The organism is Mucilaginibacter sp. P1_A3, from assembly GCF_056406855.1.
This window is the reverse complement of sequence record NZ_JBFTZJ010000006.1, coordinates 230,687-288,357: the sequence shown is the minus strand read 5'-3', so window position 1 is coordinate 288,357 and position 57,671 is coordinate 230,687. Positions and strand designations below refer to the sequence as shown.

Genomic DNA, 57,671 nt, shown 5'->3' with positions numbered 1-57,671 from the left:
TGAGCTTATTTCAAATGAAAAGGAACGTGATTTTTACAGATTGCATGGTTTGATGAGGAAATATTGAAATGTCAATAAATGCAGGCAGATCTCCGATATATCGCCGGCTGCACCTTTTAGGAACATATCTTGTTAATTGATTTTCAATAATTTAGCCAATGGCACTGGATTAGCAGATGCACCCGAATATTCCCGTTGTTCATACAATAATGATACTTCCATCACCTTTGAAAACGCCTTTATGATCACTGCCCCCCTTTTCACCCCCTTCACCTACAAAAGCCTGGTGCTCAAGAACCGGATCGTTATGCCGCCGATGACCCGCAAACACTCGCCCGATGGCAGGCCATCCGAGGATATGGCTAATTATTATACCCGGCGCGCCTCGGATGCAGGACTGATACTTTCCGAAAGCACCGCCATTTGCAGGCCCGCTTCCAAGCATTTCAAAAATATACCGGACTTTTATAGCGAAGGATTAAACGGGTGGAAAGAAGTGATCGATCTGGTGCATCTGCACCAGGGCGTAATGGGTCCTCAGCTGTGGCACGTTGGAATTGCAAATCCAGACCCGTCAGGATGGCTTCCCCCCAGACACTTTGAAGGCCCTGGTATGATGACGCGTGGCGATATTCAGGCTACTATCGATGCTTTTGCGGACGCTGCCTTAAACGCTAAAAATCTGGGTTTTAATTGCGTCGAGATACATGCCGGACACGGTTATCTGATAGACCAGTTCTTCTGGGAACATACTAATCACAGGCGGGATTCTTACGGCGGGAAGACCCTGAAGGAAAGAACCAGCTTTGCGGTTGAAGTATTAAGGGCGATAAGAAAAAAAGTTGGGAGCGATTTTGTCATACTGATCCGCCTTTCACAATGGAAACTCCAGGATTACGAAGCGAAGCTGGCCAATACGCCAAACGAAATGGAATCCTGGTTAATACCGCTTGCCGAAGCGGGAGCAGATATCTTTGACTGCTCGCAAAGACGATATTGGCAATCGGAATTTGAAGGATCCGATCTCAGCTTTGCGGGCTGGGCAAAAAAAATTACCGGGCAACCAACTATAACGGTTGGATCTGTCGGATTATCAGGCGAATTTCTGCAATCCCTTTTTCATGGAGAAGGAGCCCAAAAGAGCAGCTTAACTGAGCTGATGCGAAGATTTGAGCGCAACGAATTTGATCTGGTGGCTGTTGGCAGAGCCCTACTGCAGGATCCGCGCTGGATTTCTAAAGTGAGGCAAGGAAGGTACGACGAATTAAAAGATTTCAGCAAAGAAAGCCTCAGCCTTTACTATTAATGCTAACATTCAATATACATTTAATAAAATTAACTATGGACCGCAACAATGTAGTAACAGCAATCAATTTAGTCGAAGATCATTTAAAGGGTTGGGCAGAACCGGATCCACACGCACGCCTGACCTTATTGCAAAAAATTTACTCCAGGGACATAAAGGTCATTGACCCGGGGACGATATTAAAAGGATGCGCTGAGGTCAGCGATTTTATAGGAGACCTTTTATCGAAAAATCCCGGATTTAATTTCAGGATCGCCAGGCCAATCGAAGTTCATCACAATACGGCAATTCTGCTATGGGAATTCGGGCCGGCTACCCAACCGGATAAAATTTCCGGGCAGGATATATTTACGCTGAAGGACGGGCGGATAACGTCGTTTATAATTTTCGTAGAAGGGGTGACCGCTATTGCCAATGATTTAAAATAATCAGTGCCCCGTTAATTAAAAGTTCGTTTGACGCTTTGTAAAAGGTGTTTTGGTAGGTATGCAATGCGCATACCTACCTTTATTATATCAAATAAATGGGATGTTTAGGTGAGTAAGTTTCTACCTGCCCCTTTCGTCAAATGTGTCTACCTTTTCGCTTACAAAAGGCGATCCGATTGTAAATATCCCTAATACCATATTTAATATTCCAAAAGCTATCTGAGACCACAAAACCCCACCCTGGTAGTGGTAAAGAAATGCCGCACTAAACAGGATGAATCCGTAAATAAAATCAAACAGAAGGTGAAGCTGAAGCGGAAATACTTTCCATATTCCGAATTTGTATTTTGTAAAAATGATCATATTCCATTGCATTACACCAATGAACAGCGGGATAAACAGTGATGCACCGCCGGTTACGCTGAACCCGAAAATCCATGGTGAAGCTGCCAATAGGGTGGCTAAGAAATAATCAAATGCGCTATGGAAACCTGTAGAGATAAATCCTTTCATTTTTGTGTTTTTTTTTGGGGTTCGTTTAACTTTTCCATATTTAATGACCTGCACAAGGCTACCGGCTTTTGATTTACCGGTTTTCTGAAATGAATACGGTAAGCTTTAAATGATCAGTTATTTAGGCCCGAGGATAACTTTGACCAGAGATGGATGGACAGTCCCTTAAAAAATGAGGTATATGATGTGGCTAAGATTCCCTTCAAGCCCTTGTGAGCTGATTTAACCGCATATATAACATAACCTCCATCGCGCGATTCATCACTATCAAAACGATAAGTTTCCGTTATCTCGAAATCATCCGGGTTGATTAATTCACTTTTCTGAATACACAGCAAATTTTCATTCTCGATGATAAAGTCAAGCTTGTATCCCATTTGTTGCAGGTGATCAATCGCATCTTTTTTGGTGTAATATTTTTCCATGTCATTTTTAAATAAGTGCTATTTATTTGCACAGTAAAAGGATCCTATCTTAAGTGCGCCCTAAGCATCCAGGCCATTTTTTCGTGCTGCTCGATCAGTCCGGTTATAAAATCGTCTGTGCCCGAGTCTTTAAGATCATTGGATAACAGCTTGACACTTTCACGGTACTGTATGATCAGGCTCTCATGGTCATTCAATAGCTCTTTGATAAAGCCGGGACCGTCGTTATTTTCATGCAACCGCTCCGAAAAGTGAGTGAGGTTTAAAAAGTTTTTTAACGACGCGGGTGCATAATGGCCAAGGGAACGTATCCGTTCAGCTATACTGTCTGTAATCCCATCCAGCGCCTGGAACTGAGCTTCAAAAAATAGGTGTAAACTGTGGAAGTTCGCGCCCTCCACATTCCAGTGCGCATGTTTTGTCTTGGTAAATAGCACAAATTCATCAGCAAGCATGACGCTAAGGATATGAGAGGCTTGTGCTAATTTTTCTGCTGTGATTCCAATATTTGCTTGCATGTGTGTTTTTGTTAAGATATTTTACCGGCCCTTTGAGTTGATATCCTTTAGCAGAATTTAAATCTCTTTTTGTACGGCATATACCTATTGTACAAATCATGCCATGGCGCAAACAATTAAATATCAATCGGTTACATCCGTTTGCTTACAAAATAACAAGTGATATTTCGCTGAAAAAGCAGTAAATGGGGATATTACATTAATTTTCGTTCCTGATGGTTCAGTGGGCTGATCCTTACAATAACAAGTTCCGGTATATTGATAAGAAAAGCGCAATGCTCGCCCAATGATGTACAGAAGCATTTCTTAAGAGGCTTGATATTAATCATCCTTTGTTGTTGGTTAACGGGCACGTGTTTACGCCGGCGTCCCGCTGGCGCGGCCGGGCTCATTCACTGTATCTTCTGCGAAGGATCCAGCTTCGACCCCTGATGCTTTGCCCCTGTGCCTCTATACATTCATCCGCGAAGCTGCTTCATGAAAGCCGGCACACCTGGTCAGGAACCTTCCCGCTGTGAACCCCTTTTCGCTGACAGTACAAACCATCGCTATGCTACAAGGCCGTTATCCCGCGCATTCACAACGGGCACGCACCTGACATTTGTTATATCCTCATGCAGTTCATTATGAGGGTTCATCGGGAGCGATTTGCCCTTCATCATGTTCGTTCATTTCGCTGCCGCTCTTTCGCTCACAAGATCCGGGCAGCCGCAAGAGCCTCACTGCTGCCTGCCCGCAGCACATCCCGAAACCGACCGTACGCTATGCTTAACAGGCAGTTTCCACGCCGTCAGGCAGCAGCAAGGCACTTGCCCGATCACTTTTGGGTATCGAAACTTCACCGATAAGGCAAGTGCTCCCTTATTCATCCCGGTCAACCACCTGTTTTTTAACCAACGGGTAAAAAGCACAGCTAAGTTCGTGTCCGCACAGATTGCGGGAGCAAAAGACTACGGCATAAACGGCCTGCTCCCCAAAGGGTCCCCTCCATATATTCCGAAAATTACCGGAAAGGTAAGGAGGTGGAACTGGCCGATAAAACCCGGCTTAACTATTCAGGTACGGATGTTAACGGTATCCGCTCCAATCGCCTTGCACTTGTAGCCTCTATCCTGATCGACGGCGGTCTATCCTACATGCTGTACAAGGGCTTAAATGCAGCATTCGGGGAGAAACACGACCCGAAAGAAGCGGAATTTTTAAGCCCGGGTTACTACAGTGCGAAAGAAGACCTCGAAAATGAGCGTCCCGTTTCTGACAACGGCCATATGCGCTTCGAGGGAAAAAGCCGCGCTACCCGTTAATGCATCACTTGTTAACCGAGCTTGGGGTTCCGCAGGAACTCCAGGCTTATTTCAGTATCAAAGATCTATACTTCGAATATGGTGACGAACGGGAATACTTTGGTAAAGGCTTTCATCTCGTACCGGTAACAACCGACCTGTGGATGGCGGGCAATTACCCGGCTACCGAACTGATCATTACGTCCAGTGCTATGGAAGCGATCTGCTACCTGACGGTTAACCGCTGGCGTCACCCGGTAAACGCTGTGCTGTCGTTTATTGCTTTAGGGAACCTGCCGCAGGCGCGGCAGCTCGGATGGATAGGCGCTTTCTGCCAAAAAAGAAAAATAACGCTTGTATTCGGTAACGACCTGCTCGGCAGGCTCGCCGATATCGCGGTAGCCGCAGGCATCCGGGGCAAAGCGCTCCGGCTGGTATGGCGGGACGGATTAATCGAAGCGCATCTCAACAATAAGGTCTGCCCTATCCCGCCTGAACAGGTCAGTCTGAACAGATTTGAAAAAGCAGCAGGGTTCAGGATGGGCATCCGTACCAGGAAACCGGCACATCATAATTCATTTTTAGAACAACTTCAAAATGACTCCAGACAATGAAATCACACTCAGGCCCGCGATGAGTTTCGCCATCCTGAAAATATTACCGCTCCTCCTCCTGTCGCTTGCCTTCGTCGCGCTGGCGTGGGCCTTTTCACCTTTCTTCCTCTCTCCTGCCTTTTCCGCTCTTGGAATGTCATGGTACCACCTGTTGTATATCCGCAGCTGCTCCTACCTGATCACGCCGGCGGAGATCAGGGCGAGCCGGGGCATTTTCTTTAAACGGACAGATTACCTGGAAATGTACCGCATCAAAGATTATGTGGTTACCCGCCCAATTCTGATGCAGTTATTCCGCCTAATGAACGTAACCCTGAAAAGTACGGACATCGAAAATCCGGTATTGCAAATGCCCGGCATCCCGCTTTCTGATATCATTGATACTATCCGTGACTACGTGCAGGAAGCCCGGAAAACCAATAATATTTACGAAATTAATTGATATTTCCTTTGGAGAATACTAAACAGTTTAGTATATTTAGGTATTGAAATTATATGAAAATCGCCTTCTTTTTTATAGCCACCTGTTTTATTTCCACCTTCGCCCTTTTCGGCGCGCTCGGTGCAAAGAACCCGTTCCCGCTATTCGGAGTGGCTTTCGGTATCTGGGCGTTGTTTCTTTGGGGATGCAGCAGAAGGTCGAAAAGGGAAGCGTCCAAACGCTTTCACGAACGTATGTTCAGCGAATACCAGCGTTCCAAAACACGCAGTTCGATTCGCCGCTAAAATAAATTTTATAATTTGCAGTTAATGTAATCGCGGGCTTCCTGTCCGCAATTGTGATAAGGTTTAGGTTAAAATCCCCTGGCAGCGAGTGCTCAGGGGATTTTTGTTTGACGGGCCTTTCATTCATCGGCCGCGTGCGGCATAACCCCTTAAATTTCTTCAAATGGAACAACAGCAACTATCCCAGGTGGAACTGATTGCCTGGCGGCTCGCAGGCAAACTGCCGCATATTGATATTAACGGAACTGACTTCACTATTGACCTTCGCCTGAAAGAACTTAGAGAAACGGACTCTCCATGGAACAGGATAGACATCAGCGAGTTGGAAACGTCGCCTGAAAGTGACGACCGACTTTTCTTCTATCATACAAAAGATCATACCGCTTGGGAACTTCCGGATGATCTGACCGAACTTCCTGAAAACGTTGTTCTCGCAGAACTGCCCGGCGATTTGATCCTTGATCCGATAGCCGCAGCCCGGCAGGTCGGTTACAACGACGAAGAGTTCCTTCAGGAGTACCCGATCCAGCAGAACATGAAGGCAGGTATAAAACAGTTATCGGAAACTTTCCTCCCGGAATTTGTGGAAGAAAACCTGAGGAATCAGAGTAACAGGCGGGGTTACAGGAGATAGCCCCACCTGTTATCAATAAAGGCGACGATTGCCGCTTAATTTTTTCAGTACATTAGTGCATTCAAACATGAAGCACTTACTAACCTTATTATTCTTATCCCCCTCCTTCGTTATATGTGCCCAGGTACCTGATGCCGCTTACGTCAAAGCACTTTATAAAAAATACCCCACTCAAAAATCGGATCTTTGCCCGTCCTGCAAATTATGGGTCAACCCTTATTTTAAATCCATAGCAGATACCCTGCAACATACTCCCGTACTTACATTTTATATTTATACGAAAGCTCACCGGCTCGAACAGGAAGCGCTCGATCTTCCAAGGAAAGGTGTTTATGCAGCATGGCATGCAGCATACGGTCAGCCCGATGAGACTAAGGTTTACCGTGAAGCCAACCGTCAGATCGGTAAACCTAACTCACCCGAAATGATCGCCAAGGGTCACTGCCAGGCCTGGATCTTATTGGCATGGACTTCGGACGCCGCCATTCTTTCCGATACCTATACTTTTAATGCCGGAATGGAATTCCAGGGCCAGAATGTCGGCACTGAAATAGCTACGGAAGAACTTTGCCGGAAGCTGACCGGGTTTAAAGGAGAAGCCGTCACCGACAGTATCAGGATCTGGTGCGGGACATTTGGCAGCCGTCAGACTTTTACAAAGAACGGGATCACGATCACGGTGCCCTCTCATTATTATAAGGTCATCTCCTACCACGATCACATTACCGGCAACGAGATCCTGCTCACCTACTGGATGCCGAACGATCCGAATGAAAAGAAAAGTAAATTGAAGGACAGGATGAAAAGTTATCCCGAACTGGTGGAACTGATTGGTCTCGACCCCCGAAAAATATTCAATTAAATATTCGCCTACTTTTGTTTACTAAATTTATTAGTATATTTGACCTATGGACGATCCAAAGGAATTTGAGGTAGAGCTGAACGGGCAAACAGTCCGGGTGAGCGATCATACCATCAGATCTGCACGCGTCTTTCATATCGTGTATCCCGGCCGTAAACCCGACCTGAACATTACCATCGCCGAAAATACAGAAGGCGTGAAATTCTGGACATCCCTTCCTGAGGGACGCCAGGAAGAAGCGGAATTTGCAGGCAAGATTATTGCTTCGTATATTCGTGAATACAGGAGGAATCTATCATGTGTTACTACAACGGACAAAAGGTCACCCGCTCCGAATTTATTCGGTTGAAAGGGATAGAAAAAGCTATCTTAAATTATAAGTTCCTGAACGTAGGCGTTCACAACGGTTTCAACTATGCACCATGCGCAGTATTGATCCCTTCCGAAGACGGGAAAGATTTCGAGATCGTACAGGCTGAATGGGGCTACGTTCCCGGCTTCGTTAAAACACGCTCGGAAGCCAATATCTTTCGCGCCAAATACACTACCCTCAACTTTAAATCAGAAAACCTTTTTGTGAAGGAAGACGGGAAGCCGTCGATGTGGTCATCTGCGGCAAAGAACCGCCGGTGCCTCGTTCTTTCTACCGGCATCGTGGAAAGCCGCCATGTCCCTAAGATCGGCAAAAAGGGTCAGCAGCTCAAGGAAACCATCAAATATCCTTACTATGTGACCGTGAAAGGTCAGGAATACTTTTTCATGCCGGGCTTGTACAACGAATGGCTAGACCCGGAAACAAGCGAGTTCGTTAACACGGTCGCCATCGGCATTACCGAAGCAAATACATTGATGCGCCAGGTTCACAACTCTAAGTTGCGCATGCCAACGATATTAACAGAAGACCTGGCTTATGAATGGTTACTGGAAAAGCCGGACAAAGAACGTTTGAGCACCATTGCCCGCACGCAGATACCGTCGCGTCTGCTGGAGTTCTGCACCATCGATCCGGATTATCGTACGGCGAAGGAAGCGACTCCCCGTGATTTCCCGGAACTGGCGCCGATCGATACAACCTACCTGGACTTTGCAGAAGAATTGTCGTTCAATCACTGGCCCGACGACCTTGAGCCGGTACTTGCCGGCGGAGCGCGGCCTTCAATGACCGAAGGTGAAACTCATTACCGAAACTCCTTTACGTCGGTTATGAATTCCCAGGGCGACCTGTTCAGCTGATCTTATTTAAAATTTCTGCCTTTATGCAGATAGCTTGCCTGTTCGGCATCAAGCGACTTCAGCGGTTTATCCATCGGTATGAAGGGCGACGCTTTCTCATCTGCACGGGAAAGGGTCAGCACAGGCTGCTTCTCGTTTTTAATTTCTGTCAGATTGCCCAGTAGTTTAGTGATATCAAATATTCGTCTGACAATGATATGGGTAACCTGCGTTTGTTCGACCACGCCCTCAACCATAAGTAGCCTTGCATGCAGAATTTCCTTGCGGTATTTATCAAAGAGTTTAGGAAAGACGACCAGGTTTGTTGTACCGGTCTCATCCTCCAGCGTAATAAAACACACGCCTTTGGCTGTACCCGGGCGCTGGCGGATAAGGATCAGGCCAGCGGTCTTAATGATCGCTTTGTTTTCGGTCCGGTTCGCTTCTCCGGCTGTTTTAATATGCAGCATCTCTAACTGGTGACGGATGAAGGTCAGTGGGTGTCCTTTAATGGACAGGCCTGTGATGGCATAGTCCTGTACGACGTGTTCGGACAACCGCAGCTCCGGAAGACCGGGTTCGGGTTCATGCACGCTTTCAGAAGGCTGGCCTTCCATTAGTTGAACGGGACGGTCATGCAATGCGGCAACTTCCCAAAGCGCTTTCCTGCGGTCAAGGTCCATGGATCGAAAAGCATCTGCGTTAGCCAATTTTTCCATGGTTGCAACACTCACGCCGGCATCACAGAGCTGGTGCGGCGCAGTATAGCATTTCTGCGGCTGACGTTCCCGGCCTTCCAGCAGTTTTTCCATTTCAGCCTGTTTGATGCCATCAATCTCCCGGAAACCCAACCGCATCGCGAAATACGCTCCCTGCTTTGCTTCGAGCGTATTGTCCCATTGCGAACGGTTTACATCAATAGGCAGCATTTTCACGCCATGTTCACGCGCGTTGCGTACGATCTGCGCCGGCTGGTAGAAGCCCATGGGCTGACTGTTCAGGAGCGCGGCGCAGAATACTTCGGGATAATAAAATTTCAGCCAGCAGGAAACATAAACGAGCAGGGCGAAACTGGCCGCATGACTTTCCGGAAAACCGTAGCTGCCAAAACCTTCCAGTTGTTTGAAGATCCTCCGGGCATATTCTTCGGTATACCCTCTTGAGGTCATCCCATTGATCAGCTTGTGCTCGAACTTGGTCACCATCCCGTTGAATTTAAAGGTGGCCATCGTCCTTCTTAGCAGGTCGGCCTCCCCGGGAGTAAAGCCGGCGGCAACGATGGCCAGTTCCATCGCCTGTTCCTGGAATAAAGGGACGCCGAGCGTTCGTTCCAAGATGGACCTGATCTCGTCGGATGGATAGTCGATCTCCTCTTCCCCGTTTCTCCGCCTGATATAAGGATGCACCATATCACCCTGGATCGGTCCGGGCCGCACAATTGCGACCTCAATCACCAGGTCATAGAAACAATTGGGGCGCAGTCGCGGAAGCATAGACATCTGCGCGCGGCTCTCGATCTGGAAAACGCCGAGCGTATCGGCCGCGGTGATCATCTCGTAAACTTTGGGATCATCCTGGGGAATGTTGGCCAGCGTAAGGTCTTTGCCGTAATGCTGTCTGACCAGGTCGAACGCCTTTCGGATACAGGTAAGCATACCCAAAGACAAAATATCCACTTTCATAAAACCGAGTGCATCGATATCATCCTTGTTCCATTCGATATTCGTGCGGTTTTCCATCCGCGCGTGAAAGATCGGACAAAGGTCGCTGAGCTTGCCGTCCGTGATCACGAAGCCGCCGGTATGCTGCCCGAGCTGCCGGGGAAAACCGATCAACAGTCCGGTCAGTTCGATGACCTTCAGCAAATGCGGATCATTAAAATTCAGTCCTAGTTTTTTGAGCTCTGCGGCAGTGATCTCCTCATCGGAAAGATCGCCATAAGCGTCCGACAGCATTTTGGTTGTGTCAACTGACAGTCCCATAGCGCGGGAAACGTCATTGACCGCTCCTTTATAGTGCAGCATGAATACGGTCGGCAGGATGGCAGCACGGTCACGGCCAAAGCGATTATAAACGTACTGCATCACTTCTTCCCGGCGCTCGTGCTCAAAGTCCACATCAATATCAGGCGGTTCATTTCTTTCCTTGGAAAGGAAACGGGCGAAAAGCAGGTTCGATTTATCGGGTGCCACCGATGTGATACCCAATACAAAGCAAACCGCCGAATTTGCGGCCGATCCGCGTCCCTGGCACAGGATATGCTGCTTCCGTGCCCAGGTCACATAATCTTCAACCGTCAGAAAATAATCAGGCACGTCCAGTTCAGCGATGATCTCCAGTTCATCTCTGATCGCCTTTTCCACCTTTTCAGGGATATTCCCGCCGTAAAACTCCTTCGCTCCCTTCCAGGCCAGGTAAGTCAACTGTTCCATAGGCGTCCGACCTTCGGTCGTTAGCTCACTCGGGTATTTATACTTCAGTGATCTCAGGTCGAACCGGCACGCGTCGGCGATCACCCGCGCATTGCTGATCGCGTCGGGGTAATTCCGGAACAACCGCTCCATTTCCGCCCTTTCTTTCAGATGCCGCTCGGCATTTTGGTGCAGCTTGTACCCCGCGTTGAAAATGGTGCATTTCTCCCGGATACAGGTCAGCACATCCTGCAGTTCCCTGCGGTCAGGATGATGGTAATGGACATCGTTCGTGGCTACCAGGGGTATACCAAGTTCGGACAGCAGAAAAAGGCGCTTTTCGTCATCACCGGTATAATACCGGGTGGCGGCAAGGTACAGGTTGGGCAAATGTTCCCTATAATCTTTGACATGGGTTGTAAAAACCATTTCGAACTCAAAATCCTGGGTGATCTTGTCCGGCGGTATGATGATAAAATAGCACCCTTCAGCATGACGATAGACGTCACTTTTCGAAATATGGCATTTCTCTTTTTCTGCACGCAGGTTACCAAGCGTGAGTAGCGCGGATAACCTGCCGTACGCAGCTTTGTCTGTCGGATAGGCCAGCAGGCTCGGCCCGTCAAGCAGGTCGAGCCGTACACCCGGGATCAGCCGGATATTCCGGTCTTTAGCAACAACGTAAGCCCGTACAAGGCCGGCGAATGTGTTACGGTCGGTGATGCCGATGGCATCATAGCCGAGATCCGCCGCCTGGTCGACGAGTTCTTCGGGATGGCTGCCGCCGCGCCGGAAGCTGAAGTTGCTGGTGACTTGTAATTCTGCGTAACTCATTGATTTGTCCTTTCCCCGGATCAAGCGAAGAATCCGTGTAAATACCAGTGCTGGTTACTTTCTGCATTGTAATGACCCGATCGGAAAAGCCAATAGCGACGTCCTTCCTCATCTTCCGCGATATAATAATCCCGGTGCTCGCCGGGTTCCAGCCACCATTCCCGCTCGATGCGTTCAGGGCCGTCCGCACCCACAATCGTATGCCGCTCACCCTTCCAGACAAACAGTTTCGGCGGATAGTCGGGCGTAAGCGCCATCGCCTCAATGGGCTCGGGACGATCCAGGATCTGCATGGGGCGCGGCTTGTCCGTTCGCCAGTCACTTTCAGGTTTCTTTTTAAGATCAGTATTAAGGTGGGGCGTCCGTTCCGGCCAGTAATGTTCGCCGGGCAGGTAACGGTTGATGTGCTTCGTACCGATCCGGCCGGCCACACGGTCAAGCAGCTCAGCGACTTCCTCACTGTCAGCGCCGCCTTTTGCAGACCAGAGTTCGCTTTGCTTATCGCTGACGGCTTCCGTTTTAAGGGCATCCAGCGTAAAAAGCTCAATACCCAAGCCGGGCGCAACACTGTCCAGCTTGATAAAGAACAGCTTGAACAGGTGCTGTACCCGGTTACTGGCATGGTTAGTACCGATCGTAATATTCCCGTTTTTTCCATCGACGCGGTACCAGGTCAGCATCGCTGCACGCACACCGAGTCCTTCACCATACAGCCTCCTGCACATTTTTTCCAGCAGATCATTCAGGGCAATCTCGATCGCGGGCCTCGTCTTAATGGCTTCCAGGCATTCCAGCCGTTCTGTATACGGCACGGGTTCCTTTAAGGGAAAAAGGTACTCGGCTTCCTGCCCGAGCGCCTGATGTAAACGCAGCACCATGGTCTTGCCAAAGCGCCTGCGCAGCACGCTGTCCGGCATATAAATAAAGCCGCTCACCTTATGGAGGCCGAGGTTGCGCAGCTTAACCAACTGGTCGAACGGTAACCGAAGCGCAGATGGCGGCAAAGGCATCAGCGCATTGCGCTGCTGCCCTTCAGGTATGATCAGCCGGTCGGTCGCACACCGGGCGACTCCCCAGGCTGCACCGATCGTATCCGCTATAGCGGGCCTGACATCATAGCCGATTGCCTTTAATCTTTGGGTGATCTCCTGCAGGTACGCCTTTTCCCCACCTTTTAAATGCGTACAGCCGGTGACATCCAGCAGTAAGCCATCGGGCGGATCAAGTTGTACCAACGGTGTATACCGAAGGAACCATTCAGCAAGCCCGGTCAGCAACTTCGTATTCCGGCCGGGCTTTCCGTCGAATACCTGGAGTTCTGGCGCTATGACCCGCGCGTCGGCTACCGTCATACCTTCCGTAACACCATATTGTCTTGCGTTGTCCGTTACCGCAGTGATCAGCATGCGTCCGTGATCCGGCTCGGCGAAGACATACGCCTTCCCTTTCAGACCAGGCTGACGTATCGCCTTCCAGTCTGTCAGCAAATGCCGGAACCATATAGATGCAAAGCGCTTAGGCATAACGTCGGGCCGGTTCGATTATCCGCGGTGCAATGACCGTTTTAAAATTCTGTTTTTTCCATTCTATGGTCCAGTTTCCCGGCCTGCCGTTCCTTACTTTCAGCAAATGAACATCCCAGCGGGGATGGCCTACGCCTGGCATACCCGCCCTTAACTGGCTGCGCACCGGGCGTACCTGCCAGCGGGTCACACAGGCAGTCGTATTGATCTTTCTGACATCTTTCCGTAATACAAAACCGGTAACGTGGCTTTTTTCAACAGCCAGCTGTAAACGCTGAGATTCGGTAAAACTGAGATCTTTTGTTTCGCAGATGACAGCGGCTACACCTTCACACTTCAGCGCTTCTTCGGTTACCCAAAGCACGTCTTTCTGTGCCGGTACGTCCAGGAAAATGACCCGGTCGGGATCCAAACCGAATAGTTTCAGCGCAGGTGGATAGATGCGTCGTGTATAGCTGATCCAAAGGCATGCGCCGCCACCGGCGAGCAGCCGCTGTACCAGGCCTGCGATAAAACCGCCGCTCGCGGCAGTATCCTCGGGACTGCTGCTGATGAACTCGTGAATAGCGCCGGTCGGAAACACACCGTCGGCAAAAGCGTCAGCGACCACACCAAGTCCGAGGTCGTTGCCGGTTCCCGGCTGCGGGGGGCGGAAACCCTCCCAGCAGATCATATCCTGCCGCAGCTTACTGATAATCTCTTCTTTTGTCGCATTCATAATCGTCGTCTAAAAATCAAAGTGCATCTGGTCGAAATTCAATTTGCGGGTGCTGTTGTATTCCCGGATCGCAACAGCAATGACTTTTACTTCATCCGCTGAAAAAACCTCTTCTTCACTAAAACCTATGATCTCTTCTGGTTCAAGCGGCTCCTCCCCGACGTTTACATAAATTACTGAGCGATGATTGAATGACCTGACCTGATAGCGCATAAACCCTATGGTATCAGTAAGTTGATCCAGCTGTTCGATCATCAGCGTTGTCTGCTTACCCTGCAGTTCGATTAGTAAATGAAATGGTACCATGTTTGCCAATTTTGAGGACTATAAAGTTATGCTAATATTTTTAGCATTTTCTCTATCTTTTTTACATTTTTTTCCTCACATTTGTTTTCATGAGGAGTAAGTTGTTCACGGAGAAGCCGAAAACTGCTAAGATCAGCACGGAAAAATGGGTTCGAATTTTGCCCGATCAGGGTGAAGGATATCGCCTGTATGATGCCCTGGGAGATTCGTTTATGGGCAGGATCTTATTTGACCGGGACGATAATTGGATCTATGACGGATCTTTTTTAAGCGTTAACGAGCAGGAAGAAATAGCGGGTTTGCTTACCGGCTATCAAAAAGAAATGGATCAACTAGTAAAAGACTTATGAAAAAGAAAATCGATTACGATCTGAGCGCAGACGAAAAGGAGATCTTAAAACAGCAGAAAGTTACGCAGAAGATGCTGCAGGACTTTGCCCCCGATGAGATCGCAGCCACGTTGCGCGCTTCAGCGGGTCGCGCCAGGGAACTGGCTGCGCTGGCCGAGTTTCAAAGCATCCCGTCTTTGGGTATCGGTTTTGCTAAAGAGCTGATCGCGCAGGGCTATTATTCGCTTAACGAGTTGAAAGGAAAGCCCGCGGTGGAACTCTTCGACGAATTTGAAAAGCACTGCGGCTGCTGGGCGGACCCTTGCGTCGAAGATTCTTATCGCCTTTTGGTGCACTACATCGCGCATAAGGATGATAACAAACGCTGGTGGAACTTCACAGCTGAGCGAAAAGCTTACCGCGCGGAACACGGCTTCCCCCCCGACCGTCCGAAGACCCCCTGGTATGAATCAGGTGCTTTCCCGAAAATGCAGGCCTATAAAACAGAATAAGACATGGAACAGCTGGCATTATTCACACCATCCGGTCAAAGCAAAGGCCTGCCAAAACATCTATTAGAGTATAGATCTTCTATTATCAGTCAGGTGGAAAGCGATGGTTTACTCTCGCATTTCATCAGACATACGCCGTGGAAACAGACTACGCAAAAATTGTGGGACAAAGAATATTTAACCCCACGCCTTACCTGCTGGTATGGTGAAACGGATAAGATCGCCGGCACGCTGCCCTGGACCGATGAGCTACAGGCCATCCGGCAGCTGGTAGAACCGTTAGCGGGTATTCAATTCAATAGCGTGCTGCTAAACTATTATCGCGACGGGAACGATTCAGTTGCCTGGCATTCTGACAAAGAAAGCATTATGGGCAGCCAGCCCGTCATCGCTTCGGTCAGCTTAGGACAGGTCCGCAGCTTCGACATTCGCAGGAAAAACGACCATCAGGAGAAATATTCGGTAAGGCTGGAGCATGGTTCCTTTCTGCTGATGAAAGCCGGCCTGCAGGAACATTGGGAACACCGCATAGCCAAATCTACTAAGCCCATGAAAGCAAGGGTTAATCTGACGTTCAGGCTCGTGATCTAAAAACAGGTTAACGATCCTATTGCAGCAGGCCTTTAAATCGCTTGATCAAAACAGGAAATATCCAAGATTGTTATTCCAGCATGGCAAGAATATTTATAACCGGCTCGGCTGATGGTTTAGGACAACTGGCGGCAAAGGAATTGGTGGAGCAAGGCCACAAGGTCGTGCTTCATGCGCGTAATACGCATCGCGCTAAGGAGGCACTGAATAACGTGCCGGGAGCAGAAACCGCATTAGCCGCTGATCTGTCTGTTATCGCAGAAGTCAAAAAGCTCGCTGGGGAAGTTAATGCACTAGGAAGCTTTGATGCGATCATTCATAATGCCGGTGTATACCAGGTGCCAGCTACCGACATACTTGCAGTCAACACACTTGCCCCATATATCCTGACCTGCCTGATCGATCCGCCAAAACGTTTGATCTATATGAGTTCCGGCATGCACCTCGGTGGAGACAGCGGTCTGAAAGGCCTGACTGCTGATCCGCCGCAGGCAAGCTATTCAGATTCCAAGCTTCACGATCTTATCCTGGCAAAGGCGGTCGCCAGAAAGTGGCCCTATGTTTCCGCCAATGCGGTTGACCCGGGATGGGTAGCGACGAAAATGGGTGGTAAAGGTGCTCCTGATGACCTGCAGAAGGGTTTTGAGACGCAGGTTTGGCTGGCAGTCGGCAATGATGCAGGATCTTCCGTTAGCGGTCGGTACTTTCATCACAGGAACGAGGCTAAATACCAGCTTAGTTCCGACCAGGACGATGTACAGAACCGTTTCCTTGAGTTGTGTGCAAAGATCACCGGTATCAGTTTCCCTGAAAGCCGGGCATAGCTTCATACGCGCCTTAATCTTTCCGCCGGCCTTGGGTCGTCTTCCGTGATCAGCATTTCCGGGTAGTCCAGGTAACGAGCGTACCAAAGTACCGCACCCGAAATAATTTGGAGTTCCTCCAAGGTCCATCCGTCCGTTTCAAAGGCAAGCCATTCTCCATGAGCGTCACCGAAGATATGAATTTCGCCAGCAGAAGGCCGGTACCGGTCCGTTTCCAGACTGAAAACATTGATACGGAGCCCGCTTTCGCCATGTATAATGACATCATGTTCCTGGTCGTCCAGTAAAAAGTAGGTCGTAGTCTGCATTGGCTGGACAGCTATAACAATTGAAGTGTCGACCTGTCGGTTTCACCATTGAAAAACTTCCTGATCACCGCTTCGAATACCGGATCTGCGCCGGGCACGAGCGAGAACAGCGTCATCGATGAACGCAGTTTGATATCGTCAGGACTGCCCATGACCGCGGTCGCATTGCTACCGGGAAGTTCCAGCAAGGCCCGACTGATCTCGACTATACGTGCTCCCAGAACAGGATGGGCCAGGTACTCTGCAGCTTCGGGAAGGTCTTTGATCGCATATTTTCTGGCCATATCGCTGTAACCCAACCCCCCGATCTGTGGAAAAATATACCACATCCAGTGACTGCGTTTACGTCCGCTGCTGACCTCTGCTAATGCAACAGCATAGTTGCCTGCCTGCGCATCCAGGAAGCGCTTCAAATTACTCATTCCCTTCTTTCTTCTTTGTGAGGTTCGCAAAATGCTCGCGCGCCTGTTTCAGCCCGGTAGCGATAGCTTCGCCTTCATTGCCCGTCGTCTTCAATACTTCATTGGCGATCTCGGTCGCTTTATCCCTGATCTTTTTGGGTTGGTTCTTATAGGATGGCGGATAATCGCCGTTATACCATGGCATTCTTTATTCTCCTTTATAACGCTTAACAAACCTTATTTAATTTTGATTGCCGGCAGGTAAATGCCCCAGACCATGTTTGAGAATTCGCCTGCGGCAAACCTGACCGTGGTGTTTTTGACTGAGATCTCATAAATATTCATGGTATGATCTTCGTCATAAATGGGGTCCTTTACGTTAACATGCAGATGTATATCTATCCAGTCATGATCCCAGATGTTCAAACCGTCCAGTTCCAGCCTGTCACCGTCAACTACTGAGCTGTGAAATTCCCATTCTTCAGATTTTTCGATTGCACTCATCAGCTTCTCAAAGGTTAATCGAATTTCGCTTCGATGGCTTGCCTGATCGATACGAACACGTCTTCGTCCAGCGGCTCGCCGCTGATTTGTTTCCAATCTTCATTATGCCGCAGTTCGGCGACGATATCTCCGTCATAAGCAATTTGGTAACGATCATCCTGCGGGGTGATTTCAAAGCTGTTCATGCCTCCATGGTAATAGGCCTGTACATAGAAATTATCACGCCTCCCATCTTCATCGTCCTCTATCCCCTGTATGTGTGCTGCTACCTGCGCCTGCTCATTTTCATCTAAAAATTCACCCAGGTATTCCCATTCATATTTATCATCTTCTTTATGGGCGAAAGAGCCAATTTCCGTTGTGTCTCCCGGATTGTCCTCCGTATATTCCCCAGCGGGATCATCCTGACGGGTGGCCTGCAACTGGTAGACAGCAGCATGTTTTTGCCGACCGTTTTCTTCGTAATAGACCGGCTCTAATTCGATATAAAGTTTTGTTCCGTCAGTGCGGTTGAGTTCAAATGAGGATGTGCTGATGATCATCTTTTTATCTGATTAACTACTTATAAGACAACCCGAAGAACACCTTTGTTTTAATGAGAGGCCCTTATAAACAATACGCGAACCGGCGGGTTGTATAATCATGGAAAATTACCCGATCACGATCAGCGTAGACAAATCGGTGCATCACTTTGAAGTGGGCGAGTATCCGCACCATGATGAAGAACGGTGCAAATACAAAGTATTTGAAAACGGCGTTTACGTCGCGAGTTTTGAGCCGGACAGCCATGACTTCCTGCATATCTGCCAGAATCCGGGACAAGTCGATGAAGATATCCTCCACCTGTTAGCTGACAAGATAGAGGCCCATCATCCGCAAGGCCTAAATGATAACATTAAAAAATTGAAGCTATGAGAAGTATCTGGACAAGTTCGATAGGCTTTGGCCTGGTAAGCATACCGATCAAACTGTTCTCGGCGGTGCAGGAAACGAGGCTAGACCTCGATATGCTGGACAGCCGCGATCATGCGCACATTAAGTTCCAGCGCGTCAATGAAAACACTAAGAAGGAAGTGCCGTACGATAAGATCGTTAAAGGTTATAAATACGACGATGACTATGTTATCATTGAAGATGCCGATTTTGAAGCGGCAGCTCCGGAAAAAAGTAAGGTGATCGAGATCGAAAACTTTGTGGACATCGCGTCCGTCAGCCCGATGTATTATGAAACCTCCTACTATACCGCGCCGGCGACAAAGAAAAATAAGGCATACGCATTATTACTTACCGCACTGAAAAAATCAGGCAAGGCCGGCCTGGCCCGGTTTGTTTTACGCAGCACGGAAAGTCTATGCGTGGTGCACCCGGTTGACCAGGCGCTTGTGGTGACGAGGATCCGTTTCGCCCAGCAAATCCGCGACCAGGAAGAACTTGGGCTTGATGAAAAGATCGAAGTCAGTAAGAAAGAACTCGACATGGGGCTTGCGCTGATCAACCAGTACGCCGAGCCGCTTGACCTTTCCAAATATAAAGACGAGTACCACAACGAACTGCTGAAGATCATTGAACAAAAAGCAAAAGGAAAACGTCCGACCATCAAAAAGCTCAAGCCGAAGAAAGAGAAGGGCGACGATCTTTATGCGCAGTTGATGAATAGCTTAAGCGTCAAAAAAGGTGCATAAAGAATGGCTGAACTACCTGACCTGACCGTATTCGCCCGGATCCTGACACGGAGATTCGCCGGCAAAAAGTTAATTAAGCTGGAAATCACAGAATCCAGAAAATTGAACGTTCCCGCAGAGACGCTGCGGAAAGCGCTGCAGGGCAGCGATCTTATAAAAGTCGAACGCGAAGGAAAGACGCTGCACTTCTGCTTTTCCGACGGTCAGATCCTGGGATTTCATTTAATGCTCCGGGGTGAATTGATTGATCTTGAAAAAGGAGTTATCCCGAGGTTTCAAATTATTGGGTTTCACTTCGAAAGCGGTGAGGGTTTTGCGGTCATCGACATGCAAAAGCAGGCTACCCCTACCCTTCAGCCACCTTCGGTAAAAGTGCCCGATGCACTAAGCCTGGAAGGCAGTTACTTTAAAGCATTATTGGCAAAAAAGAAAACGCTTATCAAGACGTTGCTGATGGATCAAAAAGCGATGCGCGGTATCGGAAATTCATATGCTGATGAGATTCTGTACCATGCCGGAATTTCGCCATTTTCGACCGCCAGCCTCATACCTGAAAAAAAGGTAAATCAGCTTTATGAAAGCATTCGCGTCGTGTTGACAAAAGCAATTGATGATATCGAAGAGGCCAACGGTGACGAACTTAAAGGCGAGCTGCGCGATTTCATGACGGTCCATTCCCCCGACCTGAAGAAAACGGCAAAAGGTGAAGAAATTAAAACGGAAAAAATGGGAGGCCGGACATCTTATTACACGGAATCCCAGGAGCTTTACAACTGAGGGGCATAACTGTGAACCAGGTTTGATCTTTTCTTTAATGCCCTTTTAACAGGTATCCCAAGATCAGGCCAGCGATAATAGCGATAACGACCACCGTCCAATTGACGGTTGTCTTTCCTTTCAGGTCAGTTAGCTGACCTTTGTAGTTGTCGATCTGATCATTCAAAATACTTATTCGTTCGGCTTGCAACTTCTGCTCGCCGGCCAGCTGACCATTCAGCAATCCTATTTTTTCTTTGTAGACCTGTTCCAGATCCTTAGCTGTCCGCAAGCGAAGTTCTTCATTGGCCTTTAGCTTTTCATTTAGGTTATCGATTTCCTTCTGGTAGTTTGCAGTTAACTGTGACTTGACAGATTCGATCAGTTTCGCTTTCGAATTCTCCAGTTCTTCGACCGTATGATTAAACGTGTCGTTAAGAAACTGGCCAAGTTCAGATGGTGTGATAAATGACTTATCTGCCACTTTTTGAAGCAGCGTGATATCATCTTTATGGCCGATCGCAGTTATAAATAACGACCGAAGGCCGACCGCTTTTTCTGCAATTGTATACCGGTTAAAAATGTCCAGGTTATCGCCACCACCTCTTGAAACGGCTATCAGGCCGTAATTTTCGTTGTTAAGGCGATCAAGGGTAGTTACGATCTCTTCTTCGGAGCTTAGGTTGACCCGGTGAAAACTTATATCATAATAGCCGATCGATTCCCGCAGCTGATGCTTAATATCATTGTCAATGATGCCGGATTTACCTATGATAATTCCGATTTTAAAAGGCGTATCGCTGACGATCTGCTCCTTCAGCCAGCTATAGACGTCCCGGTAACCGGCAACAGCCTTTAGCTGCATCAGCTCGATCTTTTTAAGATCGTCGTCGTTGTACCTGTTCTGCGTTTGTTCAACCAGGTCTGTCACCGTAAGTTGGATCTGGATGCTGCCGGAGGTATTGATGACACGGCGAGTCACGAAACCATTTACAGTGACCGTTTTATTGGGCTGCAATTCATTGCGGATCAGTGGCGGAACCAGGATCGTAATAGCAGCATCTGAAGCCTCGTCACGGAAGGTGTCATAAAAATACCCGCTGTACTGGTTACCTTTTCCCTGCACATAAATTCCTTTTAGCTGTACGATCCGCTTGGTTTGATTAATGGAAATCGAATTATTGAAGAGGTTGAGAACCGCCGCCGGTGAATAAGTTATGATTGCTGAATTTTCCTTTTCCATCCGCGATAAAATTAGGAATTTATGGTATGATCCATGCTATATCAGATTATGCTGCATGAAAAAACAATAGATCATCTGTTAACCATCCATGAAATTTATCATGAGCCCGGTGTAAGGGATTATAAACGCGGGCAGGAAATACTCGCAAAATATCCTGAAGCAAAATTAATAGAAGTTCCTTCCCATAACCAGATCCCCGAATTATTCGGGTTTGAAGGATCAGTTGACGATTGGCTTTGGAACAAAAAGAATGTGCTTATTCTCGGAACAAAAAAGGCATTAAGCGCCAGGCCGAATACCCGCAGTTCTCACTGGGTAGCACCCTCACAAAGTAATGGCTGCACCATGTCATGCTCTTATTGTTACGTCCCGCGCAGAAAGGGTTACGCCAACCCGATCACTACGTTCGTCAATATCGAGCAGATCATGGGTTATCTTTCACGCCATGCAGGAAGGCAGGGTAAAAAATTAATTCCGGACGCTATTGATCCGGAATACTGGGTCTATGAAATCGGCGAAAACGGCGACTGCTCCGCCGACGCAGCTATCTGCGATAATGTCAAAGACCTGATCGGTCTTTATGCTACCTTGCCGAATGCTAAACTAACTTTCGCGACTAAATTTGTTAACCGGGAGATGCTGACTTATGATCCGCAGCGGAAAACGCGCATACGTTTCAGCCTCATGCCTCATCAGATGTCTAAGCTTGTTGATGTACGTACTACACCTATCAGCGACCGTATAGCCGTAATGAATGAGTTTTACGAAGCAGGCTACGAAGTCAACGTCAGTTTTGCACCGGTTATTTACTACGATGGCTGGTTAGAGGATTGGCGTAAATTTTTTACAGAAATGAATGATGTATTAAGCGACCCAGTTAAACAGCAGCTCGCAACTGAGATCATATTCCTGACACACAACGAGCCTTTGCACAACGTAAATTTATTATGGCACCCCAAAGCGGAAGAAGTGCTGTGGAGACCGGATATACAACAGGTCAAGTATAGTCAGACCGGACAGCGCAACGTCCGCTATAAAAACAATCTGAAGCGTGAACTGGTAGACGAACTGGTAGATCTCTGTACCGAAGTCATCCCTTACTGCACAATCCGTTATGCTTTCTGAGGAAACGAAACTTCCAGGCTGAAGTTAAAATCAATTGTCATTCTCCTTTTCAGCCCTCGTTGTCTACTTCGTTTTCCAAGTCTGATTCTTCCTGGCTTAAAGTTAGCCCTTTGTCAGAAACAAAATGAATCCTTAGTAAGCGTTGATAAACGCCCGAATAAGACGCGGACAAATGCGCTTAGTTATATTTTCAGAACGTCACGAGGCGGATATGCTTGGGTTGTTAAGGGCAATTGGTTGCCCGCTAAAAACATCTAATCGTATCTTTTGCCTGATTGCTTCAACATTGAAAATGACTATCTTTAGATAACCTTTACTAAACCTGAACGGCAATGAAAAGAATTACCAAACTCATTTTGAAAAATTTCAAGCGTTTTGAAAACTTTGAAGTTGAGTTCAAGCCCGATATTAATGTGCTGGTAGGCGATAATGAAACCGGCAAAAGTTCCATACTTGTGGCGATTGACTTAGTTTTAAGCGGAAGCCGTACTAAGTTAGACAACTATGGCTTACAAAATCTTCTTAACACTGATGTCGTTGGTACCTTTTTAAAGGGGCCTAAAACGCAGGACCTTCTACCAACAATGTTTATTGAGCTGTATCTATCCGAACAAAATGATTTTAATGTTAATGGGAAATGTAATTCGAAAAACATCAACTGTGACGGTTTGAGCATGATATGTGAACCGGATTTTACTTACAGTGATGAAATAGAAATTATATTAAAACAGAACAATGGCAATTTTCCATTCGAATTTTATCATGTAAAGTTTCAAACCTTCGCTGAAAAGGCCTACTCAAGCCATCGCAACTATTTTAATCACGTCCTGATCGACAATTCGCAAATAAATAACGAGTACGCGATGCGAGAGTATATCCGGTCGGTCTACAGGATCAATTCTACTAACCCTGAAAAGCATCAACATCAGAATGAATATCGTAAATACAAAAACACTTTTAAAGAAAATGTATTGGGTGCGCTAAACCAACGCTTGGACAGATTCCATTTTGCTGTAAAGAGCAGTAGTAAGGACAACTTAGAAAGCGACCTTACCCTTATGGAGGGCGATATTTCCATTGACAATAAAGGCAAAGGAAGGCAGTGTTTTATCAAAACACAGTTCGCGCTCGGTAAAGGTAGTGAAAAGATGGATGTGGTATTATTGGAAGAACCCGAAAATCATTTGAGTCACCATCACATGAAGCAACTCATCAGTAATATTGCGGATGCAAAGCAAGTGCAATTAATTGTCACAACACATAACACTATGATCAGTACCAGGCTGGATCTCAGGCAATCGGTGATAATTCATCACACTTCCAACAAACCACTCTTGTTAAAGGATTTGCCAAAGGGCACAGCGGAATTTTTTATCAAGGCCCCAGATAATAATGTGATCGAATACATATTATCTCGTAAGGTAATTTTAGTCGAGGGAAATGCCGAGTACATGTTGATGGAAGAATTTTATCGACAGGTTTCGGATAGCACCCTCGACCTAGACCGCATTCATGTAATATCCGTTGGCGGGATAAGTTTCAAGCGTTATTTAGATATTGCGAAAATACTCAAGGTTAAGACGGCGGTCATTAGGGACAATGACGGTGATCACCAACATCACTGTGTGGAAAATTATAGCGAATATGCAGACGAGCACATAAAAATCTTTTCTGAGCCTGATAACAGCAAAGAGACCTTCGAAGTACTTGTATACGAATCGAATAAAGCCATATGCGATAATATTTTCGGTTCAAAAAGAAAAAAACAAACTGTGTTGGATTATATGTTATGTCACAAATCAGAAGCTGCCTATGCTCTTGCTGATCAAAAACCAGGACAAATTGTAACACCAAATTATATCAAATCCGCTATTGAATGGATAAGAAATTGATACTTGCTGTAGCGGGGTCAGGAAAAACAACCTATCTGATAAATAGGCTCTCTACCGAACGTAGAGCACTTATTATCACCTACACTAGAACCAACCATTGCAATTTGCAAAACGCCATTTTCAAGAGGTTTGGTTCACATCCCAAAAACATCCATCTATTCACCTATTACACATTCATTTACTCATTTTGTTACAGACCTTTGCTTGCAAGGAAATTTGGTGCTAATGGCATGAACTGGCAACCTAATCCTCAACGGTTTGCAAAGGGTAATGATCGGTTTATTGATAAGCATGGCCGCCTTTACAGCAATCGCATTGCTGCATTTTTAGAAACGCAGCAAACGCTTACTGATATCAAGATAAGGGTCGAGAAGTATTTTGATGATTTGTATATAGACGAAGTGCAAGATTTTGCGGGACATGATTTTAATTTCCTCAAATGCCTTTCAGCTACATCTGTCAATTGCCTATTTGTCGGTGACTATTACCAGCACACATATGACACGAGCCGCGATGGTATTATTAATGGCAATTTACACGCCGATGAAACAACCTACATAGAGCAATTTAACCGGCTGAAACTTTCAATTGATAATGAAACTTTAAATAAAAGCTACCGCTGCAACCCGGAAATATGCGACTTCGTCACTAAGCGACTAGGCGTTGATATCGGATCACACCGGAACGGTGGAAGCAGTATTGTCGCAATCGACTCGCAGGCAGACGCTGATCCGATCATCGAAAATCAGGCAATTGTGAAATTATTTTATCAGGCACACTATAAATACAATTGTTTTGGAAAAAATTGGGGAGAATCTAAAGGCGAAGATTGTTATGACGACGTTTGCGTTGTCATGAATGAGAATACCTGGAAGTTATATTCAGCAGGCCGTCTTGGCAACCTGCCTCCTACGACGAAAAGTAAACTCTACGTAGCGATTACTAGAACTAAAGGAAATCTCTATCTTATGCCGGAAACTTTACTGAAAGGTGTAAAAAAAGAATCTATATAAGATATACTATGGCACTTCCCTATCCGTCCGAGTCGTTGCAGCCTGAAGGAACATTCGAAGCCGAATATGTTTCAGAACATTTGGTCTACGTTTATTTTACACCGCCAGTTGCGGCTTTACCGACATTTGACCAAGATCCCCAAAATTACAGGAAAAGAATTATTGAGATCGAGAAACTAAAAGAACAGATAACAATCATTCCTTTTCGCGTATGGACTGACCGCCCAATGTCTTTGCGTTATTTTAAATTGAAGAGAATAACTATAGATCTGCCCTGGCATATCGTTCGAAACCTTGAAGACGATCTGGACGTTGATTACATTCTTAATTCAGGCATTCCCGAGATATTTACTCAAGATATTAATTACGGTTTTGGTTTTAAAAAGCATTATGGTCAAATAGTGTCCTTACTGGAGAAAATTCATATTGAACAATTAATCGTGTCCGAAAAAGAGAAAACGATCATTGATACAACTAATCGCAAAGCGATTATCAATAAGCGTGACCTTGATCAGTTCAAGCGGACAGCCGATAATATCATCAGGCGTTCGCAAAAGCTCACTACGGAATTGAAACGAAATGCAATAAGCGAAGAATTTTTCAAAGCAATAGGTTCTTCATCAGCAGCCGAGACAAATAGCGGAAAACTTTCAAAAGAGGACTTTGTCAAGCTGATTGGCAGAACTAATCGGTTCGCTGAAGGCGGCGCTTCTGAAATAGAACAGAAAGACGCGCTCACTGTGATACGAAACAATGCTAAAAGAATGACAGAACAAAAGCCGCAGGAATTGATTAAACTAAAAAACGACCTGGAACTCGTAAACTTGGAGCAATTGATTGATAGATTTCAAAAGATGATGAAAAATAAGGTTAACGAAGCTCAATGGCAGCGCCTTTTTCAAGATAATCCATTCATCATTTCCATGGTCTTCGGTATCCCGGCCGTCAATGTTCAGGGGCAGGCTTCGGTAGGTGGTCGACGGTTATCCGGAGGTGGCGAAAAAATAGCTGACTTTCTGGTCAAGAATTCGCTGAGCAATAACACTGCGATAGTCGAGATCAAAACGCCTACAACAGAGCTTGTGTCGTTAAAAGCGTATCGAAGAAACGTTCATGGCCCCGCCCAAGAGTTAAGTGCTGCGGTCAGTCAGGTACTTGATCAGGTATATCAGCTCCAAAAGGATATTAACGGAATAAAAGCCAATTCGAGGTTGTATGATATTGAGTCCTATTTTGTACAGGGTATCCTTATTGCCGGTTTAACGCCGTTGCACGTTGATGAGCAAAAGTCGTTCGAATATTTCAGAGGAAATTCTAAAAATGTACAAATCCTGACCTTTGATGAACTGCTGGAGAAAATGCGGTCGTTATATCAGTTTCTTTTACCTGATAAACCGAAGGCAAACGAATCCGATGATTTTGAAAAAGATGATCTGCCTTTCTAACGAAAGAACCAAGCAGTAACTAATAGCTATTTACTATCAAACATGAATAATAAGGACCATCTAGCGGACTCGATTAGAAGCTGGTGGAAAGTAATGAGCAAATTTGATCAACTCGCCAGCGACGAAGCTAAAAGTTTATTGAACGTAAAATTGAGCAATTGGTATAGCCGCAGTTTTTAAATCAAACATATAAATAAGATATGATCCTGTTAACTTAAAGTAAAATGAAAATTACTGCCTTTTGAGGGATCAAAGGATGGTTCATAAACAATATAGCCAAAGGCAATTAATTCCTTTACACATTTATGGTAAGTTGATGTTGAATGAATATGAGCCAACCGCATTAAAACCCTTCTAGATGCCCTTATCGGTATTTGCCAACCACTTTCTTCCCAGCAATAGAATAATGCCAGGAAGAAACTCATATGGATCGGAGTGATCCTGACGTCTCCGTGTCCATGCTTGATTAAATCAGACAAACTGCCTACTTTGATCATCTTTTATCCCCGTCAAGCAATTTCCTAAGTTGATCAAGCCTGTAGAAGAAAATACTTCCGACCTTCGTAAAATTTAGCTTCCCGCTTACTCTTAGTGCCTGCAGTGTATTTGGTGAGATGTTCAGCATCTTCATCACCTGACTGCTGCGCAGCCATTCATGGTCCGGTTTTTCATTCTTTCCTATGATCTGTTTAATCTCTTGTAACAATTCTTCCTTAAAGGTTTGAAGATCTTCTTTCGTAATAATTTCAGTTGCCATTGTATTAGTTTTCGGCAAAACTGCTGATTAGCGCCTTCTATAATTGACAAGTATTTCGGTACTACCGAATTATAAAATTCCCGACCTGCCACATCATTTATGGACCGGTCGGGAAAATCTGCATTTTAATTCTTTATTTTATCAGCGCCAATGATCTGATCTTCAGATATGAATTTGTTTTTCTGCAGCCTCTTCTTAAGTTTAGCCATATCTTCATTGACTTTGATCCCTGTGACCTTGGCGTAATGCATTGTCTGACGCAAGCTTTTATGTCCCATCATTTCCTTAATCGACTCTAATGGAACGTTATTGGCCAAGGTTACCGTCGTTCCGAAAGTATGCCTTGCCATATGTGTCTTTAACTCTTTATTTATACCACACATATCCCCTATTTCTTTCAAGTAGGCATTGTACTTCTGATTGCTCAATACCGGCAATAGCTGGTCTTTAATGATGCATTGTTCGTCATTCTCATATTTGATTAAGATCCTTTTAGTGATCGGCAGCAGAGGTATGATTGATGGTGTGCCTGTTTTCTGTCTTCCCTTGTAAATCCTTAATTCACCGTCCACGCCTAAGTCGATTTCAGATTTCTTCAATTGCTTTACATCTGCAAAAGCAAGTCCGGTAAAACAGCAGAAAATAAATACATCTCTAACCTGGCATAGCCTGGTATTGCTGATAACCTTGTCGGCAATAGCCTGAATTTCTTCTTTGACCAGAAATACCGGTTGAACATCTTCCCTTGTTTCGTCAAATTTTGCAAAGGGATCGGATTTCAGCCATCCATTATCAATACAACCTATCACGATCTTCTTCATATTGGCGATATTCTTCAGAGCGCTGTTATGGCCAAGCTTTTTTATAACCCTAAACCAGTTGTAAAGCTTCTTGACGAACTCAAGGTCCAGTGATACTACATTGATCTCTTTCACATGGTATTGGGTATACAGGAATACGGACAAGTGGCGGTAACTTGTGTTGAAATTTGTCCAGGTGCCTTTGGCAACACCTTTTCCAATCATAGCTTTCATATCATCATTATGACTTTTGAACAGGGCCATTAAATCCCTTTTCCTCTGTTCAGCTCCGCTCATAATATCCATGATCGAAAGAGCCGTCACTACCCTGCCTGATTCGATCAGTTGTTTCCTGGCCTCATAAGCTTTGCTCTGAAGGATATCGAGGTAATAATTTAATTCTTTTGCGTCCTCTTTGGTCCCCGATGCCCGGTTCGCCTTGGCGCTCCATTTAGCAGGGAGCCGGGACCTCTTTACAGATAGTTCTTTGGAAACACCATCGACCGTAATTCTCAGGTAGATGTACATAGGACCTTGTTCATAATTTCTTGGCTGCTTTAAAAAAAACAGTAAACCAAAACTTTTCTCTAACATAACGAAGCATTTAAAAGTTAATAAATATCGAAATGCAGCGTATAAAAATCAAGATGTTTAGTAGCCGAACATGTTGTAATACAAATGATTACAATGTTTTCAGTGCGTCTTTTTGCGTAAAAAAAAGACGCACTGAATGTCGCACTAAAACCATGCGAAATGAGACATATTATGAGTAACCCCGCAAATGAAAAAAGCCCGTAATTCAGTGAATTACAGGCTTTTGATGTGTTTTGACGCTCAGGCTGGCGGTGAGGGAGGGATTCGAACCCTCGGTGCTACGCGATATTGCTAAAAGGTAATCATCAAAGCCCCATTTTGCTGTCATTCCGTATTAATGATAATAGCAATGCTAATGTTGATAATTCCTTTCACAATAGGTTACAGGATATCCAAACTCACCTTTGCTGCTATTCGAATAATAATTAGTTTCTAAGTTCGGAAACTTCTTGCGTACAAAGGTTTTTGATATTAAAGAGAATATTTACCAAAGCAATTATAAAGACGCGATTTTCTTCAAATCCTCTAAGAAAGAGTTCGAAAATTGTGTACTAAGGGTCACCACACTAATAAAAAACCGCCTCTACGATACCATAGAGGCGGTTTTTGTGTTTCACAGAAGTGTTTTTTTTACCGAAATACTGCCATTTTTAAAGAACTGTTTCACATAAAATAATAATCGCTTTTGAATAATACAGGGAACCCACTCAGAACATAATACAAGTTTGAGTGGGTTCATTTATTTGCGTGAAGATTCTGATGAACCTGAGCACCACATTCCGGATCAACCATAAAGAACTGAGCGCGAGGCGTAAAAGCAAAAATATGAGTAAATAAGCAAGCTAATGCCTCCAATATCCACCAAACACCTTTTTTAACTTTGTTCGATCTGTTTTAAGCTATCCATTTTTTTGTAGGCCAAAAACCCTTTGATATCTTCAAAGTGCTCGCGTACCCGCTTATTACCAAACTCAAATACTTTTTTTACCAACCCGTCTAAGAAATCCCGATCGTGAGATACCAGGATCAGCGTGCCATCAAAATCTTTAAGCGCATCTTTAATAATGTCTTTGGTCTTCATGTCCAAATGGTTGGTGGGCTCATCCAGTATCAACAAATTCACGGGCTCTAACAGTAACTTGATCATGGCCAAACGGGTTTTCTCTCCTCCGGAAAGAACCTTGACTTTTTTGGTGGTGTCATCACCGCTGAACATAAACGCGCCCAACAGATCCTTGATCTTTAACGTGCTATCGCTTAACGGAATCTGGTCAATTGTTTCAAATACGGTGAAGTTCCCATCCAATAATGCGGCCTGGTTCTGGGCAAAGTACCCGATCTTGGAATTGTGACCAACTTTTAAGCTTCCTTCAAAATCGATCTCGTTCATGATGGCTTTGATCATGGTCGATTTACCTTCACCATTTTTACCTACAAAAGCTACCTTTTCTCCCCGCTCAATTACCATCGATGCGTTTTTGAATACAACGTGATCGCCGTAGGTTTTGGTCAGGTCTTCTACCATTACCGGATATTGACCGGAACGTGGTGAAGGTGGGAATTTCAATCGTAATGCCGACGTGTCTACTTCATCTATCTCAATTACTTCAAGCTTTTCGAGCATTTTTACGCGCGATTGCACCTGCAGGGTTTTGGAATAGGTACCTCTAAAGCGGTCTATAAATTCCTGGTTATCTGCAATAAAACGCTGTTGCTCCTCGTAAGCTTTCAATTGATGCACACGGCGGTCGGCACGCAACTGCAAATAATGACTGTATTTAGCTTTGTAATCGTATATCCTGCCCATAGTCACCTCGATGGTGCGATTGGTGATGTTATCTACAAAGGCCCGGTCGTGCGAGATTACCATTACCGCCTTTGCCGAATTGATGAGGAAGTCTTCCAGCCACTGTATACTCTCGATATCCATATGATTGGTAGGCTCATCCAATAAAATGAGATCGGGCTTTTTTAATAAAATTTTGGCCAGCTCGATACGCATACGCCATCCGCCCGAAAACTCGGAAGTTTGCCGACCAAAGTCCTTGCGCTCAAATCCCAGGCCTTTGAGTACTTTCTCTACCTCAGCATCGTAATTGGTTCCCTCTATCGTATAAACTTTTTCGCTCAGTTCTGATACGCGCTCAATCAGCTTCATGTAGTCATCGCTTTCGTAATCAGTACGAATGTTAAGCTGCTCATTAGCCTCATCAAGCTCCTTTTGCATTTGGTTCGCCTCTTCAAATGCTTTCATGGTTTCTTCAAAAACGGTAACCTTATCCTGGGTAAGTAAATGCTGCGGCAGATAGGCTATTACCGCGTCTTTAGGACCAGTTACGCTACCGGTAGTAGGTTTAGCTACATCAGCAATAATTTTGAGGATGGTGGATTTTCCTGCACCATTTTTACCCATAAGGGCTATCTTGTCATTCTCATTTATCGAGAAGGTAACATCACTAAACAAGGTGGTTCCGCCAAATGAAACGGAAATATTATTTACATTAATCACAGTATGGGAGTATTGAATTATATGCAAAGATAAACGAAAGGCCCATTATTTTAGTAATTGAAATAATGAGATAGAGGACCAGGCGTTTCTTTTTCAATTTTCATAACTACTGGCCATACTTTGCGTTAGCAAACAGAACCAACTGATTTTCACCGCATACCTTAAACGATGTATTAAAACTTCCTTTTTCTTTATTATAGTCTTCCCGGAGCATCCCACTTTTCGATACTAAAAGGATCCAATTTTTAATATCATTAATCACTCGCTCCAAACCAATACCCCTGCGGGTTTCAATGTCTTCTCTCCAATTAAAACTTTTGCAATACCCGGCAGGTTGACGGTGTAATTTTCAGATGAATAATTTAATGCCGTATAAAAACCATCGCGCCAATAAACAAATACACCGGGAGGATATTCCTCCGTTGTAGCGCCTGCGTCTTTATAAATCTGCCTCAACAAATCCTTTTCTAATTTAGAATCATCGGTATCTACGCCAATATAGGTTACGCAGCCTTTGCCTATCCGGTGCTTTACAACAGCCGCTTTACCTTTATAAAACTGATTATCATAAGTAGCGAATACCTCAGTGCTTTGATCGGGTGTCAGCAAATCTGCCCAACTATGCCATGAATAATGATCCGAATTCATCAGTATATCGCCTTTACCATATGATGAAAGCATATCGGTCTGGCTTATATGGGCACCAATCAGGTTTGAAATTGGCATGGCGGTCTCCCCTTCCCAAAAATGTCCCCTGCGATCTTTGGTAGCGGTACGGCATGTAATAACCAGGTTGCCTCCTTTTGCTACATAATTAGTCCATTTTTTCACCAATGCAGAATCAACCATTTCATAAGCAGGAACTATTACTACCTTATACTTCGACAAATCTGCCGTTTCCTGAATTACATCAACAGGGGCCCCCAATGCCTTTGCAGTTTTAAGAAATTTCAGGGGATAATCCCATGTATTCCATTGTCCTGTCTGTTTTTGCCTGTCAATGCTCCAGTAATTCTCCACATTCCACAAAAGCGCTGTTGACCGTGCGGCCAGCTTTGCGGGTATCTTCATGCCTGGCTTAAATTGCCTCCGCAGATCTGTTATTTCTTTTATAAACTGCATATAGTCTTTACCGCCCTGCGAAGGTGTTACTCCATCCGTTTGTATCACCCCGGCATGGTATTGTTCTGCACCATATAAGATCTGACGAAAGCGGTACGAACAGGCGACCTTTCCTCCAGCCGCGAAACTATGGTATAGCCATAACCGAACGGTACCCGGCAAAAGCAGGGGATTGTAGCTTCCCCAGTTAACAGGGCCGGGCTGAATCTCCAAAACCCCGGACACACCGCCTACGGATTTATAATATTCTGAAGCAAAAAGAACAACATCGCTGTTGCCTAAACGGAAGCCCGATTCACCAATGTTATCACTACCTCCATTTGGATATGCAGTGTATGCTGCAAAATCCAGTTTCCTGGTACGGTTAGGGTCTGAACCTGTACAAACAGCAGTATAGTTGGTGGTAACAAATTGCGTCTTTGAAATGTAACTGCGTAAAATGCCGGCCTGTAAATCAAGAAATTCGGCTTGGGCATCTGCGGAATATCTTTTAAAATCCAGCAAGGCATGGGGATTGTTACCCCACCAGCCTACCAGGTTGGTGTTCGGTATAATCACCTGGTCAAAATTATTAAACCACTGGCTCCAGAAGGCCGCCCCCCAGGCGGTATTTAACGCGTCAATGTTTTTATATTTATTTTTCAGCCAGGTTCGGAATGCCTCCTGCGATGATGGACTATAATCGGGAACAGCGCCCGGTTCATTATCAATTTGCCACCCCATCACATTGCTGTTCTGCCCGTATCGTTTTGCCATTTCCGTTACTATCCTTTGCACGTAGCCTCGATATTTCGGATTTACCATTGACTCTAATCCCCGTGTACCATTCTCTGCGCGGATATAATGGCAATCCATAACAAACGTTTCCGGGTAATTTAGCCGCATCCACGTTGGGGTAGTTGCGGTAGGCGTACATAGCAATACTTTAAGGTGATACTTTGTGCAAAGGCTCACCACCCTATCAAGCCAGGCAAAATCAAACCGGCCTTCCTCGGGTTCCATTTTAAACCAGGCAAATTCAGCCAGGTGTACAAACTCAAAACCCATCGCGGATATATTTTTTATATCCCTTTCCCACTGGGCTTCGTTCCAGTGTTCTGGGTAATAATAGATCCCCGTAGTTACCAAGTCCTTTTCAGGAAAAAAACGATTGACCTCCTGCGATTTTACATTCAATACCCAAATAAGTATTGTTAATATGGTTAGTAGTATAGTTTTTTTCACCTTATCAATAGTTTTTTTGTATTTCAAATTGTTTTTAAAAAGCACTTAAAAGTTTATAAGCATCATATAACATATAACCTAAAGCATCAATATCTAAGTGTTTTGATGTCTGAAGTTGCTTCAGGCAGGTACGGGGAAGTAACCGTAAATTTAATATCACCTGCGCTATGAGTGCTTCTGATAACAACCATCGCCCGTCCGTGCCAGGCTTTACGTGAGTTGCCTACATATTGATCATAGTCTTTAATATCGGCATTATCTATTCCGGCAATTATACCCGGCCCATCAATTTTAAAATGCAAGCGATTTGCCGCGTTCGGTTGAATTGTTCCGTCGTTATCAGTTATCTCAATCGTTATATATGATAAGTCCTGCCCATTGGCCAATATTTCTTTACGATCGGCAGTTAGTTTAATCTTTGCAGCATTCCCCGAAGTTTGCAAAACTGATGATTCTGTTTCCTTATCATTTTCAACACCAACTGCTTTGAGAAGCCCGGGCGTATAGGGCACTAAAAAAGTAGCTTTATACTCCTGCTCTTCGGTTGTAGGCTTTTCACCGATAAGCTTATTGTTAAGGTAAAGCCTAACCTTTGAATATTTTGAATATACTTCTACCTCAATATTCTTCCCTTCATAGCCAGGCCATGTCCAGCTTTCCCAGGTTGGCCACACAGACCACCTTGTTTCTTTAATCTCCAAGGGCTCCGGGTTGGGTTCACGAACAGCCATGTATAGCTTCTCCTTGTTATTATACAATAGGCTTCGGTAATGTGATATAGGTTTTCTCCATCCTATCAAATCTATATCTCCGCAATAAGCGCCATGCCAGGGAAAAAAATCGTTTTCCCAATTCTCTCCGGGAACATCGCCTGAATAATAAGAACGGCCTATTCCAGACTCGCCCAGATAATCAATCGCAGACCATACAAAATCACCTATAACATAACTGTTGTTTTGCACCAGCTTCCAATTGACAAAGGCATCCCGCGGATATGATTCTGTTTGAACAATAATGCGGGAAGGGATTCTCTTATGATCAGCCGGGGCACTATTTAGTTGATAATTATAACCACCAACATCATGAGCTGCCATAAGGGGATCAAAAGATTCCCATTCATTGCCCCAGGTAACTATGGCCGAAGTAACAGGCCTGGTTGTATCTATATTTTTGACAGCGCCAGCCAGCATTTTAGCAGTTTTTACTGCTTCCGGTGTTTTTCTCTCGGATACTTCATTACCAATACTCCACATAAAAATTGACGGGTGGTTCCTGTCACGCAGCACCATAGTTTCCAAATCACGTTTCCACCATTGGTCAAAATATATAGAATAATCGTATTTGTTTTTTCCTCCTCTCCAACAATCAAAAGCTTCATCAATAACCAACAATCCTAATCTATCACAAGCGTTTAAAAAAGCTTCGGAAGGGGGATTATGCGAAGTTCTTACTGCATTAAATCCGGCAGCTTTTAATTGCTCTACCTTACGTTCCTCGGCCCGGTCAAAAGCCGCGGCGCCCAGGCAACCATTGTCGTGATGAATACATCCACCGGATATTTTTACCGTTTTTCCGTTAAGCTGAAAACCTTTTTCGGCACTAAAGTTTAAGGAACGAATACCAAAACCGGTTTTAGTTTGGTCTATTATGGTATTATCTTTTAATACTTGAATCTGTGCCTGATATAAATTGGGAGTTTCCGGCGACCATAATAAAGGATTAGATACTTTTATAGTTTGTGTAATTTGCTCTTCATGATGAGGCAGCAGTTCTACATTTATGCTATTATTTCCTGCATTTTTAGAATTTACAGCGTATAGCCGGGTACTAAGGACAATACGCTGCAAAAAAGCAGTCTCGTTCTTTACCAAAGTCTTTACCTGAACAGATGCCTCTTTTGCAGATACGTTAGGCCTTGTAATAGCAATTCCCCAATCGGCTGTATGCACCGGATTGGAAACCATCATCCAAACATGGCGATAGATCCCGGAGCCAGTATACCACCTGCTGTTCATTTGTTGCGAATTGTCTACACGTACAGCTATCACATTTTGTTTGTTAAAATCCAAAAAAGGCGAAAGGTTATAGCTGAATGAAGAATAACCATATGGCCGAACGCCAAGCGATTTTCCATTAATGAAAACTTCGGAGTTCATATATACGCCTTCAAAATATACAGCAACGTTTTTACCTTTCCATTCACTGGGGGCTGTGAATGTTTTCCTGTACCAACCTATACCGGCAGGAAAGTAACCGCCTGCTCCTCCTGTTGGATTTTTAGGGTTTATTTTCCCTTCAATACTCCAATCATGCGGTAAATCAAGACTGCGCCAACCACTGTCGTTAAAATCAATTGATTTGGCTGATGCCTCATCGCCCTGATTAAATTTCCAGTTGTAATCAAATAATTGTTTTCGCCCAATATTACCTTGATCCTGAGCGAAACTTAAACTATTGCAGGCTAAAAGTAAGATGGTTATAACTATCGCTTTCATAAAAGTGCTACTGTTTGAATTATAGTACAGGGCATTTAGTAGGGAAATCATCGCACTGTTACTTAACTGAAATTTTTACTTTTTGAGTAATGCTACGGGATGAATTACCTAACCGAAGGATGTATTCACCGGCTTCTGCATTCCATGCTTTTTTTGATTCGTCATAAAATGCCAAATCGGCAACTTTCACCTTCATTTCTACCGTTTTTGTTTCGCCGGGCTTCAAAAAGATTTTATTAAACCCTTTAAGCTCTTTTTCAGGACGCAATACAGAACAAACGGGATCGCTCACATATAACTGCACGACTTCGGCTCCGTAACGGCTACCTGTATTTCTGATAGTGAATTTTGCACGGATGGTTTCACTTTTTCCATAGCTTAATTTATCAGTCGAAATATTGCTGATGGAAAAATCAGTATATGAAAGCCCATAACCAAAGGGAAATTGAGGTTGAATTTTTTTGGTGTCGTACCAGCGGTATCCAACCAATATGCCTTCTTTATATTCGGCCGTATGGTCTTTACCCGGATAAGTATTTAAGTAGGCAGCGGGGGAGTCTTTTAACGACACAGGGAAAGTAAACGGCAATTTGCCCGAAGGGTTTATAACACCTTTTAATACATCGGCAAGTGCATTACCGGCTTCTGAACCGTTAAACCACGACCAAACAACGGTGTGGTTCGATTTTTTAATTTCATTAAGATCATATGGGGCGCCGGCCATAATTACAATAATGGTATTAGGGTTAACGACGCTAACCGCGTTAACCAATGCCTGCTCCCCAAAAGGCAGCGTCAGGTTTTTACGATCATGACCTTCACTTTCATATTCACGATTTGAACCAATACATAAAATAGCAACATCGCTGGCTTTTGCAAGTGCTACCGCCTCATCAATCAGGTTTTGGTCGGGTTGATCATAGCCACGATTTTGTTCATCGGTTTTACTTGCCAGGTAGTTCGCTCTGTATCCTTGGGCAAAATTGATACGTGTGGTTTTGCCAAACCTGGATTTTATACCATCTAATGCTGTAACCTCGTTCTTAGCCTTTACACCCGCACCATACCCTCCCAAAGCAAACGTACGCACGGCATTATCGCCTATAACAGCAATACTTTTAATGGAACCCGCTTTTAAAGGTAATAAATGGCTGTCATTTTTTAGCAACACGATGGATTCTGAGGCAATATCATACGCGGCTTTGGTATGAGCTGGTGTAGCAATAGATCCTTTAGGATGATTGACACTCAGGGAGGTATGGTACATCACCCACAAAACCCTGTACACTTTATCATCAATCGTTTTTACTGATACCTGGCCGGCCTTAACAGCATTAAGTAATGGTTGGGCAAAATACCATTTGTCATACGGCCCGCTTGATCCCATTTCAACATCAAGCCCGTTGTTGGCTGCCGCAATGGTATGATGAGTACCGGCCCAGTCTGACATGACCGCCCCTTTAAACCCCCATTCGTTTTTTAACACTTTATTCAATAAAAAATCATTTTCGAAACACCAATAACCATTCACCTTATTGTAGGCCGACATAATGGTGTAAGCATTCCCTTGCTGTATTGCGGCTTTAAATGCCGGGAAATAAATTTCGCGTAAAGTCCTTTCGTCAACTAATGTGTTTACACTATCACGGTCAAGTTCTTGATTGTTGGCAGCAAAATGTTTTATACACGCTGCTACGTGCTGACTTTGAATCCCTTTTACAGATTGAATAGCCAATTGACTGTTTAAATACGGATCTTCTGAATAATATTCATAGGTGCGACCGCAAAGCGGCATCCTGCAAATATTGAATGCGGGTGCAAGCATCACGTCTTTTTTTCGGGCATTCGCTTCTTCACCTATAACTACACCATATCTGTTTGCCATTAGGGGGTTCCAGGTGGCTGCTATTGCCGAACCGTTTGGTAAAAATGTAGCGGAATCCGTCGTCCAGTTAGCCGACGCCCAATCAAAACGCTTTATTTCTTCGCGTATGCCCAATGGGCCGTCGTCGCACGTTAACTCCGGGATGCCTAAACGGGCTACGCCTGCCGAAGAAAATAACGCGTTTCCGTGAAGCATTCCTATTTTTTCTTCCAGCGTCATTTTTTTAATGATGCTGTTGATCTTTGCTTTTAGTGCCGCCTCCCTTTTGTTTTGTGCCGAAACCCCACTAAATAGAAAAAGCATTATAACACAGGTAATTGTATATTTCATAAGTAACTTATTTTATTTTTCATTGTCGATTAAAATGTATTGATCAGAATATGCCGGTGAGCTGATGTTTATGCTATTTTTTGCTATTGCTGAAAATTGCTTTGCATATTCAATATCAGGAAGTCCTCCGTTTGATGGCTCTCCGGCTGCGCCGTCAGGCCAGTTACTATTGACGTACACCTTCCCTAAAAAATCTCCGTTGTCTGTTTCGCGGTAAACGTATAATAGTAGCGGCTTTCTGTAGCAAAGTTTTTTTGTAAAAAAATGCCGGGACCTCTCAGTAAAGCCCCGGACATCCACTTATAATCAACTAACACTCTCTTTTATTTAACTGATATCGCCAATAGTCATTTTAATTGTTGTGCGTCGCCTGTCGTACTTTCTAAAGGCCCGCTCCTCTTTTCAGCGAATCCAATGTACGCTGGTTTCCTATGGTGTTGGTTTGCCGGTTAAATACATCGCTTGCCCATAAAAATGGCAGCACTCCGTTTGCTTTGGCTTGCTGTGTTACATAACGATAGAAATGCATTTGGGAATTTACCGACAATAGCGAATCCGCCGAATACCCTTTTAATTTATCAGCATGATATTCCGTACCGTATTCGCCCATTATCACTGGCATCCCTTTATCTACAAAGTTTACTTTGGCAGTGTGAAATATAGAATCTACATAATGCTCTTCTGTCGAGGCCGAAGAGTTTCGGTCCAGGAACAGCGGATTTTTTGTATGAAGGCTGGTTCCCCAGAAAAACGATTCTTTTCCCCAGCTGGCGTCGGCAGATAATATGCAAAAATTTGACGGGGTATAATAATGAAACTCAAGTATCATTTTATTAGGCGTTGGGTCTACCGGTAATTGCACAGCTTTAAACACGTTACTCGCCTTCAAGTACTGGTTAGCCAAATCGATTGAAGTTGAAGGAGATTGAATAATTAAAGTACGATAGCTGTTTTTACCGCCGGTACTGCGCACCGCGTTAATAAACGTTTGATGATAACGCATTAACACATTAGATGTCGGTACATCTGTAGCATTAGGTTCATTGGCGCTGGCAAACATTAAATGTTCGTCAAAATCCCGCAACGTTGTGGCTATTTGCTCCCAATAAGCTTTTTGCTTAGCGTTAATAGTATCCTGTTTAGCACCAGTTGCTGTACAATCAAGCCAGCCACCGTCCCAGTGAATGTCAACCATCACATACACATTATCTTTAATGCAATATTGAACTACTTCTTTTACCCGGGCAAGCCACACAGGGTCAATTTTGGCCGTTTTTTTATCGATTATGTGCGACAAATCATACTGAATGGGTATCCGTACTGCATTCATACCAGATGATTTTACCAAATCAATCAGCTGCTGGCTAACTGCCGGGTTTCCCCATCCGGTTTCTCCACTCGGAACTTCCATCGTGTTAAAAATATTATATCCCATTTTAATATTTGCCGCCAGCTGTGTGGCAGTACTGCCCATGCCGGTTGCATCGGGGGCTTTGGGCGATATATTATATGATGGATAAATTTTGGCATTTTGCATTATGGAAATTCGCCTTCTTTGCCCATTAGTTGAGCTCAAATTTAAAAGTACGGAGCGGCTCATGCCCGATGAATTTGCTGCTGCTGTTAAATTAATGGCAACATCGCCGCTGTTACCCGATGTTTGATTTAAATGCAGCCATCCGATACCGGCAGTATCAACACTCCACGCGGCATTAGTAGTAAATTTTAAGGCCACGGTTCCACCAGCTTCCGGGATAGTATCTGTTAAATTTGAAAGCGTAAGCTGTGCAGGCCCGGTTCCCGATTTTTTACAAGAAACCACAACTAAAACTGCAAACAATATTCCCGCAATTTTATAGGCCCTCTTTATTCTTGTTATTTTCATATTTATTTTTTTATTGAAAATGTTATCTTTTAATTAAAGCTCCATAACAGTATGCCGCTATGAAGCTTTAACCTGTTTATTTAATTTTTACGACCCTAAAATTGTCAAAGGCTGCATAAAATCCTGTTGACGTGCCCGAACCGCTATAGTTATGGATATACAATGTGAAGCTGGTTTTTCCTTTCGGGCCCACCAATTTCATAAGGTCGGATACGGAATCTCCCATACCATCGCCAAGTGTAGCATCATTTGCGCGGAACGATGACAGCGGGATTGTTACAGTAATCCAGCCTTTTGTAGTGAACGATGTTCCGGTTTTTTGCCATGGTTCCCATCTGGCTATATAGCCGCCTATTCCGGTTACAAAATTAATTGTACCACCATTCCAGGCTTTAGGAACACTCACGTCAAATTTAAAAGCCCAATTACCTGGTGCATCGCCAAGGCTGGCTGTTGGTATCCACTGTTCATCATCAAACGGTATCTCATAAGTGGGCGGCCAGGAAGCCGATCCCTCCCCGGGTTTCAGAATATCTGTTTTTTTCGCAACATGTTGTGATTTATTTGTTGTGATCCCAGAAAAAGAAGCATCATATGACTCCCAATCGCCTTGAACGTAGGTACCGTTATACAGGTTTGACCCATTCCATGTAAAGCCAAAAGGGCCACTCCACTCCATATTAGCTATCAGACCGGTCGATCCATCGCGCACATTGTATACAGTAGTACCTGTGCCAAACTTTGTAGTAACAGATACCGGCCCGCTTTGCGATAGCGGAGGCGCAACAAAACCGATAGACTTTAAATCTTTTGACGTTGTAAAAGTGGTAATTGCAGTACCCGCAAAAGTTAGCGATTGAATATTCTTTAAATAGGTACCGTAAATATAAACCGAATCGCCTGGGTTGGCATTTTCGTAGGAAACCCCGGTAATGGTTGGTTTGGCATTTATTGTATCCCGAACGGTACCAGACTTGGTGGTGACTACTATTTGGCTGTTGGGTGTTGTTGCCGGCATGCGGAAACCCAGAGAGGTTCCATCAGCGCTTGAGTTAAATGATGGAATTTTGGTTCCCCCATATATAAACTGTTGAACTAACACTAAATTTGTACCATACAGATAAACCGAATCGCCCGGAGCGGCAAATACATTAGATATAGCCGAAAGAGTAGGCGCCGGCGGTCCTAATTTAAAAGAGAACGTTGTTGTGCCTGCCGTTGTAGCATACTTTACCGTATACAGTTTGGTAGTATCAATTGTTGAAAACTGTATGGCAGGTATTTGTACCACCGCACTGTTGGGAGCAAATAAAGCACTGTTAAAAGGAGCAGGAACACCGTCAAAATAAATTTGAGTTACATTTTGCAAATTCTGCCCGGTTATTACCACCCACTGGCCTTTTGCCACTGCGCTATGCAAAACCGTATCATTAGGCGAAGCTACATAACTCTTAATAGCCGCGATAACAGGAGGGGCACCTCCGCCGCCATCAGTATTCTTTTTACAAGCTGGTAATATGGCCACTATCATGAAGAAAAGCGGCAAAAAATACAAGCGTAGGTATGATTTCTTTTTCATAAAAATATATTTTGAATATTTCAATTAATAATATGGTACCGGTGGCTGTGTCAATTTAGGATCACTGGTCAACTCCGATGACGGAATTGGCAACGTAAATGAACTGATAGTTGCCGGAAGCGTAGATGGCAGCGCAGTGGTGTCCCTTTTTGCTGTTTTCGTTGCAGGGTCATAAGTAAACGAAATCCGGCCGTGAGTGGCATCCTGATCATTAAGAAACTTCACAGCATTAGCCGGATCATAATAAGAATACCTAACGAGGTCAATCCAATATTGTCCTTCAAAAGCAAGCTCAACCCTTCTTTCAGTACGCAGTGTAGCAGGGGTTATCACAGTCACAATATCCACGCCGGCCCTTGCCCGCACTTTATTAAAATAAGTTAAGGCATCACCATCGCTCGTGGTAGTATTATTGCCCAAAATAGCTTCGGCATATACCAAATACACATCGGCCAATCTAAGAATTGCATTGTGTTCGATGGATGACCATGTATCCATTGTTGGCGAATTGTTATCTTTTTCGTTGCCAATAATGTGTTTTTTCAGGCCCGTACCTGTCGCCTTATAACCACCGCCGGCAGCATTCAATTCGGGATAAAAATCTCCGTTGAGCATAATAGTGGCTTTGCGCCTTACCGTATCCTTAGCAGAATACATCCGGTATAAATCATATGTTGGTTGTAAGCCTTCCCACCCACCTTGTTGTTGAGGAAGGACAGCGGCCGTTGGCGAAAAATAAGTTTGCAGATTGTTGCCGTTTCCATAACCTACACCTGCGGCCCATTGAAGGGAAAATAATGATTCAACGTTATCGTTGTTTTGCGCCTTGAAAAGATCATAATAACTGGGAAGCAAATTTAACCCGCCATTTTTACACACATTGCCCGCATACTTTTTGGCACTGTCCAATAAAGCCTGGTCGCGGCTGCCACTTTTGCCTAAACCCGCCATCGTCAAATATACCTTGCCCAGCATTCCCTGCGCCGACCAGGTAGTTACCCGGCCTTTTTCATCTGTTTTGGGGAGGTATTGCGCTGCGTAAGTCAGGTCTTTAGCAGCGAATTTATAGACATCCGAAGCAATGTTGCGATTAAGCAGCGGATCTTTTATCAGTTTGCTGTTATCTTCAATAATTGGCACCGCACCCCAGTACACCGCCAAATGATAATAAGCTACTGCACGAATAAATTTTGCCTCACCTAAGGCGGCATTTCTGTCTGCCGCCGAAATGGACGGAGACGCCTGTTGCTGTATGGCATTGATAACGCTATTACATTGCGCTATAACATTGTACAACCCAACCCAACCAGTTGTCACGAGACCATTTTGCGCAGTAATAGTACGTGTAAAAAGCTGTACTATATCGCCGTTGTACTGAAAGCTGCCGGTGCCGCTCAATACGTCGCCAAGTGGTATCAAGGCGCCATTGCTCCATTGCCACCACAGCGAACCGCCGTAAAGGCTTGCCGTAGCCAGGCGTAAATCGGACGTGGTTTTGTAAAAATTATTAGAACTTATCTGCGAGTTGGACGGACGGTCCAAAAAGCTCTTTTTACATCCTGCCACTGCTGCCGCACATAGCAGGATGATGATAATTTTGTTAATTAATTTCATAAACATATATTTTTAATCGGTGATCGTTTTATTATTTCAAGGTTATGTTTGCACCAATAGTAAATACTCTTGGCTGCGGATAATAACCGCTGTCCCAACCTGCCTGAAGCGGGTCCCACGAACCAATTTCAGGATCCATGCCTTTATACTTTGTAATTATAAAGGCATTGGATACATTGGCATATATCCTAACAGAATGCACAGATATTTTTGATAAAAGACTTTCTGGCAACCGGTAACCTAAAGTGATATTTTTGCACCGCAGGAATGAGCCATCCTCGATAAACAAACTATTAGGACGGTTATTACCGTTGGTATTGTCATTTCTCACGCCTACAACGGTTGTATTCGGGTTGGTAACATATACATTGTTTACATCGGATGAAGAGCCGTTAGGATCTACGATAGCCAATTTTGCATAATTTAATACCGATGTAAAATAGGTAGTATGATTTTGCGGATCGGTTTGCGGTATAGCCATTTGATTGAACACTTTGTTGCCATAGCTACCACTGAAGAAAATATTCAGATCAAAATTTTTGTAGTTAAATGTATTATTGATACCATACTGGAATTTCGGGATCGGGGAGCCCAAAAAGGTTTGATCTTTTGAGTCGATAATACCGTCGCCATTCAAATCCTTGAACATACGGTCACCGTACCAAATACCTCCGCCCGATGGAGAAATCGGATAAGGGTTACCGCTTGGGTCAGCAGGCCGGGCATGATTTTGAAAATCTTTTGGACTTGCAAAAACCCCATCAAATACATAGCCATAAAATTCGCCAATGGGCTGGCCCACTGTCGTCTTTTCAATGATATCGTTAATTACATAAGATTTCTTGCTTAAGTTAGCGTCACTTCCCCCTGCACCTAAGTAGGTCACTTTATTGTTATTTCGCGATATGGTAAAAGCAGTTTTCCAACTGAAATTTTTAGAAATAATATTGGTAGAATTGATTTGGAAGTCAAACCCTTTATTGCTTAGCGAGCCTACATTGGCATAAGGCGCTTGCATGGATCCCGGCCCATAACCCGCAACAGTACCAGTGTATCCTGGAAGCGGCACCTGTAACAAAAGGCCGTGTGTTTCGCGGTCGTAAACGTCTAATGAAAAACCTAACCGCCCATTCCAAAATGATCCGTCAATCCCAGCACTGTAATAATCTGTTTTTTCCCACTTTACAGACGGATTTGCCAAATTGTTTTGAAACTGCGCTGTACCTGATAAGCCATTTGCCACCGATGTAAGTTGGGTTACAAAGGTATTGCCCGGTATCCCTTGATTGTTGGTAAGGCCATAACCGAGTCTCAACTTCAATTCATTTATACTTTTCACCTCTTTCAAAAATGCCTCGTTACTAATTTTCCAGGCAAATCCACCTGAATAGGTAGTAACCCAACGATTATTGGATGGAAAATTTGAAGAACCATCGTTCCGTACATTGCCGGTGAGCAGGTATTTATCATCCCATGAAAAATTGACACGGCCGAAATAAGATTCCTGCGCAGAGCCGCCAGTGGGGTTTGAATTTGAATTATCGCCGGAGTTTGTGGCAGTAATAGCATCCCCCGCATTAATGGCCTGCACATTGTTTGAAGGAAAATTCTTTCGCGCACCGCTAAGATTTTGAAAAGTGCTCTCCTGCGATTCATGCCCTGCTAAAGCATTAATATGAAATTTATTGAAATTATGGTTATAAGTTAAAAAATTGCGTATTACAATATAAAAATTTTGGCCGGCGGCAGAGGAACCGTAGTTAGGGCTGGGAGTGCCTTTACCAAAACTATAAGTTGGTGAAAACTTATCTTCCGTATTAAAATCGAAGTTACCAGATAATTCATTTCGCAGCGACAGATCTTTAGTAAATTGTACTTCGGCATACACATTGCCGAATATTTGATTCCTCCTCTTTAGGTCTTTGACAATTTGCGCCAATGCCACCGGGTTGGCAACAGGTTGTACCCAACCGTTGGGGTCGGTAACACCACCCCAGGAGCCGTCAGCGTTAGTTACCGGAACATCCGGGGTAAGGCTTAGCGCGGTGCTGATTACATTACTGGCGGTTGAATTTACATTTTCATTAATATGCGCCAATTGAAGGCTGGTTCCTATTTTTAGCCAATCAGTGGTTTTGTTATCTAAATTCAGCCTTAGGGAGTATCTTTTAAAATCAGATCCAAGGGCTATCCCTTCCTGGTCAAAATACGAGGTTGATAGTAAATATTGGGTTCTGGCATCCCCCCCGCTTACAGTAAGTGTGTGACTCATCTCCGGTGCCTTCCGGAATAATTCTTTTTGCCAGTCGGTACCGGGACCTAAATATTGAGGATTGGCAAATTCGGGCCTGGCATCAAAGCCCCAGGCAACGGCCCGGGCATTAATAAAAGTAGCAAGCTGTGGCAAATTTACTGTAGGGAGCCGCTTGGGTATTTCCTGGTAACCGGTATAGAAATCATAAGTTATCCGCGGTGGTCCGGATTTGCCCCTTTTTGTAGTGATAACAACTACGCCATTGGTTGCCTGCGAACCGTATATGGCTGTTGCCGAAGCATCTTTCAATACATCTATTGATTCAATTTCGGCAGGATTGATAGCATTTAATGGATTTGAACCATTACCGGGGTCGGAAACCGGAGGGATAATAATACCATCTATAACGTACAGTGGCGAATTAGAGCCGCTTATTGACGACACGCCACGTATTTGAATAGATACCCCGCCACCTGGCTGGCCCGACACTTGTTGAACCACAACCCCTGCAACTTTGCCCTGCAAGGCCTGGTCAAAAGTAGTTGGTTGCGTTTGGCGCAGATCGGTTCCAGATATTGAACTGATGGCCCCGGTAGCATCTTTTCTTTGTATTTTGGCATAGCCTATAACCACCACTTCATTTAAGTTGCTGGAGGTTGAATTTAGCCTGACGTTTATTACGCCAGCTTGTTTAACAGCTACTTCCTGTTGCGCATAACCCAAAAAATTAAAAACCAACACTTTGCCTGGCTCAGCCGCTATGGTATAACTACCATCAATGCTGGATATGGTTCCGAGGCCGGTCCCTTTAATTTTAATACTTGCTCCTGGTATCGGCTGACCATCATCGGAACTTGTTATTTTGCCGGTAATATTTACGGTTTGTGCATGGGCCGAAAAATAAAGGAATATGACCGTAATGATTAATGAAATTTGGCATTTCATCCTCTTTTGTAAATTTTTATCCATCTGATAATAGGATTTTAATGTATGATAATTGGTTCATTGTTGCTTGGTTAACTATTAATTGGTTTTTCTTTTATTCATAATTGGTTTGTTATCATATCTTTTGAGATACCCAAATGCCTGGAAATAACTTTTGAAACTATTTACTGTTCAGCCATTTACGTGAAATAAATACCCGGACAATCAGTAAAAAAATTCAGATACAGCCAATTGGTTTGTTAATTTGGTTGCTGATTAACTTTCAGGTATCACTTTCCCCGCATCGTTTTTAATCTCATAACTGCACACAACGGCTAATGGCATTATCGACAATGGCATAAAGGGCGTTTAGTGAGATATCGCTTGCTACCGTAGCAGGCAACTCATGCTTACCTTCTCATTTAGGTGGTATTAAACATGGCAGCTGAATAGGTTTTGTCCACTGCCTGGCAGGCAAATAACACAAGCGCCTATTTAAGTACGCGTTTTGGCATAATGCTTAATTTAAAATTAGGTTACTATAAAATTGGTTACTATACCTGCACCATTGTTGATCAACAGGTATGCGGCAGTACATCGAACTTACACCGCTTTATGGAGGATAAAATTAAAGGGCTCGGCGCAATCGATTGTTTACAAATAGGGGCACAAATGTTAAGCAGACACAATCACCTGATTAACAAGAATTTAAATAAGAAAATCAAATATTATAGCGTATAGAAAGAGCTACAACAACTAAATTGGTTAACAAAATGGACCTAAAAAATAGAAATTGTAAAAGAGCTTATCGGATTGAATGGCTGTTAATTAGGTGCCATATGCTTTTTATTACTAGCATATGCAGATGGAAGGCAATTAAATTCGGCCTTAAAGCATCGTACGAAATACTTCTGGCTTTTAAAGCCAACTTTATATGATATCTGTGATATGGTTAATTGTGAGCTTTCAAGCAATTGAGCGGCGCGTTTTAGGCGGATAGACCGGATAAGGTCTACCGGCGACTTCCCGGTTAAAGCCAACGCTCTTTTATATAATGTAACCCTGCTTACGCACAATTCACTGCTCAGTTCCTCTACCGAGAAATCGCTGTTGCCAATGTTTTTTTCAATAACCTGTACTGCTTTTTTAATAAACGCTTCATCAAATGATTCGATCTCTATTTCCGTTGGCTTAACATCCAATTGCTTTTGATAGGTTTTGCGCATATCTTGCTGTATGGCCAATATATTTTTTAATTTGGAGGTCAGGATCTCGAAATTAAAAGGCTTGGTCAGATAATCATTAGCGCCGGTTTCAAGCCCCTGCAATTGCAGCTCTTCTCCGGTAACTGCGGTAAGTAATACCACAGGTATATGTGATGTTCGTTTATCGTTGCGTATTTTTCGGCATAGGTCGATACCATTCATCTCGGGCATGCTGATATCGCTGACTACAAGGTTAGGATGCAGAGCGAGGGTTTTTTGCCATCCCTCCTTTCCATTAGCAGCCTCAATAATGTTAAAGGTATCATTTAAGTTGTCCTTTAAATAAAAACGAAAATCCTCGTTATCTTCAACCAGTAAAACAGTAAGTTTTTTAATCGCATTGTCGCTTCTTGCCTGTACCCAGTCTGGGCCTTCGGTTATTGCTACAACGGGTAATTCAGGTTCATTGGCGGATACTTGTTCCTCGCTTGCTAAATCAACCGGTAACAGTATCGTAAAATAGCTACCCTTTCCCGGTTCGCTCTCCACTGATATTTTGCCGTTATGCAGCTTTACAAATTCCTTCGTTATTGACAAACCTATTCCGCTTCCCTGGTTAACCATAGTGCCGGGGACTTCGTTTTGAAAAAAACGCTCAAAAATCTTCTCTTGCTTATCAAGCGGGATTCCAATGCCTGTATCAATAACCTTTATCTCCAGCAATCGTTTTTGAGGAGTTTTTTCAATCATTGCCAATAAAACACTTACATGCCCGCCATCCGGCGTGAATTTAAATGCATTGGAAAGCAAATTGAAGATGATGCGCTCTATTTTATCGTGATCAAAACTGATTGTCAGACTTTGAATTTCCGAATCGAATACGAGCGTGATGTGTTTTTTCTCGGCCACATCCGAGAAGGAGTAAACCATTTCCTTGATAAAACTTATAATATCCCTGTTCCGTGCATGCAGCCTAAGTTCCTGAACCTCCATTTTTCTGAAATCAAGCAACTGGTTTACCATATTTAATAAACGTTTGGCATTCCGGTTTATCATTTGCAGCTGATCTCTTTGTTCCTCTACTACAGTATGCTTTAAAATCTTATCAACCGGGGCCATTATCAACGATAAGGGGGTTCTGAATTCATGGCTTACATTGGTAAAAAACTTGATTTTCATGATATCAAGTTCATGCATACGCCGCGCCTCCTGGCGCTCCTGTTCAATTAATAATTTAGCCTCACGCTTCTCCTTTTCAATTTCAAACTGCCTTCTTATTTTTTGAATCCCCCTTCGGCGCATAAAAAAAAGCATTCCTGCTATGAGCAGTATATAAATAAAATAGGCTATTGTCGACTTCCAGAACGGAGGCAATACTTTAATTTTTAATGATATATAATCAGGCGCCCATTTTCCCTCCTGGCTAACCGCGCGCACCTTAAAAATATAATCACCGCCATCAAGGTTTGTGTATGTAGCTTTTCGTGTGGCATTATCCGCGTCAAGCCAATCCTTGTCAAAACCCTCCATCATGTACTGATGCTTTACTTTATTGGGGTTAAAAAAATTGAGTGCGGCAAATTCAATTGTAAATACGTTTTCGCTATGTGTCAGTGTAAGCCCGCGGGTTGCCGAAATGGCTTTGGACAATATTATATGTCCGTTAATTTCTTCATTAGCCTTTATGCTTTTGTTAAACAGCAAAAAATCAGTAAAAGTCAATTTTGGCTTATATATATTGGCATGTATAGTTAAAGGATCGAAAATGTTAAAACCATGCCCACCTCCAAATATCAATTCGCCTTTACTGGTTTTAAGGGCAGCGCGTGTATTAAATTCCCGGCCTTGCAGGCCATCTGTTTCATCAAAGTTTTCAAATCTGAAAGTATAAGGCGCTTTTTGGGTGGTAAAGCTTATCCTGCTCAATCCATTTGCTGTACTTAACCAGATTGTTCCCCGGTTATCCTCCAGTATATCCATTATGGTGGTGGCCGGCAATCCGTTTTGCTCTGTTAATGAACTGACAAACCCGGTTTCCGGATTAATTATGCTCACCCCTTCGCGCGTTGTTATCCAGATGAGGCCGCGGCTGTCCTGTGTAATACAATTTATACTGTTACTGATCAAACTGTTTGTGCCTTTTTTATCAGCGCTGTAATGAATAACCCGGCCCTTGTTTTTCAATATTACATCAACGCCAAAGTATCCTCCTACCCAAATATTACCCGCCTTGTCCTCCAAGAGTGTGGCTATGTATGGGGACCTGATATCCGATTGCTTAAAAGGGGCGTAAAACATCTTTTTGTCTCTGTCAAATATTTGAAGCCCCCCGGCAAATGTTCCTATCCATAACCTGTTCGAAGAATCTTCAAGAATGCTCCATACCCGGTTATCTGCAATACTGCCGACTACCTTATCATCATGTTTATAATGAATGAATTTTTTTCCGTCGAAGCAATCCAACCCGCCGAAATAGGTTCCTATCCATAATTTCTGATCATGGTCGATACATAAACTAACAATGATATCATTGCTGAGGCTGTTTAAATTTCCCTGCTCGTTCTTATATTGCTTAAAACCGCCGGTTTTACGGTTAAAGTAAATCAGGCCCCCTCCGTTGGTACCAATCCACAGGTTGCCATTTTTATCTTCAACAAACTTGTTAGCATCCTCAAAACTTAAACTTTCGGAATCCGAGGCGAAATGCCTGTAGAGTGGAAACCGGATAATATTTTTATGATAATAACTTACCCCTTCTTTAAATGTACCGGCCCACATAATACCTGAATCATCTTTATAAAGGGTCACACTGTTTTGACTTAGCGATTTGGCATCGTCCTCCCGGTTCAGTAAATAGGTTATGGTGAATTTTTTTTTATCTAACACGTTTATACCGCCATGATCGGTGGCTATCCATATCAGGCCATCGTCTGCCTGAATAATATTAGTGATGATGTCGGACTTTAATTTTGCCCCGGTCGACTCCTCAGTAATATGCCGGAATGCCCCGGAAGAAGGACTATAATAATATGCGCCGGAATTAAAATTAGAAGAATATAACCATAAATCCTTATCCCTATCTACGGTAATTGAGTAATTCCCATCCTTATTGCTGGCAGCTTTACTAAAAACATCGGTGTGATAACCAATTCTATCCTGGTTGATGTCAAATCTCTCAACCACCCCATCGCGATATGCTAACCATATATTACCAGTTGCATCCTGTGCAATATCTGCAATAAGATTTGAATGTAATGACGCACCTAAGCGATGATGATAGTACCGCCTGGTTGTTTTTTTTAATTCATTATACCTGTAAAGGCCGGAATCGGGACAAACAAACCAAAACTCGCCTTTGCCGCTGCGAATTATCTTAGAGACAAAAGGATACCCGGGAAGTTTTAAAGAACCGGTCATGAGCGATATATCACTATCAAACTGTTCTGTTTCAGGATCGTAAAAACAATATCCGCTGCGCGTTGACACCCATAATTTTTTACCTGGTCCTTCAAAAATACCGGTTACAAAATCATCGATAAGGGATTTTTTGTTATAAACATCATGTTTAAATATTTTAAAAGTGTAGCCATCGTAACGATTAAGGCCCGCTGCCGTGCCGAACCACATAAAACCTTCAGAATCTTTAAAAACGGAGTTAACCTGGTTGTTAGACAAACCATTGCTTCTGTTTAGCTGCGAGAATTGGTATTTGCCGTTTTGGGCAAAAGCAACATCAAGCATTAACAGTAAAATAAAAGCGCTTAGCGATAATTTATATCTCATAGCTCGAAAGTAGGGGTATTAATAACATTCAGTTAATAGATTAGGCTATCTGCAACAAATGCAAAATTTCTGGATATGGCTTTAGTAAATATCGAATTTTGAACGTGTAAATCCAAAAGTACTGCCTTTGACCAATGTTTTTCTTTCCGTCTGCGCATCTGTATGGTAACATCTCTGAATACTTTAAGCATAACACATATGCCGCCGATGATTTTCACCATCAGTAAGGCCCATTAATGTCCAGATTAATGCAAAGTTTTAAGGTATTCGTTCTTTATATTGGTTGATTCAAACCTACAGCAAACCATTACCTGAAAATTTGATTGAAATAGACTTTTTTTTGTAAAAACCCGACTTTATTATATTTAAAGTATTCATATACACTCTGGTATAGCAAAGCAATTTGCATATTTGTTATTCAGATGATTAAAAGGAATTTAAAACACACTTTTTCGCTCCTTAATGTTGACCATGTAAGGCTTAACTCAAAATGGAATTATAGCAATGTGATCAGCCCATATTACCGTATATATTATATAGATGATGGAGAAGGTGATATATCAGATGCGGCCTGTTCATTGAAGCTTGAACCAGGCTATTTGTACATCATTCCGAGCTTCACCCTATGTAATTTAAACTGCAGTAATTACCTGGGCCAGTTTTTTGTTCAGTTTTTTGAGGATTCGATAGATGGAACCTCACTTTTTGCTAATAACAGGACTGTGTTGAAAACAAAAGCTACAGAAATGGATATTAGCCTTTTTAACAGACTTCTTGAAATTAACCCGGGAAGAGGAATTAACAGGTCTGACAACCCCAAGGTGTATGAAAAAGACATTTATTATAAAGAATATCAGGAACTTAACAATCAGCAAAACACTTCAACATACCTCGAAACCCAGGGTATCCTGATGATGCTGACCGCCAAGTTCCTGAACCCCCAATTATTCAAACATCCTGAACATAAACCTATCCCGGTAAAAATTGCCGAAACCCTAAATTATATCCTTGTTAATTTACACATAGATCTTTCGGTGCAACTGCTCGCCTCCCGGGCTAATCAAAATGTGGATTACTTTTCAAGACAGTTTAAGCAGCACACGGGAACCAGACCATTAAATTATATAAATCAAAAACGTGTTGAGCGTGCGCAATATCTGATGGCGACAAGTAGAATGTCTTATTCGGAAATTTGCACTCAAACCGGATTTGACAACCTTTCTTATTTTTCCAAAACCTTCAAAAAACTAACTGGCATGTCGCCCAGCGAATATAAAAAACAGATGTACCAGGTTGGTTTTAATCATTAGCCTCCAAATGCGGCAATAGTACACGCTTTTATCATCAGCTATGATACAATATTGAGCTCATCATAGTCTGAAATAAGCACAGAAAATGTTTTAATAATTCCTTTTCGGGGTCGGCCGCTACACGATCAACAAAGCAGTGGTGCGAAAAAACGCTCAACCCCATCAAAATAATAACTTACATTGGATAAGCTCTTTATAATTAAATCCATATAAGCCCTGTGGCTTAATTAATTCCTTTTACCAATTCCAATTTCCGTTATTGTAACATTGTGTAAAAAGTCGGTTTTTTACAAAAAAAAGTCCCATTAGGTCAATTATTTAGATATTCTTTCAAAGAAATTTGATTTATCAATTGTAAATGCGAATTGCCGATTAACCAATTATAAATATAGAGTGACTTATAGCGTTCCTGCTATTTATTTATTGCAGATAGGTATAACTATTTATTAAATCACCAGAACCAATTATGAACAGAAGAACATTAATAAAAGGTTTAGCCACGGGGGTATCTTCCTTATACCTGTCTAAACTTTATGCTAACAATTTATTGCAAACCCATTCAAATCCTGACATTGCCGCCGGGCCGTTTCAACCAAAATGGGATTCATTGGCTCAATACCAGGTGCCCGATTGGTTTCGTGATGCCAAGTTCGGAATGTGGGCGCACTGGGGCCCTCAATGCCAGCCCGAACGCGGCGACTGGTACGCACGTGGCATGTACCAGGAAGGTAGCGACCAATATAAATACCATGTTCAAAAATATGGGCATCCTTCAAAATTTGGTTTTAAGGATGTTATTAATGAATGGAAGGCCGAGAACTGGAACCCCGAGGACCTGGTTGGCCTATACAAACAAGCCGGAGCCAAATATTTTATGGCACTGGCCAATCACCATGATAATTTTGACCTTTACGACAGCAAATACCAAAGCTGGAACTCCACCAAACTGGGCCCCAAAAAAGACCTGGTTGGCGGCTGGGCCAAAGCTGCTAAAGAACACGGCCTGCCTTTTGGTGTAACGGTACACGCCTCCCACCCATGGACCTGGTATGAAGTTGCGCAGCGCGCTGATAAAACCGGACCGTACGCGGGTGTGCCCTATGATGGCAAACTCACCAAAGCGGATGGTGCTGGTAAATGGTGGAGTGGCTATGACCCGCAGGAATTATATGCGCAAAATCATGCATTAAGCAAGGATAGCCTTAATGACGACAGTATGGGCGCCCACTGGGACTGGGGCAATGGCGCAAGTGTACCCAATAAAGCTTATTGTGATAAGTTTTTGAACCGCACCATAGAGTTGATTGATAAGTATGGCCCCGAGCTGATTTATTTTGACGACACTGCATTGCCTCTTTGGCCGGTAAGCGATGCCGGCTTAAAAATAGCGGCGCATATGTACAATACCAGTATTAAAAAACATGGTAAACTACAAGCCGCGCTGTTTGGTAAAGTATTGAATGAGCAACAGCGCAAATGCATGATATGGGATATAGAACGCGGACAGAGCAACCAGATAGAGCCTTTGCCATGGCAAACGGATACCTGTATTGGTGCATGGCACTATGATCGCCGCATATTTGATAATAAAGGATACAAAAGCGCCAAAACGGTGGTGCATACCCTGGTTGATATTGTAAGTAAAAACGGCAACTTGCTCTTAAACATCCCATTACGTGGTGATGGCACAATTGACAGCGAAGAGCGTGCGGTAGTTGAAGGCATAGGAGCCTGGATGCAGGTTAACAGCGAGGCAATTTATGGCACCCGCCCATGGAAGGTATTTGGAGAAGGCCCGGCAACAGACTCGGCGGCACCTATCAATGCACAGGGCTTTAATGAAGGCAAGGGAAAACCATTCGGGGCCAAGGATATCAGGTTTACAGTAAAAGGTAAAACCCTTTACGCTACTATGCTGGGTTGGCCCACTGGGAATGAGGCGCTTATTAAAAAGCTAGCAAAAGGTAACGAAGCAGGTAATATAACCAGCGTAAGTATGCTTGGAAACGATAAATTGAGTTTTGAACAGACAGAGGCCGGCCTTAAAGTAAAGTTGCCGGAACAAGCTCCGGGTAAAGATGCATTCGTTTTTAAAATAGAGGGGGCTATTTAATAAATATCATGACAAAGAATAAAAGTCTTTTCCCATTTATATTAATTACCAGTTTATTCTTTTTATGGGGTTTTGCGCATAACCTCGACCCTATATTGATACCTCACCTAAAAAAGTCTTTTACACTTACAACCGTTCAGGCTACGCTGGTGGATTCGGCTGTGTTCATAGCCTATTTTTTGATGGCCTTGCCAGCGGGCTTTATTATGAAAAAATATGGTTATAAAACAGGCATTATAACAGGCCTGCTTATTTTTGCGTTTGGCTCCTATTTATTTATACCTGCAGCCAATATGCAGCAATATTCATTTTTCCTGGTTGCCTTGTTTATTATTGCCTGCGGATTAACTATTTTAGAAACAGCCGCCAATCCGTATGCTTCCTCATTAGGCGATCCCGCAACTTCTACACAAAGACTTAATTTTGCGCAATCGTTTAACGGACTGGCTACAACCCTGGCGCCTATAATTGGCGGGCGTATTATACTTACCAAAGGCTATACAACAGCACAATTAAGCGCAATGACAGAGCAAGGCCGCAAACTGGCGCTTGCCGCCGAAGCCTCCTCCGTGAAAATGCCCTACTTTGTACTCGGCAGCATACTGGTAATCATTGCTATCATTTTTGCCTTTACCCGACTGCCGCGTATTCAGCAGCATGAAGGGCATGCCGCCAGTAAAAATATTTTCCATGCCCTAAAGCACCGCCATTTGGCCTGGGGTGTAGCCGCGCAGTTTTTTTATGTGGGTGCGCAGGTTTGTGTATTTAGTTTGTTTATCCTGTATGCACCAAAATCTGCAGGCTTTACCGAGGTAAAGGCTACCTACTATTTGGGGTTATGCGGCGCTGCTTTTTTGATAGGCAGATTTATCGGTACGTTTTTAATGAGATACTACAGCGCGGCAAGTTTGCTGGCAGTTTATGCGGGCATCAATATCTTACTTTGCGTTGTCGCCATTTTAGGCCATGGCATGGTTACCGTTTACACGGTTATTGGCATCTGCTTTTTTATGTCCATCATGTTTCCAACCATTTTTGCACTGGGTATCAAAGAATTAAAAGCTGATACGGAGTTTGGCAGTAGCCTCATCATTATGTCCATCGTCGGCGGAGCCATTCTGCCGAGAATATTTGGTTACATCAGCGATATAACCGGTAATATTCAATACGGCTATGTGGTGCCATTGATCTGTTTTGTGGTGATAGCATTTTTTGGATTTAAAGGCTACCGCGTAAAAGTGCAACCTCAAGAGTTACCGGTTTCAGCTATCTTTTAAAATAATTCATCCTTGCATGAAAGAAATTAGTTTACCCAAAGTAATTTTTGGAACAAGTGGCTTAGGGAACTTATACGTAGCGCTTTCAGATGAAGCTAAATGTGCTATTGTTGCCGAAAGCGTCCGGTGTTCCCCTAAACCAGCCGTATTTGATTCTGCTGGTAAATACGGTGCCGGGCTCGCGCTTGAATCGCTGGGAAACGCTTTGACACAATTGGATGTAAAGCCCTCAGATGTATTGATCAGCAATAAACTGGGTTGGCTGCGCACCGCATTAAAAACCCCCGAACCTACTTTTGAACCCGGTGTATGGCGCGATCTGAAATATGATGCCGTTCAGCGGATAAGTTATGAAGGAATTTTGGAATGCTATGAACAGGGCAATGAGCTGCTGGGCAATTATCATGCAGAACTGGTGTCGGTACATGACCCCGATGAATATCTGAATGCAGCAAAAGATGAGCAGGAACAAGCACAACGCTACACGGATGTACTGGAAGCTTACCGGGCGCTGAATGAATTGAAACGGGATGGTAAAGTGCAGGGCATCGGTGTAGGTTCGAAGGATTGGCGAATCATAAAAAAAATAGCTAATGACGTGAAACTTGATTGGGTAATGATAGCCAATAGCATGACAATTCATAGCCATCCTCCGGAATTAATAGAATTTATGCGGGAGCTTGAAAAACAAGGTACCCAGATCATCAATTCCGCGGTTTTTAACGGAGGCTTCTTAACCGGGTCAGCTTATTATAATTACCGATTGACTGACCCTATAAAAGACAAACATCTATATAACTGGCGGGAGTTGTTTTATGGCTTATGTACAAATTATAATATAAAACCGGCCGATGCATGTGTGGCTTTTGGACTAAATGGGCCTGGCGTTAAAAGTATTGCCCTAAATACCACCAATCCTGATAGGGTTTCACAAAATATTGCGTTGGCCTCATTAAAAATTCCAGAACAATTTTGGAAAGAGATGATACAATACGGTTTAGTTGACGAATCGTACGCTTCCGCCTATCTGTAAAAAATTAAATATCACTATGAAAAGATACTGTTTGGCCCTT

General features: G+C 43.9%; 50 protein-coding genes (1 of these 50 cut by a window edge). 26 read left to right on the top strand and 24 right to left on the bottom strand.

The window, feature by feature from the left end:
- Positions 1-136: 136 nt before the first annotated feature.
- Both AC1D0K_RS14430 and AC1D0K_RS14425 read left to right on the top strand, forming a co-directional pair.
- Positions 137-1,306, top strand: coding sequence for an NADH:flavin oxidoreductase (locus tag AC1D0K_RS14430; protein ID WP_477393134.1), 1,170 nt, complete (start codon positions 137-139; stop codon positions 1,304-1,306).
- Positions 1,307-1,341: 35 nt separating this feature from the next.
- On the top strand, positions 1,342-1,734 hold the full coding sequence (locus AC1D0K_RS14425; RefSeq protein WP_477393132.1) for a nuclear transport factor 2 family protein: 393 nt from the start codon (positions 1,342-1,344) through the stop codon (positions 1,732-1,734).
- 120 nt (positions 1,735-1,854) lie between these two features.
- Here the strand turns inward: AC1D0K_RS14425 and AC1D0K_RS14420 are convergent, their stop codons facing one another.
- The 3 genes from AC1D0K_RS14420 to AC1D0K_RS14410 form a co-directional block, all read right to left on the bottom strand.
- On the bottom strand, positions 1,855-2,247 hold the full coding sequence (locus tag AC1D0K_RS14420; protein WP_477441589.1) for an SPW repeat domain-containing protein: 393 nt from the start codon (positions 2,245-2,247) through the stop codon (positions 1,855-1,857).
- 113 nt (positions 2,248-2,360) lie between these two features.
- Complete coding sequence (locus AC1D0K_RS14415; protein ID WP_477393128.1) at positions 2,361-2,672, bottom strand: hypothetical protein; 312 nt, start codon at positions 2,670-2,672, stop codon at positions 2,361-2,363.
- Positions 2,673-2,716: 44 nt separating this feature from the next.
- Positions 2,717-3,127 carry a Dps family protein gene (locus AC1D0K_RS14410; protein ID WP_477393126.1) on the bottom strand — a complete coding sequence of 137 codons (411 nt, stop codon included), beginning with the start codon at positions 3,125-3,127 and terminating at the stop codon, positions 2,717-2,719.
- Between the two features lie 1,085 nt (positions 3,128-4,212).
- Here AC1D0K_RS14410 and AC1D0K_RS14405 point away from each other — a divergent pair.
- The 8 genes from AC1D0K_RS14405 (at position 4,213) to AC1D0K_RS14370 (ending at position 8,542) form a co-directional block, all read left to right on the top strand.
- Positions 4,213-4,494 carry a hypothetical protein gene (locus AC1D0K_RS14405; protein WP_477393124.1) on the top strand — a complete coding sequence of 94 codons (282 nt, stop codon included), beginning with the start codon at positions 4,213-4,215 and terminating at the stop codon, positions 4,492-4,494.
- Positions 4,494-5,087 (top strand): hypothetical protein, encoded by a 594-nt coding sequence (locus tag AC1D0K_RS14400; protein ID WP_477393122.1) that lies wholly within the window; start codon positions 4,494-4,496, stop codon positions 5,085-5,087. Before AC1D0K_RS14405 ends, AC1D0K_RS14400 begins: the two co-directional genes overlap by 1 nt.
- Before the next feature lie 133 nt (positions 5,088-5,220).
- Positions 5,221-5,529: a PH domain-containing protein gene (locus tag AC1D0K_RS14395; RefSeq protein ID WP_477393120.1), complete on the top strand. Its 309-nt coding sequence runs from the start codon at positions 5,221-5,223 to the stop codon at positions 5,527-5,529.
- Positions 5,530-5,582: 53 nt separating this feature from the next.
- Positions 5,583-5,813 (top strand): hypothetical protein, encoded by a 231-nt coding sequence (locus tag AC1D0K_RS14390; RefSeq protein ID WP_477393118.1) that lies wholly within the window; start codon positions 5,583-5,585, stop codon positions 5,811-5,813.
- A 163-nt stretch (positions 5,814-5,976) separates the two neighbouring features.
- A complete protein-coding gene (locus AC1D0K_RS14385) occupies positions 5,977-6,447 on the top strand; it encodes a hypothetical protein (RefSeq protein WP_477393116.1) in 471 nt (156 codons plus the stop codon).
- 67 nt (positions 6,448-6,514) lie between these two features.
- Positions 6,515-7,309 carry a DNA/RNA non-specific endonuclease gene (locus AC1D0K_RS14380; RefSeq protein WP_477393114.1) on the top strand — a complete coding sequence of 265 codons (795 nt, stop codon included), beginning with the start codon at positions 6,515-6,517 and terminating at the stop codon, positions 7,307-7,309.
- Between the two features lie 46 nt (positions 7,310-7,355).
- Positions 7,356-7,658: a hypothetical protein gene (locus AC1D0K_RS14375; protein WP_477393112.1), complete on the top strand. Its 303-nt coding sequence runs from the start codon at positions 7,356-7,358 to the stop codon at positions 7,656-7,658.
- Positions 7,655-8,542 carry an SOS response-associated peptidase gene (locus tag AC1D0K_RS14370; RefSeq protein ID WP_477393110.1) on the top strand — a complete coding sequence of 296 codons (888 nt, stop codon included), beginning with the start codon at positions 7,655-7,657 and terminating at the stop codon, positions 8,540-8,542. Before AC1D0K_RS14375 ends, AC1D0K_RS14370 begins: the two co-directional genes overlap by 4 nt.
- 2 nt (positions 8,543-8,544) lie before the next feature.
- Here AC1D0K_RS14370 and AC1D0K_RS14365 read toward each other — a convergent pair whose 3' ends face one another.
- From AC1D0K_RS14365 to AC1D0K_RS14350, 4 genes are all read right to left on the bottom strand, one after another.
- Positions 8,545-11,766 carry an error-prone DNA polymerase gene (locus AC1D0K_RS14365; protein ID WP_477393108.1) on the bottom strand — a complete coding sequence of 1,074 codons (3,222 nt, stop codon included), beginning with the start codon at positions 11,764-11,766 and terminating at the stop codon, positions 8,545-8,547.
- Positions 11,767-11,786: 20 nt separating this feature from the next.
- A complete protein-coding gene (locus AC1D0K_RS14360) occupies positions 11,787-13,289 on the bottom strand; it encodes a Y-family DNA polymerase (RefSeq protein ID WP_477393106.1) in 1,503 nt (500 codons plus the stop codon).
- Positions 13,282-13,899 (bottom strand): ImuA family protein, encoded by a 618-nt coding sequence (locus AC1D0K_RS14355; RefSeq protein WP_477393104.1) that lies wholly within the window; start codon positions 13,897-13,899, stop codon positions 13,282-13,284. The genes AC1D0K_RS14360 and AC1D0K_RS14355 overlap by 8 nt, the downstream gene beginning before the upstream one ends.
- Positions 13,900-14,016: 117 nt before the next feature.
- A complete protein-coding gene (locus tag AC1D0K_RS14350; protein ID WP_477393102.1) occupies positions 14,017-14,313 on the bottom strand; it encodes a hypothetical protein in 297 nt (98 codons plus the stop codon).
- An 89-nt stretch (positions 14,314-14,402) separates the two neighbouring features.
- Between AC1D0K_RS14350 and AC1D0K_RS14345 the strand changes: the two genes are divergently transcribed.
- From AC1D0K_RS14345 to AC1D0K_RS14330, 4 genes are read left to right on the top strand one after another with little or no spacing between them, the layout of a single operon-like run.
- Positions 14,403-14,663 carry a hypothetical protein gene (locus AC1D0K_RS14345; RefSeq protein ID WP_477393100.1) on the top strand — a complete coding sequence of 87 codons (261 nt, stop codon included), beginning with the start codon at positions 14,403-14,405 and terminating at the stop codon, positions 14,661-14,663.
- Positions 14,660-15,154, top strand: a complete 495-nt coding sequence (locus AC1D0K_RS14340) for a helix-hairpin-helix domain-containing protein (protein WP_477393098.1) — start codon at positions 14,660-14,662, stop codon at positions 15,152-15,154. Before AC1D0K_RS14345 ends, AC1D0K_RS14340 begins: the two co-directional genes overlap by 4 nt.
- 3 nt (positions 15,155-15,157) lie before the next feature.
- Positions 15,158-15,745, top strand: coding sequence for an alpha-ketoglutarate-dependent dioxygenase AlkB family protein (locus AC1D0K_RS14335; protein WP_477393096.1), 588 nt, complete (start codon positions 15,158-15,160; stop codon positions 15,743-15,745).
- Between the two features lie 41 nt (positions 15,746-15,786).
- A complete protein-coding gene (locus tag AC1D0K_RS14330) occupies positions 15,787-16,569 on the top strand; it encodes an SDR family NAD(P)-dependent oxidoreductase (protein ID WP_477393094.1) in 783 nt (260 codons plus the stop codon).
- Positions 16,570-16,571: 2 nt separating this feature from the next.
- Here AC1D0K_RS14330 and AC1D0K_RS14325 read toward each other — a convergent pair whose 3' ends face one another.
- The 5 genes from AC1D0K_RS14325 to AC1D0K_RS14305 are packed head-to-tail and all read right to left on the bottom strand — an operon-like array spanning position 16,572 to position 18,324.
- On the bottom strand, positions 16,572-16,877 hold the full coding sequence (locus AC1D0K_RS14325; protein ID WP_477393092.1) for a hypothetical protein: 306 nt from the start codon (positions 16,875-16,877) through the stop codon (positions 16,572-16,574).
- Between the two features lie 11 nt (positions 16,878-16,888).
- Entirely contained in the window at positions 16,889-17,299 is a 411-nt protein-coding gene (locus tag AC1D0K_RS14320; RefSeq protein ID WP_477393090.1) for a DUF1810 domain-containing protein, read from the bottom strand.
- Positions 17,292-17,483 carry a DUF2188 domain-containing protein gene (locus tag AC1D0K_RS14315; protein ID WP_477393088.1) on the bottom strand — a complete coding sequence of 64 codons (192 nt, stop codon included), beginning with the start codon at positions 17,481-17,483 and terminating at the stop codon, positions 17,292-17,294. Before AC1D0K_RS14315 ends, AC1D0K_RS14320 begins: the two co-directional genes overlap by 8 nt.
- Before the next feature lie 32 nt (positions 17,484-17,515).
- On the bottom strand, positions 17,516-17,782 hold the full coding sequence (locus tag AC1D0K_RS14310; protein ID WP_477393086.1) for a hypothetical protein: 267 nt from the start codon (positions 17,780-17,782) through the stop codon (positions 17,516-17,518).
- Between the two features lie 14 nt (positions 17,783-17,796).
- Positions 17,797-18,324: a hypothetical protein gene (locus AC1D0K_RS14305; RefSeq protein ID WP_477393084.1), complete on the bottom strand. Its 528-nt coding sequence runs from the start codon at positions 18,322-18,324 to the stop codon at positions 17,797-17,799.
- Between the two features lie 100 nt (positions 18,325-18,424).
- On the opposite strand from AC1D0K_RS14305, the gene AC1D0K_RS14300 reads away from it, so the two are divergent.
- Genes AC1D0K_RS14300 through AC1D0K_RS14290 form a run of 3 tightly spaced genes read left to right on the top strand, consistent with a single transcriptional unit; the run spans position 18,425 to position 20,241 of the window.
- Positions 18,425-18,697: a hypothetical protein gene (locus tag AC1D0K_RS14300; RefSeq protein WP_477397302.1), complete on the top strand. Its 273-nt coding sequence runs from the start codon at positions 18,425-18,427 to the stop codon at positions 18,695-18,697.
- The gene (gene ku, locus AC1D0K_RS14295) at positions 18,694-19,464 is read left to right on the top strand and encodes a non-homologous end joining protein Ku (protein WP_477397304.1); all 771 of its coding nucleotides are present in this window, start codon (positions 18,694-18,696) and stop codon (positions 19,462-19,464) included. Before AC1D0K_RS14300 ends, ku begins: the two co-directional genes overlap by 4 nt.
- Positions 19,465-19,467: 3 nt before the next feature.
- Entirely contained in the window at positions 19,468-20,241 is a 774-nt protein-coding gene (locus AC1D0K_RS14290) for a DNA-formamidopyrimidine glycosylase family protein (RefSeq protein ID WP_477397306.1), read from the top strand.
- A 34-nt stretch (positions 20,242-20,275) separates the two neighbouring features.
- On the opposite strand, the gene AC1D0K_RS14285 is transcribed toward AC1D0K_RS14290, so the two are convergent.
- Positions 20,276-21,463 carry an exodeoxyribonuclease VII large subunit gene (locus tag AC1D0K_RS14285; protein ID WP_477397308.1) on the bottom strand — a complete coding sequence of 396 codons (1,188 nt, stop codon included), beginning with the start codon at positions 21,461-21,463 and terminating at the stop codon, positions 20,276-20,278.
- Positions 21,464-21,496: 33 nt separating this feature from the next.
- Between AC1D0K_RS14285 and AC1D0K_RS14280 the strand changes: the two genes are divergently transcribed.
- From AC1D0K_RS14280 to AC1D0K_RS14265, 4 genes are all read left to right on the top strand, one after another.
- Positions 21,497-22,588: a spore photoproduct lyase family protein gene (locus AC1D0K_RS14280; RefSeq protein WP_477397310.1), complete on the top strand. Its 1,092-nt coding sequence runs from the start codon at positions 21,497-21,499 to the stop codon at positions 22,586-22,588.
- A gap of 332 nt (positions 22,589-22,920) precedes the next feature.
- Positions 22,921-24,480 carry an ATP-dependent nuclease gene (locus tag AC1D0K_RS14275; protein WP_477397312.1) on the top strand — a complete coding sequence of 520 codons (1,560 nt, stop codon included), beginning with the start codon at positions 22,921-22,923 and terminating at the stop codon, positions 24,478-24,480.
- On the top strand, positions 24,465-25,493 hold the full coding sequence (locus AC1D0K_RS14270) for a hypothetical protein (RefSeq protein WP_477397314.1): 1,029 nt from the start codon (positions 24,465-24,467) through the stop codon (positions 25,491-25,493). Before AC1D0K_RS14275 ends, AC1D0K_RS14270 begins: the two co-directional genes overlap by 16 nt.
- A gap of 8 nt (positions 25,494-25,501) precedes the next feature.
- The gene (locus tag AC1D0K_RS14265; RefSeq protein WP_477397316.1) at positions 25,502-26,938 is read left to right on the top strand and encodes a Shedu immune nuclease family protein; all 1,437 of its coding nucleotides are present in this window, start codon (positions 25,502-25,504) and stop codon (positions 26,936-26,938) included.
- Between the two features lie 493 nt (positions 26,939-27,431).
- Here AC1D0K_RS14265 and AC1D0K_RS14260 read toward each other — a convergent pair whose 3' ends face one another.
- The 11 genes from AC1D0K_RS14260 to AC1D0K_RS14210 all read right to left on the bottom strand — a co-directional run bounded on the left by AC1D0K_RS14260 (position 27,432) and on the right by AC1D0K_RS14210 (position 51,898).
- Positions 27,432-27,695 (bottom strand): helix-turn-helix domain-containing protein, encoded by a 264-nt coding sequence (locus AC1D0K_RS14260; protein WP_477397318.1) that lies wholly within the window; start codon positions 27,693-27,695, stop codon positions 27,432-27,434.
- Positions 27,696-27,820: 125 nt separating this feature from the next.
- Positions 27,821-29,089, bottom strand: a complete 1,269-nt coding sequence (locus tag AC1D0K_RS14255) for a site-specific integrase (protein ID WP_477397320.1) — start codon at positions 29,087-29,089, stop codon at positions 27,821-27,823.
- Positions 29,090-29,963: 874 nt separating this feature from the next.
- Positions 29,964-31,598: an ABC-F family ATP-binding cassette domain-containing protein gene (locus AC1D0K_RS14250; protein WP_477397322.1), complete on the bottom strand. Its 1,635-nt coding sequence runs from the start codon at positions 31,596-31,598 to the stop codon at positions 29,964-29,966.
- A gap of 258 nt (positions 31,599-31,856) precedes the next feature.
- Positions 31,857-33,971, bottom strand: coding sequence for a beta-galactosidase (locus AC1D0K_RS14245; protein ID WP_477397324.1), 2,115 nt, complete (start codon positions 33,969-33,971; stop codon positions 31,857-31,859).
- 59 nt (positions 33,972-34,030) lie between these two features.
- The gene (locus AC1D0K_RS14240) at positions 34,031-36,439 is read right to left on the bottom strand and encodes a glycoside hydrolase family 2 TIM barrel-domain containing protein (protein WP_477397326.1); all 2,409 of its coding nucleotides are present in this window, start codon (positions 36,437-36,439) and stop codon (positions 34,031-34,033) included.
- Between the two features lie 58 nt (positions 36,440-36,497).
- Positions 36,498-38,654, bottom strand: coding sequence for a glycoside hydrolase family 3 C-terminal domain-containing protein (locus AC1D0K_RS14235; protein WP_477397328.1), 2,157 nt, complete (start codon positions 38,652-38,654; stop codon positions 36,498-36,500).
- 382 nt (positions 38,655-39,036) lie between these two features.
- The gene (locus AC1D0K_RS14230; protein ID WP_477441587.1) at positions 39,037-40,539 is read right to left on the bottom strand and encodes a cellulase family glycosylhydrolase; all 1,503 of its coding nucleotides are present in this window, start codon (positions 40,537-40,539) and stop codon (positions 39,037-39,039) included.
- 76 nt (positions 40,540-40,615) lie between these two features.
- Positions 40,616-42,118 (bottom strand): glycan-binding surface protein, encoded by a 1,503-nt coding sequence (locus AC1D0K_RS14225; protein WP_477395982.1) that lies wholly within the window; start codon positions 42,116-42,118, stop codon positions 40,616-40,618.
- Positions 42,119-42,142: 24 nt separating this feature from the next.
- A complete protein-coding gene (locus tag AC1D0K_RS14220; RefSeq protein WP_477395980.1) occupies positions 42,143-43,732 on the bottom strand; it encodes a RagB/SusD family nutrient uptake outer membrane protein in 1,590 nt (529 codons plus the stop codon).
- A 31-nt stretch (positions 43,733-43,763) separates the two neighbouring features.
- The gene (locus AC1D0K_RS14215) at positions 43,764-46,955 is read right to left on the bottom strand and encodes a SusC/RagA family TonB-linked outer membrane protein (protein ID WP_477463073.1); all 3,192 of its coding nucleotides are present in this window, start codon (positions 46,953-46,955) and stop codon (positions 43,764-43,766) included.
- A 779-nt stretch (positions 46,956-47,734) separates the two neighbouring features.
- Positions 47,735-51,898 carry a hybrid sensor histidine kinase/response regulator transcription factor gene (locus tag AC1D0K_RS14210; RefSeq protein WP_477395974.1) on the bottom strand — a complete coding sequence of 1,388 codons (4,164 nt, stop codon included), beginning with the start codon at positions 51,896-51,898 and terminating at the stop codon, positions 47,735-47,737.
- 422 nt (positions 51,899-52,320) lie between these two features.
- On the opposite strand from AC1D0K_RS14210, the gene AC1D0K_RS14205 reads away from it, so the two are divergent.
- The 5 genes from AC1D0K_RS14205 to AC1D0K_RS14185 form a co-directional block, all read left to right on the top strand.
- Positions 52,321-53,208: a helix-turn-helix domain-containing protein gene (locus AC1D0K_RS14205; protein WP_477395972.1), complete on the top strand. Its 888-nt coding sequence runs from the start codon at positions 52,321-52,323 to the stop codon at positions 53,206-53,208.
- Between the two features lie 466 nt (positions 53,209-53,674).
- Entirely contained in the window at positions 53,675-55,321 is a 1,647-nt protein-coding gene (locus AC1D0K_RS14200; RefSeq protein WP_477395970.1) for an alpha-L-fucosidase, read from the top strand.
- A gap of 8 nt (positions 55,322-55,329) precedes the next feature.
- Positions 55,330-56,598, top strand: coding sequence for an L-fucose:H+ symporter permease (gene fucP, locus AC1D0K_RS14195; protein ID WP_477395968.1), 1,269 nt, complete (start codon positions 55,330-55,332; stop codon positions 56,596-56,598).
- 16 nt (positions 56,599-56,614) lie between these two features.
- Positions 56,615-57,631, top strand: a complete 1,017-nt coding sequence (locus AC1D0K_RS14190; protein WP_477395966.1) for an aldo/keto reductase — start codon at positions 56,615-56,617, stop codon at positions 57,629-57,631.
- A 16-nt stretch (positions 57,632-57,647) separates the two neighbouring features.
- On the top strand, positions 57,648-57,671 hold the 5' portion of the coding sequence (locus AC1D0K_RS14185) for an L-rhamnose mutarotase (protein WP_477395964.1). 312 nt of this gene lie beyond the right edge of the window; 24 of the gene's 336 nt are visible here — the first part of the coding sequence; its start codon is at positions 57,648-57,650; its stop codon lies off the right edge, out of view.

Coding starts and splice junctions, on each gene's coding strand:
- AC1D0K_RS14425 (WP_477393132.1), top strand. CDS start 1,342: ATGGACCGCAACAATGTAGTAACAGCAATCAATTTAGTCGAAGATCAT.
- AC1D0K_RS14420 (WP_477441589.1), bottom strand. CDS start 2,247: ATGAAAGGATTTATCTCTACAGGTTTCCATAGCGCATTTGATTATTTC.
- AC1D0K_RS14415 (WP_477393128.1), bottom strand. CDS start 2,672: ATGGAAAAATATTACACCAAAAAAGATGCGATTGATCACCTGCAACAA.
- AC1D0K_RS14410 (WP_477393126.1), bottom strand. CDS start 3,127: ATGCTTGCTGATGAATTTGTGCTATTTACCAAGACAAAACATGCGCAC.
- AC1D0K_RS14400 (WP_477393122.1), top strand. CDS start 4,494: ATGCATCACTTGTTAACCGAGCTTGGGGTTCCGCAGGAACTCCAGGCT.
- AC1D0K_RS14395 (WP_477393120.1), top strand. CDS start 5,221: ATGTCATGGTACCACCTGTTGTATATCCGCAGCTGCTCCTACCTGATC.
- AC1D0K_RS14390 (WP_477393118.1), top strand. CDS start 5,583: ATGAAAATCGCCTTCTTTTTTATAGCCACCTGTTTTATTTCCACCTTC.
- AC1D0K_RS14385 (WP_477393116.1), top strand. CDS start 5,977: ATGGAACAACAGCAACTATCCCAGGTGGAACTGATTGCCTGGCGGCTC.
- AC1D0K_RS14380 (WP_477393114.1), top strand. CDS start 6,515: ATGAAGCACTTACTAACCTTATTATTCTTATCCCCCTCCTTCGTTATA.
- AC1D0K_RS14375 (WP_477393112.1), top strand. CDS start 7,356: ATGGACGATCCAAAGGAATTTGAGGTAGAGCTGAACGGGCAAACAGTC.
- AC1D0K_RS14365 (WP_477393108.1), bottom strand. CDS start 11,766: ATGAGTTACGCAGAATTACAAGTCACCAGCAACTTCAGCTTCCGGCGC.
- AC1D0K_RS14360 (WP_477393106.1), bottom strand. CDS start 13,289: ATGCCTAAGCGCTTTGCATCTATATGGTTCCGGCATTTGCTGACAGAC.
- AC1D0K_RS14350 (WP_477393102.1), bottom strand. CDS start 14,313: ATGGTACCATTTCATTTACTAATCGAACTGCAGGGTAAGCAGACAACG.
- AC1D0K_RS14345 (WP_477393100.1), top strand. CDS start 14,403: ATGAGGAGTAAGTTGTTCACGGAGAAGCCGAAAACTGCTAAGATCAGC.
- AC1D0K_RS14340 (WP_477393098.1), top strand. CDS start 14,660: ATGAAAAAGAAAATCGATTACGATCTGAGCGCAGACGAAAAGGAGATC.
- AC1D0K_RS14335 (WP_477393096.1), top strand. CDS start 15,158: ATGGAACAGCTGGCATTATTCACACCATCCGGTCAAAGCAAAGGCCTG.
- AC1D0K_RS14325 (WP_477393092.1), bottom strand. CDS start 16,877: ATGCAGACTACGACCTACTTTTTACTGGACGACCAGGAACATGATGTC.
- AC1D0K_RS14320 (WP_477393090.1), bottom strand. CDS start 17,299: ATGAGTAATTTGAAGCGCTTCCTGGATGCGCAGGCAGGCAACTATGCT.
- AC1D0K_RS14315 (WP_477393088.1), bottom strand. CDS start 17,483: ATGCCATGGTATAACGGCGATTATCCGCCATCCTATAAGAACCAACCC.
- AC1D0K_RS14310 (WP_477393086.1), bottom strand. CDS start 17,782: ATGAGTGCAATCGAAAAATCTGAAGAATGGGAATTTCACAGCTCAGTA.
- AC1D0K_RS14305 (WP_477393084.1), bottom strand. CDS start 18,324: ATGATCATCAGCACATCCTCATTTGAACTCAACCGCACTGACGGAACA.
- AC1D0K_RS14300 (WP_477397302.1), top strand. CDS start 18,425: ATGGAAAATTACCCGATCACGATCAGCGTAGACAAATCGGTGCATCAC.
- ku (WP_477397304.1), top strand. CDS start 18,694: ATGAGAAGTATCTGGACAAGTTCGATAGGCTTTGGCCTGGTAAGCATA.
- AC1D0K_RS14290 (WP_477397306.1), top strand. CDS start 19,468: ATGGCTGAACTACCTGACCTGACCGTATTCGCCCGGATCCTGACACGG.
- AC1D0K_RS14285 (WP_477397308.1), bottom strand. CDS start 21,463: ATGGAAAAGGAAAATTCAGCAATCATAACTTATTCACCGGCGGCGGTT.
- AC1D0K_RS14280 (WP_477397310.1), top strand. CDS start 21,497: ATGCTATATCAGATTATGCTGCATGAAAAAACAATAGATCATCTGTTA.
- AC1D0K_RS14275 (WP_477397312.1), top strand. CDS start 22,921: ATGAAAAGAATTACCAAACTCATTTTGAAAAATTTCAAGCGTTTTGAA.
- AC1D0K_RS14270 (WP_477397314.1), top strand. CDS start 24,465: ATGGATAAGAAATTGATACTTGCTGTAGCGGGGTCAGGAAAAACAACC.
- AC1D0K_RS14265 (WP_477397316.1), top strand. CDS start 25,502: ATGGCACTTCCCTATCCGTCCGAGTCGTTGCAGCCTGAAGGAACATTC.
- AC1D0K_RS14260 (WP_477397318.1), bottom strand. CDS start 27,695: ATGGCAACTGAAATTATTACGAAAGAAGATCTTCAAACCTTTAAGGAA.
- AC1D0K_RS14255 (WP_477397320.1), bottom strand. CDS start 29,089: ATGTTAGAGAAAAGTTTTGGTTTACTGTTTTTTTTAAAGCAGCCAAGA.
- AC1D0K_RS14240 (WP_477397326.1), bottom strand. CDS start 36,439: ATGAAAGCGATAGTTATAACCATCTTACTTTTAGCCTGCAATAGTTTA.
- AC1D0K_RS14235 (WP_477397328.1), bottom strand. CDS start 38,654: ATGAAATATACAATTACCTGTGTTATAATGCTTTTTCTATTTAGTGGG.
- AC1D0K_RS14230 (WP_477441587.1), bottom strand. CDS start 40,539: ATGAAAATAACAAGAATAAAGAGGGCCTATAAAATTGCGGGAATATTG.
- AC1D0K_RS14225 (WP_477395982.1), bottom strand. CDS start 42,118: ATGAAAAAGAAATCATACCTACGCTTGTATTTTTTGCCGCTTTTCTTC.
- AC1D0K_RS14220 (WP_477395980.1), bottom strand. CDS start 43,732: ATGAAATTAATTAACAAAATTATCATCATCCTGCTATGTGCGGCAGCA.
- AC1D0K_RS14215 (WP_477463073.1), bottom strand. CDS start 46,955: ATGGATAAAAATTTACAAAAGAGGATGAAATGCCAAATTTCATTAATC.
- AC1D0K_RS14210 (WP_477395974.1), bottom strand. CDS start 51,898: ATGAGATATAAATTATCGCTAAGCGCTTTTATTTTACTGTTAATGCTT.
- AC1D0K_RS14205 (WP_477395972.1), top strand. CDS start 52,321: ATGATTAAAAGGAATTTAAAACACACTTTTTCGCTCCTTAATGTTGAC.
- AC1D0K_RS14200 (WP_477395970.1), top strand. CDS start 53,675: ATGAACAGAAGAACATTAATAAAAGGTTTAGCCACGGGGGTATCTTCC.
- fucP (WP_477395968.1), top strand. CDS start 55,330: ATGACAAAGAATAAAAGTCTTTTCCCATTTATATTAATTACCAGTTTA.
- AC1D0K_RS14190 (WP_477395966.1), top strand. CDS start 56,615: ATGAAAGAAATTAGTTTACCCAAAGTAATTTTTGGAACAAGTGGCTTA.